Raw genomic sequence first — 57,671 nt, forward strand, 5'->3', positions numbered from 1 at the left:
TCTGGCTTTCACTGATTACTGACTTTTTCATCTTCCTGTTTTAAAGTTACGAATTTTCGCCTTTTATACAGTCCGATTTTCTGGGAGGGTTACAATAACAGGTAGCACCTTAATTCGGATCAAGTCATAAACTTGTGGATTAGGGATTAAATTTCAAGTTTGATATTTTCTTAGTTCAAAGCAGATGGTTACGATTCTTTAATAAGCTAATTACTCCCTGATTTTATAGTTCAATTTATCATTATTAAACACTCCTGATTACTTTGATCAGAGATCGGTCACCGCTTCAGCGGAATTCTTAGGAGGAGAAAATATCCTGATTTTTCCATATTTTCTACTTTTAAGAAAGTTCTCTAATGTTTTTTTCGGTTTCCATTGACTGTTTCATTGTGCCCGGTACAGAATTTTTGAAACAACCCGTACTCCAAACTGCTGCTTTAAAAATGAAATCGCCCAGGATTCCCTTTGAAAATTTACCCGTTAAACTTTCCATAATAAATGCCTTTCCACCAATGTAAGCTATTAGCATTAAAGATTATCCTGATGCGTAAAAAATGTCCGTAATTGTCCGCAGCTGTCTGCAATTGTCCGCAATTGTCCATGGGTTAGTCAAAGGGAAAATTATAATTTCATTAATCTTCATCCGGTTATGATTTGGTTGTGCCTGAGTGGTGGTCGGGGTAACACCAGGCTTTAAACAGCCTTTAAGCATAGTAACTCTATGTCATTTCAACTAGTTGTTTTTACTTGGACTTGCCATGCTCTTACGTTACTTTAACACTGCTCTTACCCTAACGAGTACCCGGACAGTACCCGGGCAGTACCCGGCCGATATAGATTGATTATTTAGCTATTTTGAATTTATTTACTGACAGCCCGGCTTTGTTTCGGCTGAGTCATTCCCATGCAAATTGAAAGCTTTCAGCACAACTTCCAGAGGCATAAGAGCATCCCTGATAGCAAAGACTTTCTGTTTAGCATGTCAAAATTTATGCTTAAAAAGAGCCTGCTCCACAAGTTTATGACTTGACCCCATAATTCAGAATTCATAAAAAAAACTCACCAACTATTTTATGACGCAATAATTATTTCACAAAATAACATAAAATATATTTATAAAGCAATTTAAGTTTACCTTTGAGCTATTAAAAATTCCAGATAACATGAATAAAATTTACTTAACACTCGTTATAGCATTAACGGGTTATACTTCCTATGCACAAAACAACAGACTACTTCCAACAGGAAGTGCAGGTGTAGGTACATCAAACCCAGTGGTTCTGTTCCATATCCTTTGATCCGCATCAAGTACTTCAGCAATTCCAATACAAAGGTGGGATCCTGCTGTAGCAGGATATAACTTAACTTTATCAACTTTCAATAGTACACATGGGATTGATTATAGATTTACTCAATTACATAATAATTTACCTATTCCTGTGTTAACATTTCAAGGAGGCAATGTGGGTATTGGTACAGCTAATCCAACCTCTGCGCTTCATGTGCTTAGATCTCCAACTACGTTAAAGGATGCCCCCATGCAGGAATGGGATCCCGCAACCGAAGGATATAATTTAACATTATCCAATTATAGCGGCATACATGGAATTGATTATAGATTTACACAGCTGCATAATAATATCGCTATACCAGTTTTAACATTTCAGGCTGGAAATGTAGGGATAGGCACAACAGAACCTATTGCTCCTCTGCATATATTAAAGTCGCCAGTTGCGCTCAAAGATGTTCCGATGCAGGAATGGGACCCCTCTACTGCAGGTTATAATTTAACATTATCAAATTACAATGGTCCTCATGGAATTGACTATAGGTTTACGCAACGTCACAATGACATCGCTATACCCGTGTTAACATTCCAGGCTGGAAATGTAGGGATAGGCACAACAGAACCTATTGCTCCTCTGCATATATTAAAGTCGCCTGTTGCGCTCAAAGATGTTCCGATGCAGGAATGGGACCCCTCTACTGCAGGCTATAATTTAACATTATCAAATTACAATGGTGAACATGGCATTGATTACAGGTTTACTCAGTTACATAATGGCTCACCCATTTCAGTTTTAGCCTTTCAGGGAGGTAATGTAGGTATAGGAACAACATCCCCTGATTCAAAATTAACCGTTAATGGCACTATCCATTCAAAAGAAGTCCGGATTGACCTGAATGTGAGTGGAGGATGGCCAGACTATGTATTTAAACCAGAATATAATTTACTCCCTCTAAACGAGGTAAAATTATACGTCGATAAACATTATCATTTACCAGAAATGCCAACAGAAAAAGAAGTTGCATTAAATGGTATTAATGTAGGTGAAATTAACAAGTTGCTATTGAAAAAAGTGGAAGAACTGACGTTGTATCTTATCCAGCAGAAACAAGAAACTGACAAACAGAATAAAGCCCGGCAACAACAGATAAACGAACTGAAAGACCTGGTATCAAAACTTATCAAATAAACCTCTTCCCACTCTTTTCAAAAAGCCTTTCAGCTAATCCTGAAAGGCTTTTTTTTATATTAAAAAACCACACTCACAATTATCTGCCCTCTATTAAAATTCCGCTTCACGGACTGCCCCTTCCTCTCCCGAAATTGAGATCAAATAAGCCTAACAAAATCTCAATTAATAATCCTGTATTGCTTATAAAATCTCTGCTCATCTCCGGCAACCCCTATCTGAATTTTAACCATAAAACGCAATTTCATTCCTTGTTATAAACTGTATTAAACTGAATACAAATCACATTTCTAAAAAGGACGCATGAATTAAAAATCAAACAAAAATCATCTCTTATGAAAGCAACATTTAAAAATAAATAAATTTATTTTTATCATTTATACTGACGAAATAGAAATGATTATTATTGACAATTTATTTCTCTATGAATATCATAAAATCAAAAATCTAACGTCGATTTCCGGAGATTAAAAATTACCGGACAAAACACTCCTATTTGGAATAATACATTGTTTAAAACATTTAAACAGCTAAAAACCCAATTCTCAACACTTAACTAAATGTAGAAACAAGGGTCAAAAAATACAGATAAACAATCTTTATACGACAAATATAATCTCAGAGTAAATTGACAAAAATAGTTCTGAACCAATAAATTTTGAAGTCATCTTCCCGAGAATCACAAAAAAAACTACATAAACAGTTGCATTTCAACCATGTAACGGCACACTTCTTGATCACTCAATAAATACTATACTATTTTGTACGAATTTAAGTACACAAATAAGTGTATTTCCTAAAAGGGAAAAATTACAATACTGTTATCTAACCTATATAAACTACAAAAAATAGAACTCAAAAATGAGTTTCTATTAGCGCATCTTCTACTATCTAAAAAAGGCAAGAATTAAATATATGCTTCACAGCATATAAGTTATCATCACAAGTAACTTACCTAAAGCTCTTTGAGTATGAAAAAAATCTACATTCAAATTCCCCCCTTCTCTTTCCCGAAAATCCATACAAAGGATACATGCATTAATCTGATACGATTTCTGGGGTAATCTCCTGAAATCATTTCTCTGTTAATATCATTTACCAAAGTATTAGGCCAATATCTCTGAGCTATCAGTTTCTTATTGGTTAACCAAACCTACTACATGTCAAAATCTGTAAAGCATGAAACTAATCTACATCCGACTACTCTCTTTCTTTTTTTTCAAAATCAGCAAAGTTACTACTTGTGTTGAGCAATTATCATTAACAGACAGCTTAAATCGCAGAGATTTTTTTGAAAAAGAGCAAAAATATACTCAGGAAAAATCTGATTTTCACCTTCAATTCAAAAAGATCGGATTTATTTTGTTATTTCTGATGACGAGTATCGGGGCTAGTGCCCAGTTTACAATTACCGAAACCTTTCAAGGGAGTTCTGCAGCTGGCATAACTATTGGCCCGGACGCTATACTTACATCCGGAGGTGTAGATCCTGTCAATCAGGGATGGCTCAGACTAACACCTGCCGCATTAACCAAGTCTGGTTTTGCTTATATTAACCAATCATTCCCCTCTACCCTAGGGGTTTTAGCCGATTTTGAATATAAAACATGGCGCCCGGATAATCCAACATTTGGGGGTGCGGATGGAATTGGCGTTTTCCTGTTTGATGCCGCAACATCACCTTTTAAATTAGGCCCCAACGGAGGATCCCTGGGTTATACTGCAACCGCAGCAGGAAATGGCTTGAGCGGAGGTTATATTGGTGTCGGCCTGGATGAATTTGGTAATTTTTCTTCAAACCAGGGAGGGCCTGGTCAAACTCCAAATTCGGTTGTATTAAGGGGGCCGACAACAGCTGCTTTTGCTACATCAAACCTTTACCGTGCCGGAGCCAGCGTAGGTGCAATTGGCTATGGGACTCTTACTGCAACAAGGCCTACAGATGCCCAATTTTACAGAAGGGTTCAGATAGAAATTACACCAACAGGCGCTGCTAATACTTATTCAGTAGTGGTACGATGGAAAACAAGCCCTACAGGGGCTTTTGTTCAGTTATTCCAAAATACGCTGACCACTACTACTCCAGTACCAGCATTCTTAAAAATTGGTTTCGCCTCATCGACAGGTGGCGGATATAATAATCACGAAATCAGAAACTTAATCGTCACAACTCCGGGTGGGGTACGTATAATTAAAAGCGTAGATAAATTAACTGCAAATATCGGAGATCCGTTAACCTATACCATGAACGTAACCAATCAGACCAATTCATTGTTAAATGGTTTGAGTTTTCAAGATAATCTTCCGGCAGGTTTTCAGGTTACAAATGTACAGTTTCTGCCTAATGGCAGCGCCAGTACAGCAACCGGTTTTACTTCTACTTCGATATCAAGTGCGACAGTTAATTTAGCACCCGCTGCTACCGGAACTTTTGTGGTTACTGGTAGAGTAGCCTCCTATCCACCAGGTGGGGTCCTCACAAATACTGGTATTTTTAACACAGGAACAAACGGCGTCAATGACCCGGATAAGACGAATGACACTTCTACTGTCAGGACAGTTATACTCCAAAATGATTTATCAATAACTAAAACGGTAAATGTCGCTGCACCAAGAGTAAACAGCAACGTTGCCTTTACCCTGACTGTAAAAAATAACGGAACATTTCCTTCAACCGGAGCTACGGTCAACGATTTATTACCTGCCGGATATACTTATTTACCAAGTACACCCGGAGTTGGAACCTATAATTCTACAACGGGAGTCTGGACTATTGGTAATCTTGCCGCAGGCGGAACAGCCACTTTTACCATCAATGCAAAAGTACTCGGCGCAGGCCCTTACGCAAATACAGCGACAGTCTCTGCTACTGAATTCGATGCAAATACAAGTAACAATACAGCCACAGCTACGACCACACCAATTGCACCATATGACCTGGCTGTTGTCAAAACAGCTACCCCTGCAACAGCTATTGCAGGTCAGCCTTTAACCTATACCATCACCTTAACTAACAATGGCCCAAGTCCGATACTGGCTACAGATCCTATTAATGTAACGGATAATCTGCCGGCAGGTTTCACAGCATCAACTTATACTGCTGCAACCGGAACCTATAACAGTGCCGATGGAACCTGGACCGGGTTAACCCTGGCCAGTGGCCAGTCCACTACTTTAGCAATTGCAGGAACAGTTAGTCCTACCGCTACAGGCCCTTTAAGTAATACTGCTGTAGTGGCAACCCCTCCAGGTATAACCGATCCTGTGCCGGGGAATAATACTTCAACAATCTCCACTCCATTAAACAGGGTATTAGATCTTGGCGTCACTAAGACTTCAAATCCAACGACTGTAATTGCAGGTCAGCCAATCACCTATACAATTACCCTGACCAATAACGGCCCGACTGGCTTACTCACTACTGATATAGTGAATGTAACGGATAATCTGCCGGCCGGATTTACAGCCACAAGCTATACCCCTGCCAACGGGACTTATACCAGCAGCAATGGGAACTGGACTGGCTTAGCTCTGGCCAGTGGCCAGTCTACCACTTTGGTTATAGCAGGAACGAGCTCACCATCGGCATCAGGTACATTAACCAATACAGTTACCTTAACACCGCCAACAGGTACTACAGACCCGATCCCTGGTAATAACACGGCAACCACACCAACCACGGTAACCAGACAAATAGATTTTAGCCTCACTAAAACTGCAAGCCCTAAGCCAGCAGTAGCCGGACAAGCTTTAACTTATACGTTAACCTTAAAAAACAACGGAGGAAGCAGTTTACTAGCCAGTGACATTGTTAACGTCACTGATAACTTACCTGCCGGATTTACAGCCACAAGCTATACACCGGCTACCGGAACATATACCAGTTCAACCGGCAACTGGACAGGTTTAACTTTAGCTAACGGACAAAGTACAAACTTAGTAATTGCCGGAACCATAGCAGCAGGGGCTCCGGCAGGAAACCTGACAAATACTGCGACAGTTACACCTCCAACCGGAATAACTGATCCAGCACCGGGTAATAATACTGCAACTGATGTTACAGCAGTAACCAGGGTGATTGATTTGGGCGTGAGTAAAACTGCTTCGCCAAACCCGGCAGTAACAGGCAATACATTAACTTACACTATTACCTTAACGAATAATGGACCAGGTTCGCTGATTGCTGCTGATGTGATTAAAGTCATCGATAATTTGCCTGCCGGATTTACCGCCACAGCTTATACTCCTGCTTCAGGCACTTATACCAGTGCCAATGGGAACTGGACAGGCTTAACACTCGCAAGCGGACAAACGACAACGCTCCTAATCACAGGAACAGTGGCTGCAAATGCAACAGGTTCACTAAGTAACACAGTTACAGTGACTGTACCCACAGGTGTCACTGACCCGACACCTGGTAATAATACATCCACGATCACCACCCCGGTCAGCCGCGTGATTGACCTGAATGTGACTAAGGTTGGCTCACCAAAACCTGCCATCGCCGGAAGACCTTTAACCTATGTCATCACTTTAACCAATACAGGCCCGGGTTCTTTGCTGGCTTCTGATATAGTCACCATAAACGATAACCTGCCAGCAGGATTTACAGCGACAAGCTTTACCCCTTCGGCCGGTGCCTATACCAGTTCAAACGGGAACTGGACAGGCTTAACTTTAGCACTTAACCAATCAGCTACTTTAACTATTACGGGTGATCTTTCACCAACCGCAAGCGGGTCGATAACAAATACTGTAACTGTTACCCCACCTGCCGGAACAACTGATCCGACACCAAACACAGCAACAGACGTTACCCCGATTAACCGCATTATAGATTTTGGTATTAATAAAATATCAACTCCCGGTACTGGTATCGCTGGTGAAGCTTTAACTTATACCATTACTTTAACCAATAATGGTTCCAGTACTTTGGCAGCTGCCGATGTAGTCAACGTTACAGATAATCTGCCTGCTGGTTTTACAGCAACAAGCTATACGCCTGCTGCCGGAACTTATACCAGTTCAAACGGGAACTGGACAGGTTTAACGCTGGCAAATGGGCAATCGACAACTTTAACTATCAGAGGGACCATTGCGCCAACAATAACCGCAGCACTCAGCAATACGGTAACTGTAACCAGCCCTCCGGGAATTACAGATCCAACACCAGGAAATAACACTTCAACGGTCACAACTAATGTAACCAGCAAACCTGTATTAACCATTACAAAACTGGGAGCTGCAGGTTTAACCGCTGGAAATACAGCAACTTATACCCTGAATATCTCCAATACCGGCAGCAGTAATGCTGTTGGTGCAAATATTACGGATATCGTACCCGCAGCCTTAACAAATGTAAGCTGGAAAACTACAGTAGCCGGTACTGCAGCGATAACTGCAGGCGCAACCGGGACTGGAAATAACCTGAACATTACGGCAAATATCCCGGCAGGTGCAGCCAATACCATAACAGTGACCATTACTGGTACAGTAGATCCGGGAGCAACAGGCAATGTAAGCAATACAGCGACTGTTACACCTGCTGAACCAACAGGAACAGGAAGCAATTCTACTGTGAATGCGAATGTGACCAGTACTTCGGGCGTTGTGATCACCAAAACAGGCCCTTCGGCAGCTACAGCTGGTAATCAGATCACCTATCAGGTAGAAATTTCAAATAACGGACCGAGTAATGCTACGGGCACACAAATTTCAGATCCTGTTCCTGCTTCGCTAAGTAATGTAAGCTGGTCAACACAACTGACGGGTGCTGCAACAGTGACTACCGGCGCCACAGGAACGGGAAATACTGTAAATGTTACCGCTAATATTCCAGCAGGGACTTCTAATAAAGCCGTCATTATTGTAAAAGGTACGATAGATCCTGCTTTTACGGAAACCATAACCAACAATGCTACAGCTACTCCTGCCGAACCAGGCAGTACACCTGTCAATGCACAGGCCGTTACTACAGTTAAAAAACTACCAGTATTTACCGTAACCAAGAGCGGCCCTGCTACTGCTACAGCAGGGAATACGGTTGTTTATACGATCAATGTTAAAAATACAGGCCCGTCAAATAGTTTAAATACATTGATTGCTGACGCTGTTCCTGCTGCAATTACCGGGGTAAGCTGGACTGCTAATGTAACCGGCGGTACTGCATTAATTAATAGCGGCGCTGCCGGAACTGGTAATGCGGTTAGTGTAAATGCTAATTTTGGCGCCAACAGTACCGTACAAATTGTAGTTTCAGGAACGATAGCTTCCAATGCATCGGGCACCATCATAAATACCGCGACCGCTACCCCCTCAGAAACAGGAACAACTCCTGTAACTTCGACACCTGTCAATACGGTGCTAAGTTCAAAATCGGGCTTAACAATTGTTAAAAGTGTTACTCCAGCAGTCAATGCAGGCAGTAGTATTACCTATACCGTTGAGGTTGGTAATACAGGCCCAAGTGATGCCATAAATGCACATGTGCAGGATGCTATCCCTGCAAACGTCATTGCCACAGCATGGACTTCAGTAACCCGGGGGACAGCTACAATTTCTTCTGGCGCTACCGGAACAGGAAATACATTAGACGCGATTACCAGCATACCGGCTGGTGCAGGCAATAAAGTAATATTCACTATTACTGGTAAAGCTGATCCGTCTTTCAATGGTTCAATATCCAATACCGCTTCGGTAACTGCGACTGAGCCAAACAGCCCTTCACCAACTTCTACAGTTAATACGGTTGCGAGCAGAACACCAGTACTATCGATCACTAAAAATGGCCCTTCATCTATCAATGCAGGAGAAACAATTACTTATACGATCGATATTACCAACAATAGTGCTTCTGACGCGTTAAACCTGGCTATTAGCGACATCGTACCAGCAACACTGACTAATGTCAGCTGGACAGCGACTAAAACTGGTAACGCATTAATCATTGGCGCCTTAACCGGAACAGGAAATACGATTAACCTGAATGGAAATGTCGCTGCAGGTAGTGCAAATCATATTACTATCGTAGTGACGGGCAAAGTAGCTGCCGGTTTTAGCGGCTCACTGACCAATACAGCAACAGTTACTCCGGCCGAACCGGGAACTGCTGCTGCCTCGGCTACTGCCACAACAACTGTAACACGCATACCAGTATTAGCTATACAAAAAAATGGGCCGGCAGCATTAAGTGCAGGTCAGGCTATCACTTATACCATCTCTGTAAAAAATATCAGTCAGGCCAATGCGACCGGGTCAGTAATTACTGACCAGATTCCTGCCAGTATCCTAAACCCATCCTGGGTAACTTCAGTGAATGGAGCTGCTGTAATAACAGCTGGTGCTAGCGGAACAGGATCGGCTTTAAGTGTAACTGGTAATATCGGCGGAAACAGCACCGATGAAATCCGGATTACCATATCAGGGACAGTAAACCCTGCAGCTACTGCAAATATCAGTAATAGCGCAACGGTTACCCCGGCCGAAACCGGAACTGTGCCTCAAACAGCGGGACCAGTTATCACAACAATTACTAAAACGCCTGCTATTTCCATCACTAAAACGGGACCGGCAACAGCAAATGCCGGTGAAACGGTTACTTATGTAATTAATGCAGTAAACAACGGACCTTCTAATGCAACTGCATTAGTGATTACTGATGTAGTACCAGCGCAACTAACCAATGTAACCTGGTCTGCTTTGCCTGCAGGAACATCTACGGTAGTTACCGCAGCCGGAACAGGGAATAATGTAAGTGTAACAGGAAATCTGAATGTGGGCAATGCAAATCATATTCAAATCACCGTTTCCGGAAAATTAAGTTCAGCACAGGCAAATGCGGTACTTGCTAATACAGCTACTGCGACTCCGTCCGAACCTGGTATCCCTCCGGTTTCTTCCAATACGGTCAATACAACAATTCAGCATAAAAATGCCCTGACTATTAGTAAAACCGGGCCGGCAACTGTAAATGCAGGCGGACAGGTAGTTTATAATTTAACCATCGCCAATAATGGCCCAAGTGATGCAGTAGCGGCTATAATTACTGATCAGGTTACTGCAAACTTAACAGGTGTTACGTGGTCTGCAACCACTACAGGCGCCGCAACAGTTACAGCTCCATCTGGTACTGGCAATGCCGTTAACGTAACTGGTAATATCCCGGCAGGTGCAGCAAACCATATCAATGTGATGATCACCGGTAAGCTTAATTCTGCTTTTACAGGTACTGCAATCACAAATACAGCAACAGTAACCCCTGCTGAGCCAGGCAATAACCCGGTTACTTCAAGCATTGTAACTACCGGGGTTACCAAAAATGCTGAGCTGCTCATTCTTAAATCCGGATCAGCTACTGCAGTAGCCGGTAAACCGGTTACCTATACGATCAGGGTCAATAATGCGGGTCCAAGTGATGTTATAGGTGCAAGAGTACAGGATATTATCCCTGCGGCGATTCAAAACCCTTTATGGACAGTAGCTACTTCTGGTACTGCCGGAGCAAACCTGTTAAACGGCGGCGGAAATATAGATCTGCTGGCAAATTTAAAAGCGAATGGTCTGGATGCCCTTGAAATCACTGTAACTGGTAATCTTGACCCACTTTTCAACGCGAATACTGCTGTTACAAATACAGCAACGGTCACACCGCCTGCAGGGGTTACAGGAACACCTGGCACAAGTACGGTAACGACTACTACATCGGCTTCGGCAAATGTAAGGATCGTAAAATCAGGACCGGCAAATGTTGGTGCTGGTGAACCCATACAATATGAACTCCGCATTACTAATGCCGGGCCAAGTACAGCCACAGCAACTTCGATTATAGATAACCTGCCAGCAGGTGTGAATGCCAGCATTCTCAATCCGGTCTGGACTGCTACAGCTTCTGGCGGAGCCACCGTATCTGTTCCAAATGGGAATGGAAATGTAAGTCTGCTTGCTGACATTCCAGTTACCGGAACAGTAATCGTGACGGTATCCGGAACAGTAGATCCGGCTTCAGTTGACAATACTCTGATGCCAAATACCGCTACCGCAAACAGTGCGGTCCCAGATCCTGAACCTGGAAATAATACGGCTACAGTACCCACAACAATTACCAATTCACCAGATTTCAGAGTTTCTAAATCAGGGCCGGCTACCGCAAATATCGGAGACCCGATTACTTATAAAATTGTGGTCACGAATTCAGGACCGGGTAATATAACAGGCGCAACCATTGCCGATCCTATCCCTGCAGATGTACAGGTTACAGACTGGACAGCGACAGCATTGTATAATGCGAAGATAAATGGAGCGGCTACAGTAACAGGTACAGGCAATAACATTAATCTTTCTGCTGTAGACATTGAGGCAGGAACTAGTAATGCTATTGAAATTACCATTAATGGTTTTGTAAAAACAACTGCTGGCGCAAGCTTTACCAATACAGTAACTGTTACTTCTGGTAATGTCCGTTCAAGTTCTGTTGTGACTTCTGTAAATCAGTCTACTGATTTACGAGTGGAGAAACAAGGTCCTCAAACTATAGCTGCAGGTGAAAACATCTCTTATACTATAAAGGCATTTAACAATGGAACAGTAGATGCGAATGGGATAACAATTAATGATATTGTTCCAGCACAGGTAGTAGTTAGCGACTGGACTGCAACTGTTGCCGGAACTGCGACGATCACCTCAGGAACTTCTGGCACAGGCAATACGATAGCAACAGCCGGGACTATTCCTGCCGGTGACGACAGCAATTATATCCTGATTACAGTTAATGGAAAAGTTCCTGCAGGTACACTGCCTGTTACGATCAATAACACAGCCAGCATCGTTCTTCCAGCAGGTTTACTGGATTATAATCTGGCAAATAATACATCGACAGCGAGTACAATTATAACTAACAACCCTACTTTACAGGTATCGAAAAGCGGACCTCAGACCGCTGTTGCAGGTGAACAGATACATTATGTGGTTCAGGTTAGCAATAACGGTCCAAGTGATGCACTGGCAGTTAATATCACTGATGCAATACCTCCTCAATTACTCAATTATACCTGGATAGCAACCAGCTCAGGAACTGCTGCGATTACCTCCGTTCCTACTACGGGAACGATGATTAATCCTGCCGTTACTGCAAATATCCCGCAAGGTGCAGGTAATATCATTACGATTGATATTACAGGAACAGTAGATCCTGCTTTCACCGGTACATTTACAAATACTGCCCAGGCAGCAACAGGTGTAAATCCGGCGGTAAGCTCACCTACAGTAAGCACTGTTGTCAGCAAAGTTACCGCATTGAATATCCGCAAATCAGGACCGGCTACAACAAGTCCGGGTCTGCCAATAACTTATACAATTGAAGTAACCAATTCAGGGCCCAGTAATGCGGCAGCAGCAGCCATCACAGATGTGATCCCAGCTATATTGCAGAATGTACAATGGACTGCAGCGACTACAAATGGAGCTGCAATTACCTCGGGTGCTACCGGAACCGGTAATACGCTCAACGTGGTTGCTGCGATTCCAGGATCAGGGGATGCCAGGGTATTAATTACTGTGACGGGCAATATCCCTTCTTCAGCAACAGCCGGTATTGTGAACTCTGCAACAGTAACAGAGCCTGGTAATCCAGCCGTATCTTCTAATACCGTTACGACAACATTAACCAGAACTCCGGGACTGGTACTTGTCAAATCAGGACCTGCAAATGCAGCCAGTGGAGAACAGATAACTTATACGCTGACGCTGACTAATTCAGGACCTTCTGATGCGGTGAATACAGCAATAACAGATGTGGTTTCATCAGCGATCCAAAATGTACAATGGACAACAATTGCCAGTAGTGGTGGTGTAATTAATTCTGGTGCTACAGGTACGGGCAACCAGGTCGCTGCAAATGTCAATGTCCCTGTGGGGGGTACAATTAGTGTCACCATTACTGGTGATATTGATCCGGCCTTAAACAGTAGTCTGACAAACACTGCAACGGCAACTCCAGCCGAACCGGGTACTAACCCGGTGACTTCAACAGTTACAACTGTAGTGAAACCAGTTGTTAACCTGTCGGTTACCAAAAGCGGCCCTGCCACTTTACAGGCAGGCCAGGGGATCACCTATCAGATCCGGGTAACCAACAGCGGCCCAAGTACAGCGCTTAATGCCGCAATTTCAGATCTTGTTCAGGCTGATATTACCAATGTAACCTGGACGGTTACCCAAACGGGAAACACGGTGATTACCGGAGCAGGTTCAGGGACTTCAAATACCATTGCAACCAATGCCAATTTAACAACTGGTACAGGTGATGCTTTGATTATCACGATTAATGGAACTGTAGCTCCTTCATTTAGTGGTTCAATAACCAATACCGCGACTGTAACAGCGGTTGAAGATCCGCTTAATCCGATAACCTCAACTCCGGTTGTGACTGCCATTACCCGAAACCCAGTGATTAAAATAGTTAAAACAGGACCTGCGACATTAGCCGCAGGTGCAGCTATCAATTATTTAATTATGGTTAACAATGAAGGTACCGGAGACGCACTTAACCTGGCTATTTCAGATATTGTTCCCGCTGCAATTACAGGTGTTAACTGGACAGCAACCGCTGCCGGAACCGCTACAATTACAGGTCCTGCTACAGGTACAACCAGCAATATCAGCTTAGTGGCCAATGTGCCTGCGGGTATTGGAAATACAATTACCATCAGCGTAAATGGCAATGTCCCTTCTAATAATAACATATCACCTCTGGTAAATACTGCTACGGCCACTCCTGCCGAACCTGGGGTTATACCTCAGACTTCTACAGTAAGTACTGCGGTAAGCAGGATTCCGGTTATTGAAATCACCAAATCGGGCCCTGCGAATGCAACTGCAGGAACCGATGTAGAGTATATCATCACTGCGGTCAACACAGGCATCAGTGATGCACTGGGAACAGTCATTACTGATGCAGTGCCGGCAGCACTGACAAATGTGAAATGGACAGCAACTGCCGGAGGAACATCCAGTATCATAACTGGTGCAACAGGAAGTTCAAACAATCTTAGTGTAACGGCTAATATTCCGGCGGGCAGTACCAATACGGTAACGGTCCGCGTGACTGGCTTCCTGCCTGCAACGGCAACTGCCAGTTTGCAGAACACAGCAACTGCTACTCCTATAGAACCAGGTACAACACCACAAACGACACCTCCGGTAAGTACTACTGTAGATGTGGTGACTGACCTGGCGGTTACCAATACGGTGAACCTGGCCTTACAAAAAGTTGGTCAGCCGGTTACTTTTACCGTTCAGGTGACGAATAATGGCCCAAGTAATGCATCCGGGGTTCAGGTAACTGATCTGCTGCCTGCCGGTTATACGCTAATCAGTCAATCTGCAACCACAGGTACTTATGACCCGGCTTCAGGATTATGGACTATTGGTAATCTGACAAATGGCGGGGTGACTACTTTAACCATCCGGGCTAACCTGGTAGCTGGCGGCCCTTACCTGACAACAGCTGTGGTATCAGGAACTGAAACAGATCCTTTACTGACTAACAATACTGCTTCGGCTGGTATCAATACAGTAAACAGTGATCCGGTTGCCAGCCCACATGTGAATACTTTACCGGAAGATCAGACACTCACAGTAACCGCAGCAAACGGACTACTGGTCAATGCGACAGATGTAGACAATGATGCATTAAGTGTAAGTACATTTACAATTGCTGGCACGACCGGAAATCAGACAACAGGTAACCCGGTGGTTATTGCCGGAACTGGTACAATCACGATCAATACGGACGGCAGTTATATTTTTATACCAGCACCGGATTATAACGGACCTGTACCAGTAATTACTTATACTGTAATTGATGGAAAAGGTGGTTCTGCAATCAGCACATTAACCTTAACTGTGATACCTGTCAATGATGCACCATCGTTTGTGAAAGGTGCTGATCAGGTATTGTTACAATATTCAGGCGCACAAACTATTTCTGGATGGGCAACAAGTATCAGTGCAGGACCGGCAGATGAAGCAGCTCAAAAACTGAACTTCATCTTGACAAATACGAACAATGCATTATTTACGGCACAACCTGCCATTGCCCCTGATGGGACCTTAACCTTTACTCCTGCTTTTGGAGCAACAGGAACTGCAACTGTCACGGTTATTCTCCACGATGATGGTGGTACGGCTAATGGCGGTACAGATCAGTCTGCCCCGCAGACTTTCATCATTACGCTAACTCCGGGAAATACCTCAATGACGCTGACTAAAGTAGCAAACAATACAGGCACTAAGGCTGGTGATGTAATCACCTATACGATTGTAGCAACAAATACTGGTAACGTTACTTTGAGTAATGTGGTAGTGAGAGATCCGGGAGCTGATGCAGGAAGTATTATTCCGGCAACTATTCCTTCTATCGCCCCTGGTGCCAGTGCAACAGTAACTGCCAAACATACGTTGGTTCAGTCAGAATCAGACGCTGGCACTTACAGTAATCAGGCGGGTGCAACAGGTACAGATCCATCAGGTAACCCGGTTGACAAACCAAAATCTGATGATCCGAATACTCCTGAACCAGATGATGCAACAGTAATTGTGATTGGTTCAAAACCGGCTGTTACTTTAGTTAAAACTGGTATAATCAGTACCGATGGCAATAGTATCACTTATACTTTTGTGATTCAGAATACAGGTAATGTAACTTATACCAAAGTAGTATTGAGTGATACAAAATTAGGTATCAGTAATCTTGCAGTACCTGTTGGTGCCGGACTTGCACCGGGAGCTGCTGTAAACGTGACCCAGGTTTATACCTTAACCCAGGCAGATAAAAATACTGGAAACGTGACCAATAGTGCAATGGTAACCGGTACTACCCCTGCAGGAGCAACTGCTACGGATATTTCAGGTACAGATGCAACAAATGACACACCTACAGTCACTCCTTTAACTACGTCTGGCGGATTGATATTTGTTAAAACAGGTACGTTCAGCGGAAACCAGATTACCTATACCTTTACCTTTACAAACACCGGAAATGTAACCTTAACCCCTGTTACTTTCAGTGATGTGAAACTGGGTATCAGCAACAGGACTGTCGATGTCGGCAGCGGCCTAATACCTGGAGCAAGCGTGACTGCAACTGCCGTTTATACTTTAACGCAGGCAGATAAAGATGCAGGCCAGGTAACTAACACAGCGACTGCCAGAGCCAAAACCCCTGCCGGAGGAGAGGTAACTGCTACATCCGGAACAAACGGAACAAATAATACGTCTACAGTTATAGTCGTACCTAAATCGCCTGTAGCGATTGATGATAAAGCAGAAGGTAAGGCGAACGCAGTTATAGTTATCGATATCCTGGCGAATGATAATCCTGGAAACTCAAGCTTTGATAAAGGCTCAGTGGTGATCATTACCCGGCCATTACATGGCAAAGTAGTGGTGAACAGTGATGGTACAGTATCTTATACGCCAGATCCAGGCTATTCAGGCCCCGATAATTTCACTTACCAGGTGAAAGATATATATGGTTATATCACTAATGTAGCCTCAGTATCTATCACACTTAATTTCTTCGAGGTCAATATTCCAAACTTGTTCACGCCAAATGGTGATGGTACAAATGATGTGTTTGAGATCCGTGGATTAAACCAGTATGGGGACAATGAATTAAGCATTGTCAACCGTTGGGGCAATGAAGTCTTCAGACAGAAAAACTACCAGAATACCTGGAGCGGCGAAGGCTTAAATGAGGGTACTTATTATTATCTGCTCCGCGTGAAACCTAAAGGTGGCAATGCAGACTGGCAGGTATTTAAAGGATACATCACTTTAATCCGCACTTTCAAAAAGTAAGCGTATAAAACCTCAGGCAGGCATTATCCGCCTGAGGTTAATAAAAATACAAACCGGAAAAATACAATCAGATTGAAGAATAGAATTAATTATACCCGTATGAAAAGAAGCTTGTTATTATTAGTCCTGGTCTTTAGCCTGCTCCTTCCCGCCAAAGTCCTGAAAGCTCAGCAGGATGCACAGTTTAGCCAGTATATGTTCAACGGCATTTATATCAATCCGGCATATGCGGGATACAAAGAACAGCTGAACTTACACAGTTTCTACCGCAGCCAATGGACGGGCATTAAGGGCGCCCCGACTACATTTTCACTAGCCGTAGATGCGAATGCAAATGATGGTAATGTCGGTTTGGCTTTACAGGTCTCAGCAGATAAACTGGGTGCTCAAAGCAACCTGGCTGCTTATGCCAATTATGCCTACCGCCTTAAGATGAACGAAAGCGGTACTTCAAGGCTTGCCTTCGGGGTGGGTATTGGTATGGTACAATTAGGGATTGACGGATCCCTGTTACACCCTAATGATCAGGAACCGGATCAGCCAACCGGATCACAAAATACAGTGCTGCCGGATGCCAGAGTGGGTGTATATTATTCTGATGACCGTTTTTTTGCCGGTTTCTCTGCCGACAACCTGATTTCCCAATATATTAACGTAGACCGTTATGCATTTATACCGCAGCCTAAACCTCATTTTTATTTAACAGCAGGTACCTTGATTCCATTAGGACAGGATATTTTACTGAAACCATCTTTTTTGCTGAAGGATGACCGTGGCGGCCCAACCAGTCTGGATATTAATGCTTTTGTTCTTTTCATGGACAGGATATGGGTAGGTGGTGCTTACCGGACAGGTGTGAAATTGTATAATAAAGATTATCTGCAAAGAGACCTGAGCAACAGAAATTCTGCAGTGGCGGCAATCGAGGTATTTCCAACTAAGACCCTGCGTATTGGTTATGCGTATGATATATCAATAGGCCCATTGCAGGGTTATAGCAGTGGGACACATGAAATATCAATTGGTTATTACTTCAATACAAAAAATACAAGGATGAAATCTCCAAGATATTTCTAAAAGACGGTAATTAATTAAAAACAGATTCTAAAGCTATTCCATCACAGCATGAAAAAAATCCAATCAGGTATATTCACAGTCCTATTCCTTTTCACATTTACGGTAAAGGTAAAAGCACAATACGTCCTCAAAGAGGCCGATACCCAGTTTGAATTATTTAATTACAATAAAGCCATAGATCTATATCAAAAGGCTTATCATAAAAAAGCCAGTCTGCATGCAGCTGAACGTCTGGCCGGAGTTTATCGTCTGGTGGACAATTATCCACAGGCAGAAAACTGGTATGCTATTGCTTCGGCCATGCCCAAAAGCACTCCTGAAAACACTTTGTATTATGCAAAAGCTTTACAGAGTAATGCTAAATATGAGCAGGCTAAGACTGCTTATCAAAAGTATGTAAGCCTGAAACCTGAGGTCAGTGCAGCACAGCAGCAAATCTGGTTTGCATCCTGCGATTCTGCGCAATACTGGATTAAAAACCCTGTACCGGTTACACTTTTAAATGAAAAAAGTCTGAATAGTACAGGTTCGGACTGGGGTGCAGTACCTGATCCGAATGGAACTGTTTTTACTTCTGACCGCGACCTGCCAGCAGATACGAAAAATTCCAAATCACGTCCCTTTTTAAAATTTGACGGCACAACAAAACTGCCTGATCCAAACCATTATGGATGGACAGGAAATGAATATTTCCGTTTGTACCAAAAAGCAGCAGCGAATGACAGTCTCCATATCTTTGCCCTGAACGCAGAAACCAATTATCATATAGGTGCGCCGTGTTTTACTGCAGATGGAAATACCCTATATTTCACTTTAACCAGGATCCCGAAAAAGATTATCCGCAAAAAAGGTGAGCCTTCAACTATAAACCTTGAAATCTATAGCAGTACCAAAGATGCAAATGGAACCTGGGGAAAACCTGTTCCTTTTAGATACAATAAGGTGAATGAGTGGTCTGTTGGTGACCCTTCTATTTCTGCTGATGGAAATACGTTATACTTTGTTTCCGATATGCCTGGTGGCAAAGGGGGAACTGATATTTACAGTGCAGCTAAAAATGCAGATGGCAGCTGGGCAGATGCTGTAAATATCACAGCTGTCAACACCAATGGAAATGAAAGAAATCCTTTTTCTGCTGCGGATGGTAATTTCTATTTCAGCAGTGACGGCCTGATTGGAATGGGTGGCCTGGATATTTATAAGGCCAGACAAACTGCAGCTGGTTTGGGAACACCGGTAAATATGGGCTACCCTGTTAATTCGCCACAGGACGATTTTGCTTTGAACATAAATCTTAAAGGAACAGGCTTTATGGCTTCCAACCGTCCTGGCGGGATTGGGAACGATGACATCTACAGCTTTACGGCCAAAATGATTCTTTACTTTAACCTGGAAGGTACAGTATATGACCGTAAAACTAATCTGCCGGTTGATGGGGTAACAGTTACACTGAATAAACAAGGTGGCGGCACTTTAACTGCAATAACGGCTAATCAGGGTACTTTCAGATTCAACCTTGATCAGGCATCAGCTTATAACCTGAAAAGTGAAAAAGCAAATTACAGTTCGGATGCGGCTTCCATCACAACAATGAACTTAAACAGTTCTCAAACCTTGCGCAAAGATTTGTTCTTAGAGCCACTGGTACTAAACAAACCCATCAGGATAGAGAATATTTATTATGATTTTGCCCAATCTGCTATTCGCCCTGATGCAGCAATAGAACTGGATAAACTCATTTCTACGCTAAAAACCAATGCGACGATATCGATTGAACTGAGTTCTTATACAGACAGCAGAGGAAGAGATGAATATAATCAGTGGTTATCTCAGAAAAGGGCAAATGCTGCCGTTGACTACATAATTTCAAGAGGTATCGATAAGGTAAGGGTTACAGGCCGTGGTTATGGTGAAACACATTTACTTAACCGCTGTGCAAATGGTGTAAAATGCAGTGATGCGATGCATCAGCTAAACAGAAGAACAGAATTCAAAGTTGTTAAACAATAAAACCGTTTTAAGTCCCCGTTTTTGCCGGGGACTTAAAATAATCATTTAACGTAAACTGATTATTTTAATAATTCTCCACTTATATACAACAAGTTGTATAAGATTTCCGTTTAATAGTTAATCAACAGATCTTATACTTACTCATGTCAAAACTGATTCAGATTATAGAGGACGATGAAGCTATACGCGATGTTATAGAATATATCCTGCAACAATCAGAATTTGATGTTACTGTGGCTTCCAATGCCAGAGAATTCAAAATAAATCTTTTCAATACTTTACCTGACCTGATCTTAATGGATGTAAAACTTCCGGATGGGAATGGTATACAGTTATGCCGGAAACTTAAACAAAGCCTGGACACAAGACATATTCCCGTAATTATTATTTCTGCACATGCTACTGCCGAAGAAAGTAGTAAAGAGGCTTTTGCAGATGATTTTATCAGTAAACCATTTGATTTAGACGATTTATTAAAGCGCATTGAAAATCAATTAGCTTAAACCAAAAAATGCCTTTATGATTTATTATAAGATTTCAGTTCACGGCGAGAATTTACAGGTAAAACGATTATCACCTAACCTTTTCAGGATAGTACATAAAAAAGGCATATTGGAAATATACAAAAACAGGTCATCAGGAAAATGGTCGGTACTTTTCCGCTCCAATCCTGACGACCTGATTTCTGCTTCTTTGATAGGGCCGGAAATTGAAAAATCCTACCCGGTTACGCATGGCTATCAGCTTGGCACCGGGCACCCTTCGTCTGTGATCAGGATATAATCCTGATCACAGATTAAGATTATTTCACTGTTTTTGCCCAGTCGTTCATTTTTGCTTCAAATACATTAAGTGGTAATGACCCGTCTTTAAGTACCTGATGATGGAATTCTGCCAGATTAAATTTAGTGCCCAGCTGTTTTTCATACCTGCTGCGTAATTCCTGGATTTTCATCGCCCCGATCTTATAACCTAAAGCTTGTGCAGGCATCCCCATATAACGTTCAATTTCTGCTGTTGCACCTTGTTCATTAATGGCTTCATTGTCCATCATATATTTGATGGCCTGCGCTCTGCTCATATTTTTGGTGTGTATAGCTACATCTACCACAAGACGGATAGCACGGTGCATTTCATCACCCAATGCCCCCATATACTGGTAAGGATCTGTATATAGGCCCAATTCTTTACCTAAAGATTCACAATATAAAGCCCAGCCTTCTACATAGGCATTATGCGCCCCAAAACGACGGAACTCAGGAAGTTCAGTATTTTCCTGGGTCAAAGAAATCTGGTAATGATGACCTGGAATTGCTTCATGAAGGAATAATGATTCCATACCCGAAGTTGTATTGAATTTTGTAGCATCCAGAATAGGTACGTAGAAAACCCCCGGACGTTTGCCATCTGCAGATCCCTGGTTATATTCTGCGCTTGCAGATTCTGCACGGAAAGCTTCTGTCTGACGAATTTCAAATGGTGTTTTCGGCACAACGGTGAACATCTTTTTCAGGTTTGGTTCCATGCGTTTATGAATATTGTCAAATGCAGCAAGGATTTCGGCAGGTGTTTTATAAGGCATAAACTTAGGATCAGTTTTCATGTATTCGAAGAATGCTTTCAAATCACCTTTGAACCCCGTTGTATTTTTAATACTATCCATTAAAGAATGAATTCTTGCTACTTCTTTTAAACCTGTCTGATATATTTCTTCTGGTGTTTTGGTCGTAGTGGTTTGTTGTTTTACCAGGTAAGTATACATCGCTGTACCCTCTGGTAAAGAAGAGAAGCCAGAGGTAGCCCTTGCTTTTGGCAGGTATTCGTTTTTCAGAAATTCCCCGAGTTTTTTATAAGTTGGGACAATAACTGTCAGAATGGTATTGCGGTAAGCTTCAGTCAGTCTTTTTTGATCAGCAGCAGAAAACCCTTTCGGCATCTGCTCAACAGGACTATAAAACAAACTCTTAGCCGGATCAGTAACGACCATACTCAGCATTTGCGGGTACATTTTCACAACCAGCGCTTTAGGTAAAACAATACCTGCCGCAATCCCTTTTTTGAAATTCCCAATAGCCGTATCAGCCCAGACAGAGAAAGCATTGACACGTTTTAACCAGTCTTCATAGTCTTTAACTGTTTTGAAAGGCTGTGCGCCTGTACCAGATCCTAACTGACCGATAGTTAAAGGCAGCGCGGTCATTTGATTAAAAGGCAGATATTCGAAATGATATTTTAATCCTTCAAGGCCTGTTTCTAAATTATCTTTTAATACGTCAAAAGATAATTTATCATTGGCCCCCAGCTGTTCCCGTTTATATTTGCCCAGGCTGTCCAGGTACTGTTTGTAGAAATTTTTAGCGGTATTCAAATAGGCCACAGAACCATCATTTGGAAGCTCACTATTATACCTGTCGTCTCCTGCATAGGTAGCAGAAACAGGATTTAATTTTAAGTAATCTTCATAATACTGATCGCAGAGTTTTCCAAATTGCGCATTCTTATTGTTCTTTTTGTCTTCTTGTTTACAAGCTACAATTGTACTGACAAACAGGAGGGCAAAGGCCATTCTTTTCATAAAGTCTGAGTTTAGAAAATAAAGCTAACAAATATTTATCAGGTTCTTTGTTCTATTCGATCAGGGTATTAAACCTGGATTCGATATGGCTTTTAGCCTGTTTCTGAAAGTCTTCAGGAGCAACACCTGTTTGCTTTTTGAAAAATCTGCTGAAATAAGACCGGTCTGTAAAACTCAGGTTATAAGCGATTTCTTTGAGGGTATTCTCACTGTGTATGATTTGTCTTTTAGCTTCCAGAATAATCCTGTCATGGATAAGCTGCATGGCTGTTTTATCGAGTTTATCTTTTAAGATCTGGTTAAGGCGCTTGGCACTCAGCCCCAATTCCCCTGCATAAAAATCAGCATTTCTTTCCAGCTGATAATTTTCTTCCAGCAAAATCATAAACTCGTATACCCTTTTCTGATTTACATCCTGAGTAGTAAAGACATGTTCCTTGATACGGATCAGCTTTAATAAGAAGACTTTTAATAATGCTTTTAAAATCAGAAAACTACTCCCCTTTTCTTTATATTCTTCATCCAGTAACTGATAAATCTTATTGAGTTCAATGGCATTTTCCTGGTTTAAAGGAAGGCAGGAAAACTCGCCCTGTATATTAAAAATCTTAAAGATGTCGAGATAGAATTCTTTATCTTCTTCATCCAGAAAATCTCTTTTAAAAGATAACAGAATACCATTTTTACCAGCTTTATTTAATTGATGTACACGATACGGCGGAATAAGATAAATCCAGTCTCCTCTACCCGGATTTACATCTTCTTTAACCGCATGTAAGGGCAACTCATTTTGCAGCCAGACAATTTCGAAGAAGTCCTTTCTGCCCGGATCATTCAGATAACTGGGCGGACAATTTTCAAGGTTCCTGATATAAATCAATGATTTTTCTAATCCAACGCTCGTATTTTCTTCCATCTGCTGATTGTCCTTTGCTGTTAAACCCTGATTTCCTCCGGTTCAGGTATAATTGCCAAAGATATTAATATATGTTATGAATAAAGCTGTGAAGACCCTGCGTTTCCAAATAGTCCCATACTATGCGCATATAGTATAACGTAGCGCCTTCTTCTCCCGGCTACCTTTGGCGCAGACAAAAAGAGAGATGAACAGCGCAAACATAAATCAGCAGGCCAACAGTTTAAAGACAAACCTAAAATTGATTTTAGAAGAAAATCAAAAATTAGCAGAGCAGATTGATTTCATTCAGCTTGCAGCTGTTATTCCTTATTTACACCAGGCAGACCGTTTATTCATTATAGGCGCCGGACGTACTGGTTTAGCTTTGAAAGCTGCAGCCATGCGTTTAATGCATTTTGGGTTCACTGTATTCGTTGCCGGAGAAACAACCACGCCAGCTATTAGAAAAGGGGATCTCCTGATTGCCGGTTCTGGTTCCGGGACAACCAGTACGATTGTGAAAGCAGCAGAAAAAGCGGTGTCCTCTGGCGCAGAAGTTATTGCTTTTTCTACCACTACAGATTCTGCACTAGCCAGATTAGCGGCACTAACACTAGTTATTCCGGCTGCTCAAAAACAAGATCATGGGAAAACCATTTCTGAACAATATGCAGGCAGTTTATTTGAACAGGCCTTGTTATTACTCACTGATGCTATTTTTCAGACAATGTGGGCAGTGGATGGTACTGCTGCCCAAGAGCTATGGAAAAGACACGCCAATCTGGAATAACACAGTATGACGGCATTCAATAAATAATTGATTTAAATAATTACTCATTATAAAAACAAACAAATGGCAAAATTACAAGTCGCAATAGATTTATTAACTACGAAAGAAGCTTTAGCACTGGCTGCTAAAATTGCTCCTTATATTGATATCATTGAATTGGGTACCCCACTAATTAAGAACGAAGGTATTGCAGTAGTAACTGCAATGAAACAGGCACATCCTGATAAATTAGTGTTTGCTGATTTAAAAACTATGGATGCCGGCGAATTAGAAGCTGATATCGCTTTTAAAGCTGGTGCTGATTTAGTAACTGTTTTAGGTGCTGCGGGTGATGCAACGATTGCAGGTGCAATTAAAGCAGCTAAAGCACATGGTAAAGGTGTAGTTGTAGATACAATCGGTGTTGCTGACCGTGTTAAACGCGCTCAGGAAGTTACTAAATTAGGCGCTGAATTTGTAGAATTACACGCTGGTTTAGATGAGCAGTGGACTGAAGGATATTCAATCCAGGTTTTAATTGACGAAGCTGCACGTGCTGGTGTACCTGTTTCAATAGCCGGTGGTGTAAATATTAACAATATTACTGCTGTAATTAAAGCAGGTGCAACTGTTGCAGTAGCTGGTGCTGCTATTTATGGCGCTGAAGATCCTGCAGCAGCAGCAAAAGCATTACGCGAAGCTATTGATGCTGTATAATTAAAACATTTTACAGAAAAGGCAAGTCAGTATCGCTGGCTTGCCTTTTTTATTTTAACAAAAAAATCTTACACATCATTATGTAATATTTAACCCGACATCCTTATTTAGACCTATTATGGAACACTATTTGATAATAACTCTGAACAAATAATTAGCCAAACATAATTAATTATGATCAAAAGGATACACGTACTCGAAGACGACAGTGATATCAGGTATATCATTGAATATTTATTAAAGGATGAGGGTTATGAATTACAGCTTTCTTCGTCTGTTAGTGAACTGAAAAGCAAACTAAGGGATTCTTTGCCTGATCTGTTTATTATCGATGTAATGTTACCTGACGGGAATGGAATTGAAATTTGCGATGATCTTAAGAATGATATGTTCACTAAACATATCCCTGTAATTGTGATGTCTGCAAATCCAAGAAGTAAACAAATGAGCACGCAGGCTTGTGCTGATGATTATATCAGTAAGCCATTTGACCTGGATGATGTGGTTAAAAGGATCAACAACCTGCTGGTTAAAAAAACGGCCTAAAATATAAGCTGGATGTCTGCCCTAATCAAATAAGGCAGACATTCAGCTAAATTAAGACTGACTTTTTAAATAGTCTGAAATTAGTGACGCCGTTCTGGCCGAAGCCCCCGGCTCTCCCATTACTACTGATAAATCAGCATAATTTTCTAACATAACTTCTCTCCATGGGCCTTCAATAAGCCTTGAAAGATTATCTGTAATATTTAGGGTATTACAATCCTGCTGAATCAGCTCTACAACAACCTCTTTGTCCATAATCAGATTGACAAGAGATATAAATCTGATCTTCACCAGCATTCTTGCAATCGCAATAGAAATTGCACCTCCCTTATAAACCACTACTTGCGGAACATGGAAAAGAGCTGTTTCCAGAGTTGCAGTACCTGAAGCAACAATTGCGGCTGTAGCTACATTTAACAGATCATATGTTTTCCCGAAAACAAGTTTTACATTTTTCGCACCAATAAACTGCTGATAATATACTACCGGAAACCCCGGGGCTGCTGCTATAACAAATTGCTGATCAGGAAATTGTTCAGTCACACTCAGCATTGCCGGTAAAAGCCGTTCTATTTCTTGTTTACGGCTGCCTGGAAGCAAGGCTATAATTTGATGAGCACTGCTTAACCCCTGTTGATCACAGAAAGCAGGATCAGGAACGAAAGATGCTTTTTCATCCAGTAAAGGATTCCCAACATAATCTACTTTCATCCCCCACTCCTTATAGAAACCAACTTCAAAAGGGAGGATACAAAACATTCGATCGACTACTTTCTTAATCTTTATTACGCGCTTCTGATTCCATGCCCAAACTTTAGGGGAAATATAATAACATACTTTAATTCCACTTTCCTTACCAAAGCCGGCAATCTTTAAATTAAAGCCTGGAAAATCAATCAGGATCAGCACATCAGGCGCATAAGCCTGAATATCATCTTTACAGGTTTTTAAATTCCGGAGTATCGTGCGCAGGTTAAGCAACACTTCTGTGAATCCCATGAAAGCCATGTCAGCATAATGCTTCGCCAGCATTCCGCCTTCAGCTCTCATTTTATCGCCACCAAAATATCTGAATTCAGCATGCGGGTCCTGAGCCTTTAGTGCCTTCATTAAATTGGCTCCATGGAGATCTCCGGAAGCTTCACCTGCTACAAGATAATATCTCATGATTGTGATAGTTTATAAAAAAAGAAGAGCATGCCCCAGATGAATGTTGCACCGAGTATACCTCTTCCTGTATTTTCTTTGTTAACCTTAAAAAAGTATTTCAGCAGCAAAGCGTTTACTGCAATACAGCCAATCAATAATAAATCGGCTTTTGCCAGATAAGCGATCTGATGCATTACAAACCACACCATAGAAATCAGTACTCCCGGAAGAAATACACCGATTCCAAAACCCACCCACACATCGTTTTTAATATTCTTAATCATTAAATGTCCATGAGTTTAATATTGGAATAGCATGATGCGCAGTTAAGTCAAACTGAACCGGTACAACAGAAACAAAACCGTTTTCCAATGCCCAAACATCGGTATCTTCTCCTTTGTCATTATTCTGAAACACACCCGATAACCAGTAATATGGACGGCCGTATGGATCTTTACGTTCGTCAAATTCCTCTGCCCATTTCGCATTTGCCTGTCTGCAGATTTTAATCCCTTTCAGCTCTGCTCCTTTTGGGAAATTGACATTCAATAATGTAGCCTGCGGTAAACCATGATCCAGTACCTGGCGTACAATCGTTTTAACAAATTTATGGCAGTGACTGAAATCAGCTTCTTCAGAGAAATCATCTAAAGAGAAACCAATGGAAGGAATACCTTCAATTGCACCTTCTACTGCAGCAGACATTGTTCCTGAATAAATCACGTTGATAGAATTGTTTAAACCATGATTGATACCTGAAACACACAGATCTGGTTTTTTACCTTTAAATATTCTATTTACTGCCAGCTTCACACAGTCTACTGGTGTACCTGAACATTTATACATCTCAACGCCTTCATATAGATATACCCTGTCAAAACGCAGCGGCTTTCCTATGGTAATTGCATGTCCCATACCGGATTGCGGACCATCTGGTGCCACAACTACAACATTACCAAATTCTTTAACTGCTTCAATCAGATTCCTGATACCAGGTGCTGTAACACCATCATCATTTACTACTAAAATATTGGGTCTGGATTGCTCTTTCTTCATGGGAGTAAAAGTACAAGATTATAGGATATATATAACTAGTTTCTCATAATTCAAATAGTATATTTGAACATAACTTATTAAACATGAAAAAAAATATATTTCTGGTATCCTGCTTTATCCTCGCTGGATCGTCTTTAATGGCGCAGGTAGGATATCAATGGAAAACTGCTTCTTCTGGTGGATATACCTATAAGTATGTCACCAATGACCCGACAAAGTCCCGGTTTTATACGCTTAAAAATGGACTTACTGTAATTCTTTCAGAAAACACTAAAGAGCCAAGTATTGAATTCCGTATGGCGGTAAGAGCTGGCAGTAATACTGATCCACGCACTTCTACTGGTCTTGCACATTATCTGGAACATCTTCTATTTAAAGGAACAGATCGTTTTGGAACACTGGACTATGCTAAAGAGAAACCATTATTAGATAAAATAGAAGCACTTTACGAGAAATATCATGCGACAACAGATCCCGCTAAACGAAAAGAAATCTATGCCCAGATAGATAAAACTTCTAACGAAGCGTCTAATTATTCTATCGCCAATGAGTATGATAAAATGATGAAGTCTATTGGCGGACAATCTACCAATGCACATACCTGGTATGAAGAAACTGTTTACAATGAAGATTTCCCATCTAATGCAACAGACAAATTTCTTGCCTTACAGTCTGAACGCTTCCGCAACCCGGTATTCCGTATTTTCCACACCGAACTGGAAGCAGTTTATGAAGAAAAAAACCGTGGTCTTGACAATGACGCCTGGAAAGTTGAAGAGAAAATGAACGACCTGCTGTATCCGACACACAATTATGGACAGCAAACTACTATTGGAACAATTGAACATCTGAAAAATCCATCACTGGTAGAAATACGCAAGTATTACAATAAGTATTATGTGCCTAACAATATGGCTGTCGTTTTATCAGGTGACTTTAAGGCCGATGAAATGATTAAGAAGGTTGATCAGTCTTTCTCTTTTATGAAAGCCAAACCTTTTGAACTATATAATCCTGCAGCCGAAAAACCATTAACTAAAATTCAATCTGCAAATATTAATGGCCCAAGTGCCGAGTCGGTGAAAATCGGTTACAGAGGATTTGCTGAAAGCACAAAAGAGAGCATGATGCTTGACCTGATTTCAAGCATTCTTACCAATGGTAAAGCTGGTTTAATGGATATTAATTTAAATAAACAACAAAAAGTATTAAGTGCACGTGCAAATTATGAGCAAATGAAAGATTATGGTACTTTCATGCTGACAGCACAGCCTAAACAAGGTCAATCTTTGGATCAGGCACAAAAATTATTACTGGATCAGGTTGCTTTACTTAAGAAAGGTGATTTCGATGAAAGCCTGATCAAAGCTACTGTCGCTAACAACAAATTGAATTTACTGGAATCTTTTGATAAAAATGGCTTTCGTGTCGAAGCTGCTACCAATGAGTTTATCTTAAACCGTGCAACAAAATGGGATAAGTCATTGAGCAATCCTGATGATATGGCCAAAATCAGCAAGAAAGAAGTAGTTGATTTTGCAAATAAATTCTTTAAGGACAATTATGTTGTTATTTTAAAACATAAGGGAGAAGATAAAAACATTCAGAAGGTAGATAAACCGCTAATTACTCCGGTTAAAACCAATACAAATGAAACTTCTGCATTTACTAAGAATTTATTAGCTACTCCTTCAAAACCTATTGAAGCAAAATTCCTGGATTATCAGAAAGATCTGAATTTTGGTAAAGCTGGTATTGCTGATGTGGTAACTGTTCAAAATAAAGAAAATAGTATTTTCAGTCTGACCTATCGTTTTGAAATGGGTGCATGGAATAATAAATTATTGCCTTATGCAGCAAAGTACCTTACTTTTTTAAGTACAGATAAATATTCAGCCGAAGAGATCAGCAAGCAGTTCTATAATATTGCCTGTAATTATTCAGTATCTGTTAAAAGTGATGTAATGACTATTGAAATCAGTGGTCTACAGGAAAACTTTGAACAAGCTGTTAATTTAGTGGAACATGTATTTGCAAATTGCAAAGCGAATGAAGAAGCTTTAAAAGAGATGAAAAGCAGTATCCTTAAATCGAGGGAAAATGCAAAACTAAATAAAGCCTCGATCCTTACCGGATTGATGAGCTATGCGCAATACGGTCCTAAAAACCCAACCAACTATGTATTATCTAACGAAGAATTACAACAGATAACTTCTGCACAGCTGCTGGATATTTTGCATCATATCAATGATTTCAAACATTCAATCAATTATTATGGACCGGAAACTGTTGATGCCTTTGCTAAAAACATTGAAAAAATACATGTTTTACCTAAATCATTCACAGAAATAACTCCTGCTCTTAAATTCACTTACACTGATAATAAAGAAAATCTGGTTTATTTTGCGAATTATGATATGGTACAATCTGAAATTCGCTGGATAAGAAACAGTGGTACATATGACCCTGCGCAGGTAGCTAAAGTAAACCTGTTTAACAGTTATTTTGGTGGCGGAATGGGCTCGATCGTATTCCAGACTATCAGAGAGTCAAAAGCATTGGCTTATTCGACTTATGCGTTCTATTCTACGCCTGATAAAAAAGAAAAAGATAATTCAATGATGGCTTACGTTGGCAGCCAGGCAGATAAAATGAATGATGCAGTTGGTGCAATGAATGAGCTGCTGAATGTTTTACCTGAATCTGAGAAGAACTTTCAGTCTTCAAAATCTAATACTTTAAACTCATTAGAAACTTCAAGGATCACTAAAAAAGCGATTATCAACAGCTATTATGCAGATAAGAGATTAGGCCTTGACCATGATTCAAGAATTGATGAATATAAAGGATTACAGCCCTTAACTTTTAATGATATTAAAGCTTTTCACGCAAACAATGTAGCGAACAAGCCTTATAATTATTGTATAGTAGCCTCTGATAAGAAAGTAAAAACCGAGGATATGGAAAAATTCGGTAAACTGAATACGCTTACTTTAGAGCAGATTTTTGGTTACTAAATTAACCTGAGTGATTTAATGTGAAAGGAGATGCTTTAAAGCATCTCCTTTTTTATGTATCGGACTATAACGATTTCAACCAGGTGATTACTTCATCACGGGTTTTACCAGTCTTTTGCTGCAATTTTCCGTAAAGCTCATCGTCTTTACCTTCTTCATGTTTTAAGTCATCTTCTGTAAGATCTGCATATGCCTGCTTAACTTTACCTTTTAACTCGTTCCATTTTCCTTTTAATTCTAAACTGTCCATAGTATTTGTTTTAAATTAATGATTGTCTCGATAAGGAACAGCAGGATTTTAAAATTGTTTGCAGATATATGGTCTTAAAGCCAATTTATTCCAGTCAGCTCTGTTAATAAACAGAAAATCTGATTATATATTTTGGGTCATCAGACCCCGAATGGGGTGACTGTTGTGGCAATGAAAAATTGATGTCTAACCGGTTATCAATAATATGTGTAAGTCATTCAAACTTACACATATTACTATTTTATATTCAATCAGCTTATAGCTTTTGAGCAGAACCTATAATCTCTTCTACAATTCCCGGGTCTAACAATGTACTGGTATCTCCAAGATTTGAAATTTCCCCTTCAGCAATCTTACGGAGTATTCTGCGCATGATTTTTCCGGAACGTGTTTTAGGCAGGCCGGTTACAAATAAGATCTTATCAGGTTTTGCAATTGCACCTATTACACGGGTTACAGTTTGCAGAATATCCTTCTTAGTCAGTTCTGGCTCATCATGCAGTTTTGGATAAATAACGAAAGCATATATCCCCTGTCCTTTTACTTCATGCGGATAACCTACAACAGCACTTTCTACCACACCTGCATGCATATTGATCGCATTTTCTACTTCGGCTGTGCCAATTCTATGTCCTGAAACATTGATTACATCATCGACTCTGCCTGTGATTTTATAATAACCATCTTCATCGCGCATACATCCGTCACCCGTAAAATAAAGATTAGGATAAGTAGAGAAATAGGTTTGTTTACATCTTTCGTGATCACCATAGGTAGTACGCAGCATACCTGGCCATGGGAATTTAATACAAAGATTACCGTTTACCCCATTTCCTTCAATCTCTTTCCCGTTTTCATCCACAAGTAAAGGCTGAACTCCTGGTAAAGGTAAAGTTGCACAAGCCGGCTTTAATGGGGTCACAAAAGCAATTGGTGAAATCATTAACCCGCCAGTTTCCGTTTGCCACCAGGTATCTACAATAGGGCAATTTTTATGGCCTACTTCTTCATCAAACCAATGCCATGCTTCTTCATTGATAGGCTCACCTACAGACCCTAAAACACGCAGACTGCTCATATCTATTCCTTCTAAAGGCTCTTTACCGAAACTCATCAGTGAACGGATAGCAGTTGGAGCGGTATAAAGGATATTAACCTTATGTTTTTCTACTACTTCCCATAATCTTGATGGTGTAGGATATGTAGGAATTCCTTCAAATATCAAAGTCGTTGCCCCTTGCGAGAGCGGGCCGTAAACTATATAGGAGTGTCCGGTAATCCAGCCTATATCGGCCGTACAGAAAAATACTTCGTCTGGCTGGTAGTTGAATGCATTGGAAAAAGTATAGCCTGCATAAACCATATAACCACCCACAGTATGTACCACACCTTTTGGTTTTCCGGTAGAACCAGAAGTATATAAGATAAACAGCATGTCTTCTGCATCCATTTCCTCTGCAGGACAAATTGTATCTACCAGTTTAATCTCATCTTCAAACCACAGATCACGGCCTTTTAACATAGAAACAGGTGTACGTGTATGGGTAAGTACAATCACTTTCTCTACGGTAGGACAACCAATCAGTGCATCATCGATGACTTCTTTAAGTTGAATTTGTTTGTTTCCACGGAAAGATCCGTCAGCGGTAATAACCAGTTTACAAGATGAATCATTAATTCTGTCTGCTATTGATTTAGCAGAGAAACCTCCGAATATAACAGAGTGTACTGCACCTATACGTGCACAGGCAAGTACTGCAACTGCAAGCTCCGGCACCATTGGCATGTAAATACAAATACGATCGCCTTTTTTTACACCATTTTTCTTTAACACATTAGCAAACCGGCACACCTGTTCGTGGAGAATTTTATAGGTCAGTGTCACACTTGGTTTTTCAGGATCATTCGATTCCCAGATAATTGCAGGTTTATCACCATTTTTTTCCAGGTGACGGTCAAGGCAGTTTTCGGTAATATTTAACTTTGCACCCTCAAACCACTTAATCTGCGGATCAGTAAAATTCCAGGATAATACTTTATCCCATTTCTTTTTCCATAGAAATTTATCTGCTATTCCAGCCCAGAATTCTTCTGGTTGCTCGACACTGAACTTGTAGGTCTTCTCGTACTCGGCTAAAGATTTAATTTGCATAATATATTTGGTGATAATTTTAAGCTAATATAAATTATTTGAAAGGTAGTTAAAAGATTATTATAGCAAAATAATTGTTTCAGTCTGTTAGAATACAGCTTAATACCGCAATGAATCGTTTAAGATTCGTATTTACGGTGTATTTATGTATCTTTGCCCGAAGAGCAGTAGCAAAGAATCTATAAAATTTGAAAAATAATCACATGGACTCTTGATCGTTACAAATATTTTCATGATATTTGCACACTCTTAAAAAATTAAGCGAAGAACAATTTAACAATATATATTAAAGGCATGTCTAGAGTTTGTGATTTAACCGGAAAAAAGGCTATGAGTGGTTTTAATGTTTCTCACTCAAACGTTAAAACTAAACGTAAGTTTTATCCCAACTTACAACTTCAGAAATTTTATATTCCTGATGAAGACCGTTGGATAACACTGAAAGTTTCTACTTCAGCTATCAAAACCATCAATAAAATTGGTATTACTGAAGCTATTAACCGTTTCGTAAAAAAAGGATTTTTGTAAAAACATTGTTGATGTGAATCAACTAAATTATTAATAAAATGGCAAAAAAAGGTAACAGAGTACAAGTTATTCTAGAATGTACAGAGCATAAAACTAGCGGCATGCCTGGTATGTCTAGATATATCTCTACAAAAAACCGTAAAAATACTACTGAGAGATTAGAATTGAAAAAATTCAATCCGGTATTGAAGAAAGTAACTGTACATAAAGAAATTAAGTAATACATTTCCAATCTATTTAGATCATGGCAAAAAAGGTAGTTGCAACCCTTAAAACGGGTAAAGGTAAAGAATATTCAAAAGTTATTACGATGACTAAATCACCAAAATCTGGTGCTTATTCTTTCAAAGAAGTTATCGTTCATAACGATCACGTTAAAGATGCTATTGCTGGACAAGGCAAGTAATTTTAATATTTAATGATATTAAAGCCGTCCCTATATTTATGGGAGGGCTTTTTTTGTTTTCATCTACATTTCTATGGGACTATTCGATTTTTTCAAGAAAAAGGAAACTGCTCCTGAAGCTCAGGAAGTATTAAACAAAGGTTTAGAGAAAACTAAAAACGGATTTCTTAACAAAATCACTAAGGCTGTTGCCGGAAAATCAACAGTCGATGATGATGTTCTGGATAATCTGGAGGAAGTACTGGTTACTTCTGATGTCGGTGTAACGACTACACTGAAAATCATTGAAAGGATTCAGGACAGAGTGGCGAAAGATAAATATTTGTCCACTTCAGAATTGAATCTGATCCTCCGTGATGAAATCCAGCTTTTACTTGCTGAAAATAACAGCAATGATTTCCGCAATTTCGAATATGGTGATCATAAACCCTATGTAATCATGGTAGTTGGTGTGAATGGTGTGGGTAAAACTACGACCATTGGCAAGCTTGCACATAAACTTAAAGCCGAAGGGCTTAAAGTGGTATTGGGTGCAGCTGATACTTTCAGGGCCGCAGCTGTTGAACAGATTAAATTATGGGGTGAGCGTATTGATGTCAGAGTGGTAGCCCAGGCAATGGGTTCTGACCCTGCTTCGGTAGCGTTTGACACCATACAATCTGCTGTCGCTAACGGTGAAGATGTAGTGATTATTGATACCGCCGGAAGGTTGCATAATAAAATCGGTTTGATGAACGAGCTTGGTAAAATCAAAAAGGTGATGGAAAAGGTAATTCCTAATGCACCACATGAGATTTTACTGGTACTGGACGGATCAACCGGACAAAATGCATTTGAGCAGTGTAAACAATTTACAGAAGCAACAGATGTAAATGCACTGGCAATTACTAAACTTGATGGCACAGCTAAAGGCGGTGTTGTGATTGGTATCTCTGACCAGTTTAAAATTCCGGTTAAATATATCGGGGTTGGTGAAGGTGTTAATGACCTTCAATTATTTGATAAAAAAGCTTTTGTTGACGGATTGTTTAAATAAGCAATCCGTTTAAAGCATATATATACATACAAGATGAACACAAAAACGACTTCTAAAATTATCCCTGTTAAAAAACCAAAAATCAATGTAATTACACTGGGTTGTTCCAAGAATATTTACGATTCTGAGGTTTTGATGGGCCAATTGAGAGGGAATAGCTTGAATGTGGTTCATGAAGCTAATGAAATCAATAAGGATGACATTATTGTAATCAATACCTGCGGCTTTATCGACAATGCAAAACAGGAATCTATTGATACTATTCTTCAGTACAGCCAATTAAAAGATGAAGGCAAAATCAGTAAGGTCATTGTAACGGGATGTCTTTCGGAGCGTTATAAGCCAGAACTTGAATCAGAGATTAAAAACGTTGACGCCTTTTTTGGCACTAACGACTTACAAAACATATTACATTCATTAGGTGCAAATTACAAGCATGAACTGATTGGAGAGCGGTTATTAACTACTCCTTCGCATTTTGCTTATTTTAAAATTGCAGAAGGCTGTAACCGCCCATGCTCTTTTTGCGCTATTCCTCTGATGCGTGGAAAACACGTATCTACAGAAATGGAAGCCTTAGTAAAAGAGGCTAAAATATTAGCCGCAAACGGTACTAAAGAACTGATTCTTATTGCTCAGGACTTAACTTATTATGGTTTGGATATATACGGAAAACGTAATCTGGATGAACTGTTAAGACGCCTTTCTGATATCAATGGTATTGAATGGATCAGGCTTCAATATGCTTATCCTTCAGGATTCCCAATGGAAATTCTGGACGCGATGAACGAAAGAGAGAATATTTGTAAATACCTGGATATGCCTTTACAGCACATCACAGATAACATGTTGAAATCAATGCGTCGTGGAATCACGAAGCAGAAGACTATTGACATCGTTAATCAAATCAGAGACAAGGTTCCGGGAATTGCTATGCGTACTACACTTATATGTGGTTATCCAGGAGAAACTGAAAAAGACTTTGAAGAGATGCTGCGTTGGGTAGAAGATACCCGCTTCGACAGATTGGGTTGTTTCACTTATTCACATGAAGAAAAAACCCATGCACATAATCTGGTAGATGATGTACCTGATGAAGTAAAACAAGAACGTGTTGATGCAATCATGGAAGTACAGCAGGGAATCTCTTATGAAATCAACCAGGATAAGGTAGGCCAGACCTATAAAGTTCTGGTTGACCGCAAAGAAGGTGATTTCTTTATTGGACGTACTGAATTTGACTCTCCTGAGGTGGATAATGAGGTCTTAATCGATGCAAACACAGGTTATGCTGCAAATGGAAGTTTCGTAAATGTAGCGATTGACCGTGCTGAAGATTTTGATCTATATGGACAGATTGTAAAATAATATTGCGTTTTGCTGAATTATGGTTTATTAACTTAATTTCGTAGCAATGCAGGCCAAGTACATCTCTTATCAGCAAACACACGCTTTTTCATCCATTGTATTGGATTACATAGATGGAAAAGATAACCTGGAGTCTTTTTATAAGTACTCCCCTACTTTAGAGGGTTTTAAAAAAGCAATCGGCGACCGGAAGTATTCTGGTGACCGCAGCTTATTAGTTAGCAGTCTGCATGAGCAGTACAAACACCTGCGTCCCTCTGTATTAGTTCAGGAAAATATCAACTTATTAGCTGATGACCGTACGTTTACCATAACGACAGGTCATCAGCTAAATATATTTACAGGCCCTCTGTATTTTATCTATAAGATCGTTACAGCTATTAAGCTTGCGGCAGATCTCAAGCAGCAATTCCCGGATTTCAACTTTGTACCAGTCTATTGGATGGCTACTGAAGATCATGATTTTGAAGAGATCAATCATGTAAAAGTAGAAGATAAAATGCTGACATGGAATAAGAAAGCAGCGGGTGCTACAGGCAGATTAACCACTAAGGATATTACTGATGCCCTTATTGGATATAAAGGTTATCTGGGTATCAGTGACAATGGTACTGAATTTTCACAAATCGTAGAAAAAGCATATACTTCTAACAAAACCCTTTCTGCTGCCACACGTGAGCTTGTGGATACCTTATTCGGTAAAAAAGGTCTGATCTGTATTGATGCCGACGATATAGCATTGAAAGCTCAGTTTGCCCCTATTGTATATCGTGATATTGTAGAACAAAACAGCTTTGTTCAAATTAATTCAAGCAGTGCCGGTTTAGAGCAAAAAGGGTATAAACCACAGGTAAATCCAAGAGAAATTAATTTCTTTTATATGGATGATCAGCTCCGTGAACGTATTGTAGAAGAAAACGGCGAATATAAAGTACTGAATACACAGATAAGTTTTACAAAAGACACTTTAAAACAAGAAATCGATAATCATCCTGAGCGTTTTAGCCCTAATGTGGTAATGCGTCCGGTGTACCAGGAACTAATTTTGCCTAACCTGGCCTATATAGGTGGCGGGGCCGAAGTAACTTACTGGTTGCAGTTAAAAGCTAATTTTGACTTCTACAATATTCCTTATCCTATTCTGATCCTGAGAAATTCAGCATTAGTCATTGACGATAGAAGTGCCCGCAAAATGCAGATCCTTGACATCAGCCCAATCACTTTATTTAATACTGATGAGCAATTAAAAAATCAATGGATCAAAGCACATGTTGGTGATTCACTTTGTCTTGATGATGAGCAACGTGCAATAAGAGCCGTTTTTGACCAGATCAAATTAAACTCTTACAAAATAGACAAAACACTTTCGATGTCAGCGGAAGCTGCAAAAACAAAAGCCCTGAAATTAGTTACTAACCTTGAGAAGAAACTTTTAAGAGCAGAAAAACGTAAACATACAACTTCTCTGCAGCAAATAGATACCCTGAAGAATAAACTATTTCCATCCGGAGTGTTACAGGAACGTGTACTTAATATTGCGCCTATGTATATTCTTTATGGTGATGATTTTATTGAAAACCTCTTAGCTGCATTCAAACCTCTCGATTATAAATTCACGGTTCTATACGCTTAACTCATTCAAATGATCTTTCATACTTTTACGGAAACACGTTTACGCAATTTCACCAAAAGTGTTTTTTTGAAAATGGGCTGTTCTCCTTCCGATGCAGATCTGGCGACAGATGTATTAATACGTTCTGATCTTAGAGGAATAGATTCACATGGTGTAGCCCGTCTGAGCGGCTATATACGTCTTTGGGAAAAAGAAAGGATTAATGCCACACCAAATATCAGGATCGTACATGAAACTCCAACAACTGCAACAATAGATGGTGATGCTGGCCTTGGCCTGGTAGTCGCTCCCTTTGCAATGAAGATAGCGATAGAAAAAGCTGAAACTTATGGCAGCGGCTGGGTTGCGGTAAAAAACTCCAATCATTTCGGTATTGCAGGTTATCATGCCCTGATGGCTGTAGAAAAAGACATGATTGGAATTAGCATGACTAATGCCAGCCCTTTAGTCGCCCCTACTTATGCCAATGAGCGGTTACTGGGAACCAATCCAATGTGTTATGCATTTCCGGCAGGAAAATATCCTCCTGTAGTTGTGGATATGGCCACTGCGGCAGCTGCAAATGGTAAACTGGAAATTGCTCAAAGGGCAAACCAGCCTATTCCGGATGGCTGGGCACAGGATAAAGATGGTAATGGGACAACTGATCCTAATGCATTAAAAAATGGAGGTTCATTGCTTCCTTTGGGTAGTGATAAAGATCATGGCAGTCATAAAGGTTATGGGTTGAGTGCAACTGTTGATATATTAACAGCAGTACTCTCAGGAGCCAATTACGGCCCCTGGGTACCTCCATTTGTTGCTTTCCTTGAACCATCAGCAAATCCGGTTGGCGAAGGCTTAGGTCACTTTCTTGGTGCTATGCGCATTGATGGATTTCGTCCGGCAAAAGATTTCAAAGATCACCTGGATAATTGGATCGAGCGTTTCCAAAGTGCTAAAACTGTTGATCCTGATAAAAAAGTAATTATACCAGGCGAACCGGAATATGCATTTGAACAGGAAAGAAAAGTATCAGGTATCCCATTGGTAGAACCAGTTGTTAATGATCTAAACGAACTTGCCGATAAACTCCGGATTCCCCGGATCTAAAGATTTTAAAAAACACATGCTATGTTCAGGCTGCATTTCCTTTTGCCCTTCGGGGCAACGGCTATGCTATGCCTTCACATTAGCATGTATTTTTTAAAATAAGTTTCTCCCCTGCAAATCCTACGCCACTTGGGAGACGCCCTATGTTATGTTAATCGCATTACATTATTCATCAATGATGCCCCGGATACTTCTAAAACGTTCCGTTGAAAGAGAGTCCTGCTGCCTTTTGCTGATACATAGGTACCAGAGAATATTTAATGACCTGTTTGCCCATAATTAGCTTTTTGAGATTCGGATAGATCAGATAAGCCAGCTTTGTAGAAGCAATCCCCACCCCTGCCCCAGCAACTACGTCACTTAACCAGTGTTTATTATTATACATTCTTAGTACACCCGTAATTGTAGCTACGGTATAACCTGCATATCCAATCCACGGAGATACATCCCTATATTCCTGATTTAGAAATTCTGCAGCCGCAAAGGTATTGGCGGCATGGCCTGAAGGGAAAGACTTCCGATCTGCAAAGTCCGGCCGTTCCCGTCCAATCCCTGATTTACCTGAGGAGACGGTAATAAACACAAAGGCTCTGGATAGAACAAAAAGGGCTGTTCCATCAACCACACTATGCTTACTTTTCACACCCGCCAGATTCAACGCATAAAAAGCCCCTACAGGAGCAAACTGGAGATAATCATCTATACGTACAGAAAAATCAGGATGCTTCCTTTGCAGTTCTCTCTGTATATTAAAATCCAATCTCCTGATCCCATTATCCCCAAGGGAAACCAAACCATAGCCGATTAAAACACCAGGTACAATAAATGATTGAATTTTAGGAGGATTCAATCCACGCATTTTCACCGCAGATACCCCACTATTCATATTATTTGAATCCTTATTCAGCACATCTTGCTGAGCAAACACAATCACTGGTAAGTATACCATGACAATAAAACTTAAAAACTTCATATGCTATTTATATACACACCAGAGACTACAATCCACCTTCATCACTAAACCGGATAATAAAAAATCATCAAGCAAAAACTCCCCCGAAAGGAAATCAGAATTAAAAATGAGAATATTTAAGAAAATAACTCTGGAGGTTGCCAAAACGGCAAATCAATGGACTTAAAAGCCACAGACACATGCATCGGGAGCATGCGGGTACAATAACTAAACGGAATATTAATAACCAGAGCCTCTTGAATTATAGAAGCCATAGCATGGCAGGAACCGTTACAAAAAAGACTATAATGATCATTATCTGCTGTATCAGGAGAAGCAATCTGTTCTATCCCCGAATCTTCACTTAAAGCAGTAAAAAAGACAGCGTTATCAGCACATGGTACAAAAGTAAGCACCAGTACTAATAATCCCCCTATGTAAGCCAATAATCTCATCTAACAGCATAAGATAATAAAGAAATCATCAGATTACATCATCTAATAAAATTCATCTCTTAAACCAGAACAAAATTACTGCCAGATACTCTAAAACAGCATAACTAAAAACACCACCCAGGCCACCTGCCAATAGCAATGAATCAGGTCTGTATAAATCATACTACAGGAGGATAGAAAATAAAAAAATGTGCTAATGCGATGAGCTGGCGTTCTTTTGCCCCTTCAGGCAATTAATCCAGCCAGAACACAGCACATTTTTTTATTTCCCGTTCAGTCTATGAAGAAACAGGCCTAATGAATACCGTTAAACAAACGTCCCCACCTAATCTTACTAAAGAAAGAACCGTTAGTATCATAACTCATCCAGATAAACAAAGCTTTTCCGACAATATGATCTTCAGGAACAAATCCCCAATATCTTGAATCCAGTGAATTATGTCTGTTATCACCCATCATCCAGTAATAATCCATTTTAAAAGTATAACTATCGGTTTTCACACCATTAATCAACCATCCACCAGCAACCTTTTCCACCTTATTACCTTCATAAATAGAAATAGCGCGTTGATACAAAGGCATAGAAACACTATCAAGCTTCACAGTCCATCCTTTTTTAGGCACCTGTATCGGGCCCCAGTTATCAGCATTCCACTTTCTGTTAGGGTCCTGTGGAAAAACATTAGGTTCCGCAGCACCAGGTGCAGCAGTACGGGTAACTACAGAAGCAACAAAATCAAGTTTCTTTACTTTATCCATCATTACCGGTGTACCCACAAAATTATAGCTATCCTGAGATACAGCACTGATATCCCTGTCTATAACAAAACCCATTTCCTCAAATAACTGGAAATTTACATCACTGGTTTTAAATTTTACCAGGTAATCAATCTGTCCCGTATTTTTCATCGGTTCAGCTTTACCATTAATTGTAACAAGACCGTTTGACATACTTAATATATCACCACTGATTCCGATACAACGCTTAATATAGTTTTCTCTTTTATCTACGGGTCTGCTGACAATTGTATACTGACTTTGAATAGCCTGTCTGCCAACAGAACGTACCATATCATAGTAATCTCTATCCTGAGCTTCCAGCGCTACAGTATCTCCATCAGGGAAGTTAAAAACGACAACATCATTTCTTTTGATATCCTGCATTCCAGGTAATCTGCGATATTTCCATTGTATACCATCGTAGTAAGCTTTTGTCCCGGTAACCGGCATTGTATGATGTGCAAAAGGGAAAGCTACCGGAGTCATTGGTATCCTTGCCCCATAATTCACTTTACTCACAAATAAAAAATCACCTATTAACAGCGACTTCTCCATAGATCCTGTAGGAATTGTATAAGCCTCAATAAAAAATACGCGGATAACAGTTGCAGCAATTACAGCAAAAAGAACGGCATCAAACCACTCTCTGCTTTTAGTCTTTTTCTTTTTTGGCGCAGTATCATTATTTTTTTGCCAGAACTTCCAATTCATATGTTTTGTTATTTTAAATTAAATATATCTGATATATTATAGAATCCCTGCTTATTTTGCAACCATTCAGCAGCTACAACCGCACCTAATGCAAAACCGGCACGACTATGAGCCGTATGTTTCAATTCTATTTCATCTACTTCTGAACTGTAAATTACAGTATGTGTACCAGGGATATTTTCAATTCGCTGTGAAGCAATCAATACCTGCTCCTGTTTAAGTACATCAATAGCCGGGTTACCGTCCAGTTCATTTACCCATTCAGATTTACGGTCCAGATTTTCAATAATACCTTCTGCAATTGTCATTGCAGTACCACTAGGTGAATCCAGTTTCTGTGTATGGTGGATTTCTTCTACCTGTACATCATATACAGGATAATTATTCATCACTTTTGCCAGTACTTCATTAATATGGAAAAACAAATTTACCCCAATACTGAAATTAGACCCATATAACAAGGTATTGTTACGGCGCAGACATTCATCTTTGATTTCCTGTAATTGTCCATACCAGCCAGTTGTACCTACAACAAGTGGTACATTTGCATCAAAGCAAGTATATATATTGTTAATAGCGGCATCAGGTGTACTGAAATCTATCGCTACATCTGCTTTTCTTAAGTTAGAAACAGTCAGGTCGGCCAAATTATCAATGCCAATTTTCAGAACAACTTCATGTCCTCTTTCGATAGCAAAACGTTCAATAATCTGACCCATTTTACCGTAACCGATTAAAGCTATATTCATTTATTTTTGTTTTTAAAAAGATGGTTGGTAAATCATATCGAAATCTAGAATCTAAAGGCAACCTTTATACCCGGATTAAAAGCATTATATCCATACATGGTTTGAGAACCGATTACAGTAGGCGAAATTCTGATAGCCAGGTTATCGCCGATATCAAAATATGAAAGTCTGGCATCAACATAGGCTTCAACAATATTCACGATATATAAACCGGCAATAGAAAAAATAACGACCTCTCTGTTTCTTCTGTAAACTTCTTTAGCTGTTGTTAAACCGTCAGTACTGACATTAGCAAGATAGTTTCCCGGAGTAGGATTATTTCCATGTTGCGCTCTATATTGCAATTCTTTAAGGTACTCATGATATTTACTGGTATTCTGAATATAAGACATAACCAGCAAAGTCCCTCCAGTATAGATCGCAGCTATTTTTATTCCGCGGTAAACAGTCAGTCCATTTCCATACTGTCCCCATCCCGGGATCAATGCAGACCTGAACAAAGCTTTTCTACCTGCAATACGGCCATGATTTACATAACCCGTATCTGCTTTCACAGGGGTACGTTTAAGACTATCACCTTTAACAGTAAATTTCTCCTGTCCGCTAACTGCAAGCACAGTGCAGCAAAACAAAACCGATAACAGTAGTTTTTTGGACATTACCAATCTAATAATTCTAATATTCTGCTCAGGTCATCATCAGAAACGAAGGGAATTTCAATTGCACCCTTACCATTTTCACCAACTTTAAGTTTCACTTTAGTAGCAAATCTCGAAGCCAGATCTTTTTGCAGTTTCTGATATTCAAAAGACACGCCTAATGGCTGTCTCGCACTTTTAGGTTTCATCTGAAGACTATTAATGCTTCTGACTAATTCTTCAACTTTACGTACAGATAACCCTTTGTCAATTATTTCCTGATGAATAAACAACTGTTTATCCGTCTCTTCTACACTAATCAACGCACGGGCATGTCCCATAGAGATTTTTTGATCACGAATTGAGATTTGTATCGCAGGAGGCAATTTAAGTAAACGGAGATAGTTGGTAACAGTTGACCTGTTTTTACCTACACGCTCACCCAATTGTTCTTGTTTAAGATTACATTCTTCAAGCATACGCTGAAAGCTCAATGCAACCTCAATTGCATTTAAATTTTCACGCTGAATATTTTCAATCAGGGCCATTTCCAGCATCTGCTGGTCATTGGCTTCCCGCACATAAGCTGGAATTTCTGTTAATCCTGCTAGTTTAGATGCTCTCAGACGTCTTTCTCCGGAAATTAACTGGTAATTTCCGCCTTCAGCTTTCCTCACAGTAATAGGCTGGATTAACCCCTGTACCCTGATGGAATCGGCCAGTTCATTTAGGGCAACCTGATCAAACTCAGAACGCGGCTGATAAGGGTTAGTTGTGATATCACTGATTTTGATATTACCTATACTGTTCGATTGCGCTTTCTGTTCAGTCTCACTGACCGGGTTAATCGCATTTTTTTGCGGATGAGCAGACTCTGAATCATCCAAAAGTGCACTTAATCCTCTACCTAAACCTGTTTTTCGCTGAAACGATGTCATTCTTTATATTTAAATAGTTGCAGAAGTCAAACCCTGGTTTTCTTTGACTAATCCGTTTTTACGGACAATCTCACGGGCAAGGTTCAGATAATTTATTGCTCCCTTACAATTTGCATCATGCATGATGACCGAAATCCCATAACTAGGTGCTTCACTTAAACGGGTATTCCGCTGTATGATTGTATCAAATACAAGTTCCTGAAAATGAGTTCTTACTTCTTCAACTACCTGATTAGACAAACGTAAACGTACATCATACATGGTCAGCAGAATGCCTTCAATTTCCAGTTCAGGGTTTAACCTGTTTTGTACAATTTTTATAGTATTTAACAATTTCCCCAATCCTTCCAGCGCGAAATATTCACATTGCACAGGAATAATAACAGAATCGGCAGCAGTTAGCGCATTAATTGTAATCAAACCTAATGAAGGTGAACAATCAATGATAATAAAATCATACTGGTCTTTAATCTTCTCCAGAACAGCTTTCATCTTATACTCCCTGTTAGTCAGATTGATCATCTCAATTTCTGCTCCAACCAGATCAATATGTGCTGGTAATAAATCCAGATTAGGTGTCTCTGTCTTTTGAATAGCCTCTGAAGGTTCTACATCATTAATGATGCACTCATAGATACTATTTTTGATGCTTCTTGGATCAAACCCAATTCCAGAAGTAGAGTTAGCCTGAGGGTCTGCGTCTACTAATAAAGTTTTATATTCTAATACGGCCAGGCTGGCGGCTAAATTTATAGATGAAGTTGTTTTACCGACTCCACCTTTCTGATTTGCCAATGCAATAATTTTACTCATTTATCTTTTTAATAATTACCAATTATTTCCTGAGAATTTGTGAATTAGATCCTTTATGTAAAAAACGCTATTTTTACCTACATTTAGGGGCTTTTTAACAATTAGCTAAGATACAAACTAAATGACAATATTAGTGTTAAACAATAGAGTGTTTTAAACATCTTATCAACAATTTTTACATGATTACGATCATTTCCGGAACAAACAGACCTGGAAGCAATACGCTGAAAGTCGCAAAATATTATCAGGACACGCTAGTTAAAAAGGGACAAGAGGCTAATATACTGAGCCTGACAGATCTTCCAGAGCAGTTAATTATCTCCGATTTATACGGAAAAAGATCTCCTGAGTTTAGAAAAATACAGGAACAAATTACTGCAACTGAAAAATTCGTCTTTATTATTCCAGAATACAATGGAAGTTTTCCAGGTGTTTTGAAGACCTTAATAGACGCCTGCGACTTCCCTGACAGCTTTTATGATAAAAAAGCCTGCCTTGTAGGTATCTCCTCAGGTAAATATGGGAATATCAGGGGTATTGATCATTTTGGTGGCGTTTGCAGCTATCTGCACCTGCATGTACTCCCTCTGCGCCTGCACATTCCGGCTATTAAAACAGAGCTGGATGAGCATGGAAATTTTTATAAAGAAGATACTTTAAAATTTACCGGGCAGCAGATAGATAAGTTCATTGCTTATTAAACAGCAAAGGCTGTCCAGTTTTTACCTTCATTACCGAAAATAAAATAACCGGGATAAAGCATTTCTGCCATGTCTTCCATAGCCTCAACAAAGGATACAGGATCACTTAAAAAGGCAGAAGTGTCTTCCATCAGGTAAACTCTGTTGTAAGCTACTGCAGGCCATTCCTTTTCTAAGAGCGCAGGAACAAGTCCCATCATCTGACCAATCCCCACGTTGGTCTGATGATAGATCAGTACCTTTGCCTGTTGTACAATTTCAAGGACCTCGCCGCCAACGGTCTCCATTAACACATTAAAAATATGGTTAGGTGTATTGTTTGTATCCAGACATATTACAGGCACTTTCTCCATAAATTTAATCTTATGCAGAATAATATCCACACGCTCCTGCAAATCTTCACGCAGCGTTTCATCCTCAACATTATTTATCAGTGCATTTAAAAAAGACATATCGATTAATTTATTACTTTGTGCAAAAGTAATATTCCTGACCTGATGCCCCGAATTATAAAAAATATTTTTTACATTTTATGTGTTATTGCTGTCTGTGGCTGTCATTTTGCATCAGAAGACGCGAGTAAAAAAGTCTTTAACCTGAATTTTGACCAGAGTCTTACCTCATTAGACCCGGCTTTTGCCCGTAACCAGCCTGCAATATGGATGATGAATCAGCTTTTTAACGGGTTGGTTCAGGCAGACAGCCAGCTAAATACTATTCCTGCTATTGCCAAATCATGGGAAGTCTCTGCTGACGGACAACGTTATACTTTTCACCTGAGAAATGATGTATTTTTTCATAACGATCCTCTTTTCCCTAATGGAAAAGGCAGAAAAGTTGTTGCCGCAGACTTCGCCTATAGCTTTAACCGCCTTTCTGACCCCAAAGTTGCGTCTTCAGGAGGCTGGATTTTCAGCGATAAAATAAAAGACAGTCATAGCTTCGAAGCACTCAATGACACAACCTTAATCATTCATTTAATCAAACCTTTCCCTGCGTTTCTCAATCTTTTGACCACACAATACTGTGTAGTTGTACCGCATGAAGTAGCCGATTATTATGGAAAAGACTTTAGAAGCCACCCTATAGGTACTGGTCCGTTCCGTTTTAAATACTGGAAGGAAGAAGAAATACTTGTTTTGCTGAAAAACGAAAATTACTGGGAGAAAGAAAATGGCAGCCGTCTTCCCTACCTGGATGCCGTTAAAGTTTCTTTTATCACCGATAAACAAAGTGCCTTCATGTCTTTCATTAAAAAAGATTTAGATTTTTTTTACAGCGTTGATGGAAGTTATCGTGATGATATTTTAACCAAGAGCGGTCATATGACAAGCAAATACAAAGGAAAGTTCCAGTTAATTAAAGGTGCATACCTTTGTACAGAGTATGTTGGAATATTGGTAGACACTTCAAAGTCCATCGTTAGAAACTCTCCGCTGAGATTCAAAAAAGTCCGTCAGGCAATTAATTACGGAATAGATAAACCAAAATTAATCAAGTATTTGCGAAACAGCACAGGAACACCAGCCACCTCTGGTTTTGTGCCCAAAGGAATGCCTGGATTCGATAGCGTTAAAGTAAAAGGTTATCATTATGACCCTGTAAAGGCAGCAAAATTACTTGCAGAAGCCGGTTATCCCCATGGTAAAGGAATGCCTGAGTTAACCTTAAGCACATCCACTACTTATAAAGATCTGATTGAATTCATACAGGGAGAACTTAATTCGCTGGGTATGAAAGTAAAAGTAGATGTCACCCCAAGTTCCAGCCTGCGGGAGCTAATGTCCAAAAACGAAGTTAATTTTTTCAGGGGTTCGTGGATTGCAGATTATCCGGATGCAGAAAACTATCTTTCTGTGTTCTATTCGAAAAACCGTGTACCCTACGGGCCTAATTATACCGGCTATTTCAACAAAGAATTTGATCGGTTGTTTGAGCAGAGTTATTATGAAAACGACGCCAAAAAACGTTACTTATTGTACCAGAAAATGGATAATATGGTGATTGAAAATGCTTCTATTGTACCCATTTTATATGATCAGTCTGTTACCATGCTGCAAAATAACATCAGCGGTTATCCGATTAATCCATTAAGCGTAATGATCCTGAAAAGAGTTAAAAAGAAATAACTGGCTATTTTAGCTAAATTGAAAAAGAAAATCCTGCTTCAGTAATAAAAAAAAATTACAGGAAGTAAAATCCAATTCAGGGAGTGATTTAGCTGAAAACCGTTGTCTCAATCAGCTTAGAATACTAGTTCAGTTACGCAGTTTAGAAACACAATTTAAAGAAGCTCTGGGTTCAATAACAACATTTTTCAAAGAAGAGCGGGATATTCTTTTCTGCAGAGGTGAAATCAAAGGCATTGAAAAAGGCCGCTCAATTATCAATTAACGAAATAGAGCAATTATAAGAAAACCACGTTATTATTTTCTGATCCCATTAATTCCGGCAAAGGAATCTGATCAGAAAACAATAACGTGGTTTTCTTATTAAAAATAGTTTAGACTATTGTTTCGGACTTCCTCCAGCACCTCCGCCTAATCCACCAGCACCTTCATCCTGTTTCAAATCATCATTATTAATTCCCTTTTTCTTCTTCGGACCAGTAAAAGTAACTTTACCAAACTTATAACTAAAGTTAACTCCAAAAGATCTTAAAGGATAATAGATATTCATATTCTGACGGAAATCATCTCCCTTATTCTCATTATGAATATGCAGGTCTCTTGAAAACACGTTTAACACGTTAATACCAACTGTGGCTTTCTTTTTCATGATATCTTTCTTAAATGCACCGCCATAAAAAGCCATTGGTCCAGAAGTACCCTGAAAAGTTCTTCTCGATGCATTATACACGCCAAAAAGTTCTGTATTCCATCCACCTTTGAAAGAAATGGCAGATCTCGCAAATACTGTATAATTCACAAATACACCCGTAGTCTGATTCGTCTGAGAATTTCTTAAATCATAAGTATTTAAACTAAAGTTCCCCATCAAAGTCCATTTTGGCAATGGATTATAAGTAGCGAACACATTAGCACCATATGATTTATTTTTACCCACGTTAAAATAGGTAGTCAGCTTTTGTTCAGGAAGAAACAGACTCTCGATAACATCCTGAGTAGTACGGTAAAATACAGATGCATTAATAACAGACCCTTTGATAAATGTTGAATAACCAAGTTCCACAATATCACTAATCTCAGGACTTAAATTCGGGTTACCCTGTTGCTGATTTTCCGGGTCATTCCTATTCAAGAAAGGATTCAGATAAGATAAACTTGGTCTTTGCATCCTTCTGTTATAACTTAATTTTAATGTCGAGTTACCTTTCAGTGTTTTTGAAATAATGGCACTTGGGAATAAGTTAAAATAGTTATTATTAAAATTCAGTGAAGATCCGGAAACACCGCTAATGTCAGTATATTCAGCTCTTAACCCTCCCTTTACATCAAGCGTTTTAGCTAATTTAAAACTCAGGACACCATAAGCAGCACCTACATCCTGTTTATAATCAAAATCCTGCTCACTACTTTCATATTTACTTTTTATCTTACGCAAAATACCTTTAACACCTGTTTCAAGAGTCATAGTTTTACTAAACGGGTATACATAATCGGTTTGTAAAGTATATTCATTGTTTTTACCTGTATTATCACCAATCACATCAGGAGCTAACAAAGATCCGTCAGGATTAATTAATCTTGTATTAAACAGTGCTGTATTTCTACCGAAACTAGCTTGTCCTGAAACCGTAAATTCCTCACCTTCTTTCTTGGTCGTTCTTCTGTAATCAGCACTCCAGTCTATATTATTCAGACTGTTATTATTATCTGAGGCACGTATATAATTAGCAGTTCTCAATATACTATCCATTATACTGCTGGTTACATTAGAATTCCCTTTTGAACCATTCGTAAAATCATTGTACTTGATATTTGTAGAAAGACTGTTATAGCCATTGATATCATAATCCAATCCTACACTACCATTATAGCCGTATCTTTTCGCCCTGGTAAAACCATCCTGAAAAATACTGGATTGCTTGCTATAGACATCATTCTCTAAAACAACTCTCGTATCTTGTGGAATAGCATACTGAACACCAAAGTTCGAGCTTATTCCCAGGCGTCCTTTTTTAGCATTCAAGCTAAAATTCCCATTATTCTGGCGTGTACCAACAGATAGCGCCGCATTTCCATTTATACCCTGAGCAGTTTTTTTCTTAGTAATGATATTAATAATTCCACCTGCACCCTCTGCATCATATTTTGCAGAAGGACTGGTAATAACTTCAACACTTTTAATCTCCTCCGCAGGGATCATTTTTAAGGCATCAGCAACACTATTTGACATTGTTCCGGATGGTTTTCCATTAATCAAAACCCTTACAGCAGAACTTCCACGCAAAGAAGGATTTCCATCTATATCCACAGAAACCATTGGCACTTTACGCATCACATCGCTCGCATTACCACCAGCAGTAGTCACATCCTGTTCTGCATTGTAAACCAGTTTATCAATTTTAGTTTCTATCATTGGAGTTTTACCAACAATAGCAACTTCTTTCAGATTACTCTCCGTGCCAGTTAAGTAAATAGTCCCTAAGTTGGCATCAGGTTTTTCCTGGCTTGTTTTAACCAGTACAGTTTTACTTTTATATCCCATAAACCCGATCAGTAATTTATACTGTTCAGGAGCTACATTTTGTAATGAAACTTTTCCTTTAGCATCAGTAACGCCACCGTTAACCGATTTACTGTCTTTTACCCTGATTAATGAAACCGTTGCATAATCAACAGGTTGTTTTGTAGCCGAGTCTATAATTACTGCACTTATTCTACCCGTTATTGTTACTTTTTGCGCTCCCCCACCCAGATTGAATTGCGCACTAACCTGCTGCATCAATCCCAGGAAGGCAAATAATAGTAATAGTCTTTTCATAATTTTTAATTGTGTGATTCTTTATTGTTGATTAGTCAGCACAAATCTAAGTTTGTTACAGGCTATTTAAAATTGTTTTTGCCCTTTAGGCGATTATGGCCGGTGAATGACAGGAATCTGCCGGCAAATCAACATCCATTATTTTTCGGATTCAGCTTTGAATTTAACCCCGCCTTCTCTATTTTCAAATAGATTAAAAAAAGCCTCCGGATAATGAAAATTTAATTACCATAACTATAGTATGGAATTATTCGATTGAACTATAAAAACAGGTAAAAAAAAAGGTCATTAAGGTTAAAACCCTCAATGACCTTTTTATATGCCGTAAATTGATATGACTTTATTAAATCACAATATTTACAATACGGCCTTTAACTATAATTACCTTTTTAGGTGTTTTACCCTCAAGATATTTTTGCACCTGTTCATCAGCCAATACAATATCTTCAATCTCTTTAGCCTCGAGAGCCAAACTCAGATTTAAGTTTAATCTTGTTTTACCGTTTACAGAAACAGGATAACTGAATTCATCTTCCACTAAATGAGCCGGGTTAAATTCAGGATACGCAGCATAAGCTAAACTATCCCTGTTACCCAACAATGCCCAGAGCTCTTCTGTGATATGCGGAGCATAAGGCGAAAGAACAACAACCAGATCCTGCAGGATACTGCGTTTATTACATTTAAGATCTGTTAATTCATTCACTGCAATCATAAAGCTGGATACCGAAGTATTGAAAGAGAAACGTTCAATATCATCCTGTACCTTTTTAATAATCTTATGCAATGCTTTTAATTCTGCTTTTGTAGGTTCAGCATCTGACAAAGTGAATTCCCAAGAATCATTGTGGAATAAACGCCAGAATTTACGAAGAAATTTGAATACCCCTTCAATCCCATTCGTGTTCCATGGCTTACTTTGTTCAAGTGGTCCTAAGAACATTTCGTACATTCTCAATGTATCAGCACCGTAATTAGCAATCAGCACATCAGGATTAACGACATTAAAATAAGATTTAGACATTTTCTCCACCTCTACGCCACAGATATACTTACCATTTTCCAGGATAAATTCAGCTTCAGCAAATTCAGGTCTGAACAACCTGAATTTTTCAAGGTTCAGGATTTCATTTTCTACAATATTTACATCCACATGTAATGCCGAAGTTTTGTAGTCATTTTTCAATCCATGAGAAACATATGTATTTGTACCTCTGCCAGACTCGTCAGCAACGCGGTAAACAAAATTACTTCTGCCCTGAATCATCCCCTGGTTAATTAGTTTTTTGAAAGGCTCTTCCTCATTTACATAACCAAGATCTTTTAAAAACTTATTCCAGAAACGACTGTAAAGTAAGTGCCCCGTAGCATGTTCAGCGCCGCCGATATATAAATCTACATCCTTCCAGTATTCAATTGCTTCTTTACCAGCAAATTCAGTATCATTATGAGCATCCATATAACGGTACCAGTACCAGCTTGAACCTGCCCATCCCGGCATTGTACTCAGTTCATAAGTATATTGGTTTTCATAAGTCCAGCTCTCAGCCCTGCCCAATGGCGGTTCACCTGTTTCTGTTGGTAAATACTTATCTACCTCAGGTAATAATAAAGGCAACTCCTCTTCCTTAATCAGATAAGGTAAACCATCTTTAAAGTATACAGGAATAGGCTCTCCCCAATAACGCTGACGACCAAAAATAGCATCACGCATACGGAAATTCACTTTAGCTTTTCCTACTCCCTGATCCTCCAGCCACTTATTCAAAGTAGTTATCGCTTCCGTATAAGTCATACCATTGATAAAACCAGAATTGATATAATGGCCTTCTTTAGTACTGTCAGCCTGTACATCAATATCTTTTTGCGCATCAAGAATCTGAACAACCGGCAAATTAAAATGCTTTGCAAATAACCAGTCACGCTGGTCACCACTTGGCACTCCCATTACCGCACCTGTACCATAACCGGCAAGTACATAATCAGCAATCCACAATTGGATACGCTCACCACTTACAGGATTAACCACATAAGTACCAGTAAAAGCACCCGAAACTGTCTTTGTATCCGCCATGCGGTCTAATTCAGATTTCTTCTTAGTTTGTTCTATATAGTTTTTAATGTCACTCAACTGTTCTGGTGTCGTCAATGCAGCTACCAGTTCGTGTTCCGGAGCTAATACCACATAAGAAACACCAAATATTGTATCCACACGTGTGGTAAATACCCCGATATAATCTGTATTGATATCCGCATCGGTTTCGATTTTGAAGCGCACACTTGCACCTACGCTTTTACCAATCCAGTTACGTTGCATTTCTTTAACCGGTTCCGGCCAGTCAATCGTATTTAAGCCTTGTAACAAACGTTCCGCATAAGCAGAAATACGCATGCTCCACTGCATCATTTTTTTCTGTTCCACAGGATGGCCGCCACGCTCAGAGAAACCATCTTTCACTTCATCATTAGCTAATACTGTACCTAATGCAGCGCACCAGTTTACAGTACTCTCTTTCAAAAATGTTAAACGGTATTTCAACAGTTCTTCCTGTTTTTCTTCTGCGGTCATGGCTGCCCAGTCGCCTGGCATGAAGTTTTTCACATCCTCATCACTTGCTGCTTTTACATCAGCACTGCCCGAAGCATTGAATTTTTCAATTAAAGTACTGATATCTTCTGCACGGTCTGTTTCCAGGTTATACCATGAATTGAATAATTGCATGAAAACCCATTGTGTCCATTTGTAATATTCAGGTTCACTGGTACGTACTTCACGGCTCCAGTCAAATGAAAAACCAATCTGATCTAACTGACGACGGTAAGTACTGATATTTGCTTCAGTAGTTAAAGCCGGATGCTGACCTGTTTGTATGGCATACTGCTCTGCTGGTAATCCAAATGAATCATATCCCATCGGATGTAAAACATTGTAACCTTTTAATCTTTTGTATCTTGAAAATATATCGGAGGCAATATAACCCAGTGGGTGGCCAACATGTAAACCTGCACCCGATGGGTAAGGAAACATATCAAGCACATAAAATTTTGGTTTAGCTGATGTTGCCTCTGCTTTAAACGTTTGGTGTGCTGCCCAAAACCCCTGCCACTTCTGTTCTATTTCTTTAAATTGGTAATCCATTACAAAAATCCTTTATATACCGCGAAAATAAAGAAATTAAGGAGGTTTTAGAAGCCTTATCAAAAGAACTTTAGCGATATAAACGATATTCATACCAAACAAGATATTTTACCCGTTTAAAAGGTATATTTTTGCATATATTTTTTTATTTTCGCAGAACATAAAATACACCCAACACATAAAATATGGAAGAATTTGAAGTTAGTGATGCTTCTAAGAAGACGAAAACCATTTATATCTCTACTATATTTAGTATAACCCTGGTTTTGTTGATGCTTGGCGTATTAGGACTTATACTGGTACATGCTAAGAACCTTTCTAACTATGTAAAAGAGAATATTGTATTAAACATTATAGTTGACGAAGGTGCAAAAGAAGCCGACGTTTTACAGTTTCAAAAAGAACTGAATGCAAATCCAGCTGTTAAACAGACACAATATGTGAATAAGGAGCTGGCTGCAAAAAACCTGACCAACGACTTAGGAGAGGATTTTGTGAATTTTCTGGGTTATAACCCGCTGTTGTCTACAGTAGATGTTTACCTGAAGGCAGACTATGCAAACAATAAAAGCATTGATGCACTGAAAGCAAATATTAGTAAGAACCCTGTAGTTAAAGAAGTAATTTATCAGAGTTCATTAATTGATATGGTGAACAAAAACATCAATACAATTGGTTTAATTGTATTGGGATTTGCAGCTATACTACTGGTAATCTCTATTGCACTGATCAATAATACAATCAGACTGGCAATTTATTCTCAGCGTTTCCTGATCAAGAGTATGCAATTAGTAGGTGCAACGAAAAACTTCATCCGCAAACCCTTTATCTTCTGGGCAATGCTTCATGGCCTGATTGCTTCTTTCATTGCAATTCTTATTTTATTGGGTCTGTTGTATTACGCACAAAAAGAAATACCTGAAATCATTATTCTTAGAAATTATACCGAATTTGGTATCGTTCTGCTAGGTTTAGTAGGTATGGGAATTTTCCTGACCGCGCTGAGCACCACTTTTGCAGTAAGCAAATATTTACGTTTAAAAATTTACGACCTTTACAGATAATAGCAAATGATTGAGAAAAAAACTAGTCCTGCAACGCAAGACAATAACAATGAAATGGTTTTCACCAAAAAAAATTATCAGTTGCTGCTAATCAGCGTTGCTATAGTTGTAGTTGGATTCCTGTTAATGATGGGTACAACAGACATCTATGATTTAAGAAAAACTCTTTTAGCCCCGATGGTTGTCCTTTTTGGATTTGGATTTGGTATTTACGCAATCCTGAAAAAGTAAGCTTCAGATGACTCTTATAGATGCCATTATTCTCGCTGTTATAGAGGGACTGACTGAGTTTTTGCCAGTTTCTTCTACCGGTCATATGATCCTTGCTTCTTCCTTTATGGGAATAGCATCCGATCCTTTTGTTAAATTATTCACTATTGCTATTCAGCTTGGCGCCATACTTTCAGTAGTCGTCTTATATTTCAAGCGTTTTTTCAAAACAATTGGTTTCTATATTAAACTACTGGTTGCTTTTATTCCTGCAGCAATTTTCGGGTTACTGCTGAGTAAAAAGATTGATCAGATGCTGGAAAGTCCGCTGACAGTTGCTGTTTCTTTAGTTGTTGGCGGGGTGATCCTTCTTTTTGTTGATAAATGGTTTAACAAACCGACTATTCATGAAGAAGAAGAGATCAGTTATCTTACTGCATTAAAAATTGGTTTTTTTCAATGTCTGGCCATGATTCCGGGTACATCCAGATCAGGCGCAAGTATAGTTGGCGGTATGTCATTGAAATTAAGCAGAAAAGCAGCTGCTGAATTCTCTTTCTTTTTAGCTGTTCCTACAATGTTTGCAGCAACAGGAAAAAAGTTATTCGATTTTTACAAAGAAGGAAATACAATTAGCCACGATCAGATTCAGCTTCTTGTCATTGCTAATGTTATCGCATTTATTGTAGCCTTACTCGCTATTAAAAGTTTTATCGGTTACCTGAACAAACATGGGTTTAAAGTGTTTGGATGGTATCGTATCATTGCTGGATTGATCATCATTGTATTAATATATAGCGGGCATAACCTGCAAATAATTTAATGTGTAAATTGCAGCTTAATTTAGATTACCATTTTGAGCGCACAAAAGTTACTGGAAAGAACCTTCAATTTTGCCGAAGGAGAGTTATTACTCATCAATAAACCCTATAAATGGACAAGTTTTGATGTAGTAGGAAAGATAAGGAATTCATTAAAACCACTGAAGTTAAAAGTAGGCCATGCAGGTACATTGGACCCGCTGGCCACAGGTCTGCTGATTTTATGTACAGGAAAACTGACTAAACAGATTGATACCTTTCAGGCAGAAGATAAAGAATATACCGGAACCATGATTCTGGGCGCAACAACTCCATCATTTGATATGGAGACTGTTGTAGATCAGGAATATCCGCTTACAAATTTAACAGAAGAAGCTATTTATGCTGCTACTGTGCCATTCACTGGCGATATACAACAGTACCCACCTGCACACTCTGCGGTAAAAGTAAACGGAGAACGTTTATATGTCAAAGCCCGCAGAGGAGAAGAACAAGAATTAAGACTTCGTTTTGTATCTGTACCTGTTTTTGAAATTACCCGCATTGCTTTACCTGAGGTTGATTTTAGAATAGTCTGCAGCAAAGGCACCTATATCAGATCTTTAGTTTCTGATTTCGGAAAACACCTTGAAAACGGTGCATACTTAGCTAAGCTGACACGCACCAGAAGTGGTAATTTTTCATTGGAAGATGCTTTTGAAGTTACTGATCTGGTTGAATACCTTAAAAACAAAAGAGAAGCCGCAGCGGCAGAACAATCCGCTACAAACAGCTAACATATATTATGCACAGTCATCTGAAAAACTCCTATTTACGTCATCTAAAAGATTTTATCCTGATTGGATTTGGCATTGTTTCTGCCTGTTTCGGTCTTAAAAGCTTCCTGATGCCAAGTGAGTTTATCGATGGTGGTGTAACTGGTATATCATTATTGATCAGTACATTGACAGGATTCAAACTCTCCTATCTGATCCTGCTGATTAATATTCCTTTTGTGATTCTTGGTTATTCACAAATAGGTAAAGCTTTCGCCATAAAGACAGCTTTGGCTATTATTGTATTAGCTATTTTCCTGATCATTCTGCCTTTTCAGCCAATTACCCATGATAAATTACTGATCGCCTTTTTTGGGGGTCTGTTT

General features: G+C 39.6%; 42 protein-coding genes (1 of these 42 running past the window's edge). 25 read left to right on the top strand and 17 right to left on the bottom strand.

Annotated elements, in window-relative coordinates; all coding sequences use genetic code 11:
- Positions 1-1,163: 1,163 nt before the first annotated feature.
- The 7 genes from HDE68_RS26610 to HDE68_RS25885 all read left to right on the top strand — a co-directional run bounded on the left by HDE68_RS26610 (position 1,164) and on the right by HDE68_RS25885 (position 21,203).
- Positions 1,164-1,298: a hypothetical protein gene (locus HDE68_RS26610; RefSeq protein WP_260171870.1), complete on the top strand. Its 135-nt coding sequence runs from the start codon at positions 1,164-1,166 to the stop codon at positions 1,296-1,298.
- Between the two features lie 141 nt (positions 1,299-1,439).
- Positions 1,440-2,477 (top strand): hypothetical protein, encoded by a 1,038-nt coding sequence (locus tag HDE68_RS25860; protein WP_183885547.1) that lies wholly within the window; start codon positions 1,440-1,442, stop codon positions 2,475-2,477.
- Positions 2,478-3,656: 1,179 nt separating this feature from the next.
- The gene (locus HDE68_RS25865; protein ID WP_183885549.1) at positions 3,657-17,333 is read left to right on the top strand and encodes a cadherin-like domain-containing protein; all 13,677 of its coding nucleotides are present in this window, start codon (positions 3,657-3,659) and stop codon (positions 17,331-17,333) included.
- A 99-nt stretch (positions 17,334-17,432) separates the two neighbouring features.
- Complete coding sequence (locus tag HDE68_RS25870; protein WP_183885551.1) at positions 17,433-18,410, top strand: type IX secretion system membrane protein PorP/SprF; 978 nt, start codon at positions 17,433-17,435, stop codon at positions 18,408-18,410.
- A gap of 48 nt (positions 18,411-18,458) precedes the next feature.
- Positions 18,459-20,420, top strand: a complete 1,962-nt coding sequence (locus HDE68_RS25875; RefSeq protein WP_183885553.1) for an OmpA family protein — start codon at positions 18,459-18,461, stop codon at positions 20,418-20,420.
- 143 nt (positions 20,421-20,563) lie between these two features.
- Positions 20,564-20,923, top strand: a complete 360-nt coding sequence (locus tag HDE68_RS25880) for a PleD family two-component system response regulator (protein WP_183885555.1) — start codon at positions 20,564-20,566, stop codon at positions 20,921-20,923.
- A gap of 16 nt (positions 20,924-20,939) precedes the next feature.
- Positions 20,940-21,203, top strand: a complete 264-nt coding sequence (locus HDE68_RS25885) for a hypothetical protein (RefSeq protein WP_183885557.1) — start codon at positions 20,940-20,942, stop codon at positions 21,201-21,203.
- Between the two features lie 19 nt (positions 21,204-21,222).
- Here HDE68_RS25885 and HDE68_RS25890 read toward each other — a convergent pair whose 3' ends face one another.
- Both HDE68_RS25890 and HDE68_RS25895 read right to left on the bottom strand, forming a co-directional pair.
- Complete coding sequence (locus tag HDE68_RS25890; RefSeq protein WP_183885559.1) at positions 21,223-22,995, bottom strand: DUF885 domain-containing protein; 1,773 nt, start codon at positions 22,993-22,995, stop codon at positions 21,223-21,225.
- A gap of 52 nt (positions 22,996-23,047) precedes the next feature.
- Positions 23,048-23,911, bottom strand: coding sequence for a helix-turn-helix domain-containing protein (locus tag HDE68_RS25895; protein ID WP_183885561.1), 864 nt, complete (start codon positions 23,909-23,911; stop codon positions 23,048-23,050).
- 187 nt (positions 23,912-24,098) lie between these two features.
- On the opposite strand from HDE68_RS25895, the gene hxlB reads away from it, so the two are divergent.
- The 3 genes from hxlB to HDE68_RS25910 all read left to right on the top strand — a co-directional run bounded on the left by hxlB (position 24,099) and on the right by HDE68_RS25910 (position 25,925).
- Positions 24,099-24,683: a 6-phospho-3-hexuloisomerase gene (gene hxlB / locus HDE68_RS25900; RefSeq protein ID WP_183885563.1), complete on the top strand. Its 585-nt coding sequence runs from the start codon at positions 24,099-24,101 to the stop codon at positions 24,681-24,683.
- Positions 24,684-24,746: 63 nt separating this feature from the next.
- On the top strand, positions 24,747-25,379 hold the full coding sequence (gene hxlA, locus HDE68_RS25905; RefSeq protein ID WP_183885565.1) for a 3-hexulose-6-phosphate synthase: 633 nt from the start codon (positions 24,747-24,749) through the stop codon (positions 25,377-25,379).
- 174 nt (positions 25,380-25,553) lie between these two features.
- Positions 25,554-25,925: a response regulator transcription factor gene (locus HDE68_RS25910; RefSeq protein ID WP_041887241.1), complete on the top strand. Its 372-nt coding sequence runs from the start codon at positions 25,554-25,556 to the stop codon at positions 25,923-25,925.
- A 51-nt stretch (positions 25,926-25,976) separates the two neighbouring features.
- On the opposite strand, the gene lpxB is transcribed toward HDE68_RS25910, so the two are convergent.
- From lpxB to surE, 3 genes are read right to left on the bottom strand one after another with little or no spacing between them, the layout of a single operon-like run.
- A complete protein-coding gene (gene lpxB, locus HDE68_RS25915; protein WP_183885567.1) occupies positions 25,977-27,092 on the bottom strand; it encodes a lipid-A-disaccharide synthase in 1,116 nt (371 codons plus the stop codon).
- A complete protein-coding gene (locus HDE68_RS25920) occupies positions 27,089-27,358 on the bottom strand; it encodes a stationary phase survival protein SurE (protein ID WP_183885569.1) in 270 nt (89 codons plus the stop codon). Before HDE68_RS25920 ends, lpxB begins: the two co-directional genes overlap by 4 nt.
- Entirely contained in the window at positions 27,351-28,130 is a 780-nt protein-coding gene (surE, locus tag HDE68_RS25925; RefSeq protein WP_183885571.1) for a 5'/3'-nucleotidase SurE, read from the bottom strand. Before surE ends, HDE68_RS25920 begins: the two co-directional genes overlap by 8 nt.
- Before the next feature lie 83 nt (positions 28,131-28,213).
- Between surE and HDE68_RS25930 the strand changes: the two genes are divergently transcribed.
- Complete coding sequence (locus HDE68_RS25930) at positions 28,214-31,147, top strand: M16 family metallopeptidase (RefSeq protein WP_183885573.1); 2,934 nt, start codon at positions 28,214-28,216, stop codon at positions 31,145-31,147.
- Positions 31,148-31,211: 64 nt separating this feature from the next.
- On the opposite strand, the gene HDE68_RS25935 is transcribed toward HDE68_RS25930, so the two are convergent.
- On the bottom strand, positions 31,212-31,397 hold the full coding sequence (locus tag HDE68_RS25935; RefSeq protein WP_183885575.1) for a CsbD family protein: 186 nt from the start codon (positions 31,395-31,397) through the stop codon (positions 31,212-31,214).
- Positions 31,398-31,653: 256 nt separating this feature from the next.
- Positions 31,654-33,549, bottom strand: a complete 1,896-nt coding sequence (gene acs, locus HDE68_RS25940; protein ID WP_183885577.1) for an acetate--CoA ligase — start codon at positions 33,547-33,549, stop codon at positions 31,654-31,656.
- Positions 33,550-33,843: 294 nt separating this feature from the next.
- Between acs and rpmB the strand changes: the two genes are divergently transcribed.
- The 7 genes from rpmB to HDE68_RS25975 all read left to right on the top strand — a co-directional run bounded on the left by rpmB (position 33,844) and on the right by HDE68_RS25975 (position 39,612).
- Positions 33,844-34,077, top strand: a complete 234-nt coding sequence (gene rpmB / locus HDE68_RS25945; protein ID WP_037437638.1) for a 50S ribosomal protein L28 — start codon at positions 33,844-33,846, stop codon at positions 34,075-34,077.
- 38 nt (positions 34,078-34,115) lie between these two features.
- The gene (gene rpmG, locus HDE68_RS25950) at positions 34,116-34,298 is read left to right on the top strand and encodes a 50S ribosomal protein L33 (protein WP_008242799.1); all 183 of its coding nucleotides are present in this window, start codon (positions 34,116-34,118) and stop codon (positions 34,296-34,298) included.
- 23 nt (positions 34,299-34,321) lie between these two features.
- Positions 34,322-34,483, top strand: coding sequence for a DUF4295 domain-containing protein (locus HDE68_RS25955; RefSeq protein WP_082036098.1), 162 nt, complete (start codon positions 34,322-34,324; stop codon positions 34,481-34,483).
- Between the two features lie 73 nt (positions 34,484-34,556).
- Positions 34,557-35,519 (top strand): signal recognition particle-docking protein FtsY, encoded by a 963-nt coding sequence (gene ftsY / locus HDE68_RS25960; protein WP_183885579.1) that lies wholly within the window; start codon positions 34,557-34,559, stop codon positions 35,517-35,519.
- Positions 35,520-35,552: 33 nt separating this feature from the next.
- Positions 35,553-36,887, top strand: a complete 1,335-nt coding sequence (gene rimO / locus HDE68_RS25965; RefSeq protein WP_183885581.1) for a 30S ribosomal protein S12 methylthiotransferase RimO — start codon at positions 35,553-35,555, stop codon at positions 36,885-36,887.
- 46 nt (positions 36,888-36,933) lie between these two features.
- Positions 36,934-38,520 (top strand): bacillithiol biosynthesis cysteine-adding enzyme BshC, encoded by a 1,587-nt coding sequence (gene bshC / locus HDE68_RS25970; RefSeq protein ID WP_183885582.1) that lies wholly within the window; start codon positions 36,934-36,936, stop codon positions 38,518-38,520.
- 9 nt (positions 38,521-38,529) lie between these two features.
- Positions 38,530-39,612 carry an Ldh family oxidoreductase gene (locus HDE68_RS25975; protein WP_183885585.1) on the top strand — a complete coding sequence of 361 codons (1,083 nt, stop codon included), beginning with the start codon at positions 38,530-38,532 and terminating at the stop codon, positions 39,610-39,612.
- 193 nt (positions 39,613-39,805) lie between these two features.
- Here HDE68_RS25975 and HDE68_RS25980 read toward each other — a convergent pair whose 3' ends face one another.
- The 7 genes from HDE68_RS25980 to HDE68_RS26010 all read right to left on the bottom strand — a co-directional run bounded on the left by HDE68_RS25980 (position 39,806) and on the right by HDE68_RS26010 (position 45,648).
- Positions 39,806-40,585 (bottom strand): phosphatase PAP2 family protein, encoded by a 780-nt coding sequence (locus HDE68_RS25980; protein ID WP_260171872.1) that lies wholly within the window; start codon positions 40,583-40,585, stop codon positions 39,806-39,808.
- A gap of 116 nt (positions 40,586-40,701) precedes the next feature.
- The gene (locus tag HDE68_RS25985; RefSeq protein WP_183885587.1) at positions 40,702-41,019 is read right to left on the bottom strand and encodes a hypothetical protein; all 318 of its coding nucleotides are present in this window, start codon (positions 41,017-41,019) and stop codon (positions 40,702-40,704) included.
- A gap of 294 nt (positions 41,020-41,313) precedes the next feature.
- Complete coding sequence (lepB, locus tag HDE68_RS25990) at positions 41,314-42,510, bottom strand: signal peptidase I (protein ID WP_183885589.1); 1,197 nt, start codon at positions 42,508-42,510, stop codon at positions 41,314-41,316.
- Between the two features lie 8 nt (positions 42,511-42,518).
- The gene (gene dapB / locus HDE68_RS25995; protein WP_183885591.1) at positions 42,519-43,259 is read right to left on the bottom strand and encodes a 4-hydroxy-tetrahydrodipicolinate reductase; all 741 of its coding nucleotides are present in this window, start codon (positions 43,257-43,259) and stop codon (positions 42,519-42,521) included.
- Positions 43,260-43,303: 44 nt separating this feature from the next.
- The gene (locus HDE68_RS26000) at positions 43,304-43,918 is read right to left on the bottom strand and encodes a DUF5683 domain-containing protein (protein ID WP_183885593.1); all 615 of its coding nucleotides are present in this window, start codon (positions 43,916-43,918) and stop codon (positions 43,304-43,306) included.
- Positions 43,918-44,835: a ParB/RepB/Spo0J family partition protein gene (locus HDE68_RS26005; RefSeq protein WP_183885595.1), complete on the bottom strand. Its 918-nt coding sequence runs from the start codon at positions 44,833-44,835 to the stop codon at positions 43,918-43,920. Before HDE68_RS26005 ends, HDE68_RS26000 begins: the two co-directional genes overlap by 1 nt.
- A gap of 9 nt (positions 44,836-44,844) precedes the next feature.
- Positions 44,845-45,648: a ParA family protein gene (locus tag HDE68_RS26010; protein WP_068406272.1), complete on the bottom strand. Its 804-nt coding sequence runs from the start codon at positions 45,646-45,648 to the stop codon at positions 44,845-44,847.
- 179 nt (positions 45,649-45,827) lie between these two features.
- On the opposite strand from HDE68_RS26010, the gene HDE68_RS26015 reads away from it, so the two are divergent.
- Positions 45,828-46,349 (top strand): NADPH-dependent FMN reductase, encoded by a 522-nt coding sequence (locus HDE68_RS26015; RefSeq protein ID WP_183885597.1) that lies wholly within the window; start codon positions 45,828-45,830, stop codon positions 46,347-46,349.
- On the opposite strand, the gene HDE68_RS26020 is transcribed toward HDE68_RS26015, so the two are convergent.
- Positions 46,346-46,801 carry a hypothetical protein gene (locus tag HDE68_RS26020; RefSeq protein WP_183885599.1) on the bottom strand — a complete coding sequence of 152 codons (456 nt, stop codon included), beginning with the start codon at positions 46,799-46,801 and terminating at the stop codon, positions 46,346-46,348. The genes HDE68_RS26015 and HDE68_RS26020 overlap by 4 nt on opposite strands.
- A 45-nt stretch (positions 46,802-46,846) precedes the next feature.
- Between HDE68_RS26020 and HDE68_RS26025 the strand changes: the two genes are divergently transcribed.
- On the top strand, positions 46,847-48,478 hold the full coding sequence (locus HDE68_RS26025) for an ABC transporter substrate-binding protein (protein WP_183885601.1): 1,632 nt from the start codon (positions 46,847-46,849) through the stop codon (positions 48,476-48,478).
- Between the two features lie 379 nt (positions 48,479-48,857).
- Here the strand turns inward: HDE68_RS26025 and HDE68_RS26030 are convergent, their stop codons facing one another.
- Together HDE68_RS26030 and leuS are read right to left on the bottom strand one after the other, a co-directional pair.
- Positions 48,858-51,296, bottom strand: coding sequence for a TonB-dependent receptor domain-containing protein (locus HDE68_RS26030; protein ID WP_183885603.1), 2,439 nt, complete (start codon positions 51,294-51,296; stop codon positions 48,858-48,860).
- Positions 51,297-51,639: 343 nt separating this feature from the next.
- Entirely contained in the window at positions 51,640-54,435 is a 2,796-nt protein-coding gene (leuS, locus tag HDE68_RS26035) for a leucine--tRNA ligase (RefSeq protein ID WP_183885605.1), read from the bottom strand.
- Positions 54,436-54,620: 185 nt separating this feature from the next.
- Here leuS and HDE68_RS26040 point away from each other — a divergent pair, with 185 nt between their 5' ends.
- The 5 genes in view from HDE68_RS26040 to HDE68_RS26060 are tightly spaced (at most 24 nt apart) and all read left to right on the top strand, a layout consistent with a single transcriptional unit that may run on beyond the window.
- Positions 54,621-55,499 (top strand): cell division protein FtsX, encoded by an 879-nt coding sequence (locus tag HDE68_RS26040; protein WP_183885607.1) that lies wholly within the window; start codon positions 54,621-54,623, stop codon positions 55,497-55,499.
- 6 nt (positions 55,500-55,505) lie between these two features.
- Positions 55,506-55,730 (top strand): DUF3098 domain-containing protein, encoded by a 225-nt coding sequence (locus tag HDE68_RS26045; protein WP_183885609.1) that lies wholly within the window; start codon positions 55,506-55,508, stop codon positions 55,728-55,730.
- 7 nt (positions 55,731-55,737) lie between these two features.
- Complete coding sequence (locus HDE68_RS26050) at positions 55,738-56,532, top strand: undecaprenyl-diphosphate phosphatase (protein ID WP_183885611.1); 795 nt, start codon at positions 55,738-55,740, stop codon at positions 56,530-56,532.
- Between the two features lie 24 nt (positions 56,533-56,556).
- The gene (truB, locus tag HDE68_RS26055; RefSeq protein ID WP_411267971.1) at positions 56,557-57,306 is read left to right on the top strand and encodes a tRNA pseudouridine(55) synthase TruB; all 750 of its coding nucleotides are present in this window, start codon (positions 56,557-56,559) and stop codon (positions 57,304-57,306) included.
- 8 nt (positions 57,307-57,314) lie between these two features.
- A protein-coding gene (locus tag HDE68_RS26060; RefSeq protein ID WP_183885615.1) for a YitT family protein crosses the window boundary here: on the top strand, positions 57,315-57,671 show its start. It continues 507 nt past the right edge of the window; only the first 357 of its 864 coding nucleotides appear in the window; the start codon lies at positions 57,315-57,317; its stop codon lies beyond the right edge, outside the window.

This window comes from Pedobacter cryoconitis (assembly GCF_014200605.1).
In the GTDB taxonomy this organism is placed as follows: domain Bacteria; phylum Bacteroidota; class Bacteroidia; order Sphingobacteriales; family Sphingobacteriaceae; genus Pedobacter; species Pedobacter cryoconitis_B.

Excerpts from the sequence above, each read along its gene's own strand:
- HDE68_RS26610 (WP_260171870.1), top strand. The coding sequence starts at position 1,164 with ATGAATAAAATTTACTTAACACTCGTTATAGCATTAACGGGTTATACT.
- HDE68_RS25865 (WP_183885549.1), top strand. The coding sequence starts at position 3,657 with ATGAAACTAATCTACATCCGACTACTCTCTTTCTTTTTTTTCAAAATC.
- HDE68_RS25870 (WP_183885551.1), top strand. The coding sequence starts at position 17,433 with ATGAAAAGAAGCTTGTTATTATTAGTCCTGGTCTTTAGCCTGCTCCTT.
- HDE68_RS25875 (WP_183885553.1), top strand. The coding sequence starts at position 18,459 with ATGAAAAAAATCCAATCAGGTATATTCACAGTCCTATTCCTTTTCACA.
- HDE68_RS25880 (WP_183885555.1), top strand. The coding sequence starts at position 20,564 with ATGTCAAAACTGATTCAGATTATAGAGGACGATGAAGCTATACGCGAT.
- HDE68_RS25885 (WP_183885557.1), top strand. The coding sequence starts at position 20,940 with ATGATTTATTATAAGATTTCAGTTCACGGCGAGAATTTACAGGTAAAA.
- HDE68_RS25890 (WP_183885559.1), bottom strand. The coding sequence starts at position 22,995 with ATGAAAAGAATGGCCTTTGCCCTCCTGTTTGTCAGTACAATTGTAGCT.
- HDE68_RS25895 (WP_183885561.1), bottom strand. The coding sequence starts at position 23,911 with ATGGAAGAAAATACGAGCGTTGGATTAGAAAAATCATTGATTTATATC.
- hxlB (WP_183885563.1), top strand. The coding sequence starts at position 24,099 with ATGAACAGCGCAAACATAAATCAGCAGGCCAACAGTTTAAAGACAAAC.
- hxlA (WP_183885565.1), top strand. The coding sequence starts at position 24,747 with ATGGCAAAATTACAAGTCGCAATAGATTTATTAACTACGAAAGAAGCT.
- HDE68_RS25910 (WP_041887241.1), top strand. The coding sequence starts at position 25,554 with ATGATCAAAAGGATACACGTACTCGAAGACGACAGTGATATCAGGTAT.
- lpxB (WP_183885567.1), bottom strand. The coding sequence starts at position 27,092 with ATGAGATATTATCTTGTAGCAGGTGAAGCTTCCGGAGATCTCCATGGA.
- HDE68_RS25920 (WP_183885569.1), bottom strand. The coding sequence starts at position 27,358 with ATGATTAAGAATATTAAAAACGATGTGTGGGTGGGTTTTGGAATCGGT.
- surE (WP_183885571.1), bottom strand. The coding sequence starts at position 28,130 with ATGAAGAAAGAGCAATCCAGACCCAATATTTTAGTAGTAAATGATGAT.
- HDE68_RS25930 (WP_183885573.1), top strand. The coding sequence starts at position 28,214 with ATGAAAAAAAATATATTTCTGGTATCCTGCTTTATCCTCGCTGGATCG.
- HDE68_RS25935 (WP_183885575.1), bottom strand. The coding sequence starts at position 31,397 with ATGGACAGTTTAGAATTAAAAGGAAAATGGAACGAGTTAAAAGGTAAA.
- acs (WP_183885577.1), bottom strand. The coding sequence starts at position 33,549 with ATGCAAATTAAATCTTTAGCCGAGTACGAGAAGACCTACAAGTTCAGT.
- rpmB (WP_037437638.1), top strand. The coding sequence starts at position 33,844 with ATGTCTAGAGTTTGTGATTTAACCGGAAAAAAGGCTATGAGTGGTTTT.
- rpmG (WP_008242799.1), top strand. The coding sequence starts at position 34,116 with ATGGCAAAAAAAGGTAACAGAGTACAAGTTATTCTAGAATGTACAGAG.
- HDE68_RS25955 (WP_082036098.1), top strand. The coding sequence starts at position 34,322 with ATGGCAAAAAAGGTAGTTGCAACCCTTAAAACGGGTAAAGGTAAAGAA.
- ftsY (WP_183885579.1), top strand. The coding sequence starts at position 34,557 with ATGGGACTATTCGATTTTTTCAAGAAAAAGGAAACTGCTCCTGAAGCT.
- rimO (WP_183885581.1), top strand. The coding sequence starts at position 35,553 with ATGAACACAAAAACGACTTCTAAAATTATCCCTGTTAAAAAACCAAAA.
- bshC (WP_183885582.1), top strand. The coding sequence starts at position 36,934 with ATGCAGGCCAAGTACATCTCTTATCAGCAAACACACGCTTTTTCATCC.
- HDE68_RS25975 (WP_183885585.1), top strand. The coding sequence starts at position 38,530 with ATGATCTTTCATACTTTTACGGAAACACGTTTACGCAATTTCACCAAA.
- HDE68_RS25980 (WP_260171872.1), bottom strand. The coding sequence starts at position 40,585 with ATGAAGTTTTTAAGTTTTATTGTCATGGTATACTTACCAGTGATTGTG.
- HDE68_RS25985 (WP_183885587.1), bottom strand. The coding sequence starts at position 41,019 with ATGAGATTATTGGCTTACATAGGGGGATTATTAGTACTGGTGCTTACT.
- lepB (WP_183885589.1), bottom strand. The coding sequence starts at position 42,510 with ATGAATTGGAAGTTCTGGCAAAAAAATAATGATACTGCGCCAAAAAAG.
- dapB (WP_183885591.1), bottom strand. The coding sequence starts at position 43,259 with ATGAATATAGCTTTAATCGGTTACGGTAAAATGGGTCAGATTATTGAA.
- HDE68_RS26000 (WP_183885593.1), bottom strand. The coding sequence starts at position 43,918 with ATGTCCAAAAAACTACTGTTATCGGTTTTGTTTTGCTGCACTGTGCTT.
- HDE68_RS26005 (WP_183885595.1), bottom strand. The coding sequence starts at position 44,835 with ATGACATCGTTTCAGCGAAAAACAGGTTTAGGTAGAGGATTAAGTGCA.
- HDE68_RS26010 (WP_068406272.1), bottom strand. The coding sequence starts at position 45,648 with ATGAGTAAAATTATTGCATTGGCAAATCAGAAAGGTGGAGTCGGTAAA.
- HDE68_RS26015 (WP_183885597.1), top strand. The coding sequence starts at position 45,828 with ATGATTACGATCATTTCCGGAACAAACAGACCTGGAAGCAATACGCTG.
- HDE68_RS26020 (WP_183885599.1), bottom strand. The coding sequence starts at position 46,801 with ATGTCTTTTTTAAATGCACTGATAAATAATGTTGAGGATGAAACGCTG.
- HDE68_RS26025 (WP_183885601.1), top strand. The coding sequence starts at position 46,847 with ATGCCCCGAATTATAAAAAATATTTTTTACATTTTATGTGTTATTGCT.
- HDE68_RS26030 (WP_183885603.1), bottom strand. The coding sequence starts at position 51,296 with ATGAAAAGACTATTACTATTATTTGCCTTCCTGGGATTGATGCAGCAG.
- leuS (WP_183885605.1), bottom strand. The coding sequence starts at position 54,435 with ATGGATTACCAATTTAAAGAAATAGAACAGAAGTGGCAGGGGTTTTGG.
- HDE68_RS26040 (WP_183885607.1), top strand. The coding sequence starts at position 54,621 with ATGGAAGAATTTGAAGTTAGTGATGCTTCTAAGAAGACGAAAACCATT.
- HDE68_RS26045 (WP_183885609.1), top strand. The coding sequence starts at position 55,506 with ATGATTGAGAAAAAAACTAGTCCTGCAACGCAAGACAATAACAATGAA.
- HDE68_RS26050 (WP_183885611.1), top strand. The coding sequence starts at position 55,738 with ATGACTCTTATAGATGCCATTATTCTCGCTGTTATAGAGGGACTGACT.